General features: G+C 71.3%; 27 protein-coding genes and 2 pseudogenes. 12 read left to right on the top strand and 17 right to left on the bottom strand.

Going from position 1 to position 47543, the window contains the following annotated elements; translation table 11 throughout:
* The first annotated feature begins 410 nt into the window (after positions 1 to 410).
* From SLP03_RS22940 to SLP03_RS22925, 3 genes and pseudogenes are all read left to right on the top strand, one after another.
* Positions 411 to 2150: a hypothetical protein gene (locus SLP03_RS22940; protein WP_319462693.1), complete on the top strand. Its 1740-nt coding sequence runs from the start codon at positions 411 to 413 to the stop codon at positions 2148 to 2150.
* Positions 2151 to 2634: 484 nt separating this feature from the next.
* Entirely contained in the window at positions 2635 to 3012 is a 378-nt protein-coding gene (locus SLP03_RS22930; RefSeq protein WP_319462692.1) for a hypothetical protein, read from the top strand.
* Positions 3013 to 3522: 510 nt separating this feature from the next.
* Positions 3523 to 3623 (top strand): annotated as a pseudogene (locus SLP03_RS22925) (ADP-ribosylation/crystallin J1); the annotation flags it as partial.
* Positions 3624 to 3820: 197 nt separating this feature from the next.
* Here SLP03_RS22925 and SLP03_RS22920 read toward each other — a convergent pair.
* Complete coding sequence (locus SLP03_RS22920) at positions 3821 to 5044, bottom strand: hypothetical protein (RefSeq protein ID WP_319462691.1); 1224 nt, start codon at positions 5042 to 5044, stop codon at positions 3821 to 3823.
* A gap of 317 nt (positions 5045 to 5361) precedes the next feature.
* Between SLP03_RS22920 and SLP03_RS22915 the strand changes: the two genes are divergently transcribed.
* Positions 5362 to 6171, top strand: a complete 810-nt coding sequence (locus tag SLP03_RS22915; RefSeq protein ID WP_319462690.1) for a hypothetical protein — start codon at positions 5362 to 5364, stop codon at positions 6169 to 6171.
* 138 nt (positions 6172 to 6309) lie between these two features.
* Here SLP03_RS22915 and SLP03_RS22910 read toward each other — a convergent pair whose 3' ends face one another.
* Both SLP03_RS22910 and SLP03_RS22905 read right to left on the bottom strand, forming a co-directional pair.
* Positions 6310 to 6699, bottom strand: a complete 390-nt coding sequence (locus tag SLP03_RS22910; protein ID WP_319462689.1) for a transposase — start codon at positions 6697 to 6699, stop codon at positions 6310 to 6312.
* On the bottom strand, positions 6696 to 7028 hold the full coding sequence (locus tag SLP03_RS22905; RefSeq protein ID WP_319462688.1) for a hypothetical protein: 333 nt from the start codon (positions 7026 to 7028) through the stop codon (positions 6696 to 6698). The genes SLP03_RS22910 and SLP03_RS22905 overlap by 4 nt, the downstream gene beginning before the upstream one ends.
* A gap of 767 nt (positions 7029 to 7795) precedes the next feature.
* Here SLP03_RS22905 and SLP03_RS22900 point away from each other — a divergent pair.
* The 3 genes from SLP03_RS22900 (at position 7796) to SLP03_RS22890 (ending at position 14193) form a co-directional block, all read left to right on the top strand.
* On the top strand, positions 7796 to 9814 hold the full coding sequence (locus tag SLP03_RS22900; RefSeq protein WP_319462687.1) for an alpha/beta hydrolase family protein: 2019 nt from the start codon (positions 7796 to 7798) through the stop codon (positions 9812 to 9814).
* Between the two features lie 629 nt (positions 9815 to 10443).
* Positions 10444 to 13302, top strand: a complete 2859-nt coding sequence (locus SLP03_RS22895) for a M36 family metallopeptidase (protein WP_319462686.1) — start codon at positions 10444 to 10446, stop codon at positions 13300 to 13302.
* A 333-nt stretch (positions 13303 to 13635) separates the two neighbouring features.
* Positions 13636 to 14193, top strand: a complete 558-nt coding sequence (locus tag SLP03_RS22890) for an excalibur calcium-binding domain-containing protein (protein WP_319462685.1) — start codon at positions 13636 to 13638, stop codon at positions 14191 to 14193.
* 38 nt (positions 14194 to 14231) lie between these two features.
* Here SLP03_RS22890 and SLP03_RS22885 read toward each other — a convergent pair whose 3' ends face one another.
* The 6 genes from SLP03_RS22885 to SLP03_RS22860 all read right to left on the bottom strand — a co-directional run bounded on the left by SLP03_RS22885 (position 14232) and on the right by SLP03_RS22860 (position 19291).
* Positions 14232 to 14531 carry a hypothetical protein gene (locus tag SLP03_RS22885; RefSeq protein ID WP_319462684.1) on the bottom strand — a complete coding sequence of 100 codons (300 nt, stop codon included), beginning with the start codon at positions 14529 to 14531 and terminating at the stop codon, positions 14232 to 14234.
* A gap of 239 nt (positions 14532 to 14770) precedes the next feature.
* Positions 14771 to 15847, bottom strand: coding sequence for a hypothetical protein (locus SLP03_RS22880; RefSeq protein ID WP_319462683.1), 1077 nt, complete (start codon positions 15845 to 15847; stop codon positions 14771 to 14773).
* A 99-nt stretch (positions 15848 to 15946) separates the two neighbouring features.
* Positions 15947 to 16279, bottom strand: coding sequence for a hypothetical protein (locus tag SLP03_RS22875; protein ID WP_319462682.1), 333 nt, complete (start codon positions 16277 to 16279; stop codon positions 15947 to 15949).
* 16 nt (positions 16280 to 16295) lie between these two features.
* A complete protein-coding gene (locus SLP03_RS22870) occupies positions 16296 to 17153 on the bottom strand; it encodes a peptidoglycan-binding protein (protein ID WP_319462681.1) in 858 nt (285 codons plus the stop codon).
* A 1-nt stretch (position 17154) separates the two neighbouring features.
* Positions 17155 to 17382, bottom strand: a complete 228-nt coding sequence (locus tag SLP03_RS22865) for a hypothetical protein (RefSeq protein WP_319462680.1) — start codon at positions 17380 to 17382, stop codon at positions 17155 to 17157.
* Positions 17383 to 17587: 205 nt separating this feature from the next.
* A complete protein-coding gene (locus tag SLP03_RS22860) occupies positions 17588 to 19291 on the bottom strand; it encodes a hypothetical protein (RefSeq protein WP_319462679.1) in 1704 nt (567 codons plus the stop codon).
* A gap of 1142 nt (positions 19292 to 20433) precedes the next feature.
* On the opposite strand from SLP03_RS22860, the gene SLP03_RS22855 reads away from it, so the two are divergent.
* Both SLP03_RS22855 and SLP03_RS22850 read left to right on the top strand, forming a co-directional pair.
* Positions 20434 to 25788, top strand: a complete 5355-nt coding sequence (locus SLP03_RS22855; protein ID WP_319462678.1) for a hypothetical protein — start codon at positions 20434 to 20436, stop codon at positions 25786 to 25788.
* A 21-nt stretch (positions 25789 to 25809) separates the two neighbouring features.
* Positions 25810 to 33480: a toxin TcdB middle/N-terminal domain-containing protein gene (locus tag SLP03_RS22850; protein ID WP_319462677.1), complete on the top strand. Its 7671-nt coding sequence runs from the start codon at positions 25810 to 25812 to the stop codon at positions 33478 to 33480.
* Positions 33481 to 33758: 278 nt separating this feature from the next.
* On the opposite strand, the gene SLP03_RS22845 is transcribed toward SLP03_RS22850, so the two are convergent.
* The 5 genes from SLP03_RS22845 to SLP03_RS22825 form a co-directional block, all read right to left on the bottom strand.
* On the bottom strand, positions 33759 to 34586 hold the full coding sequence (locus SLP03_RS22845; protein ID WP_319462676.1) for a hypothetical protein: 828 nt from the start codon (positions 34584 to 34586) through the stop codon (positions 33759 to 33761).
* Positions 34587 to 34839: 253 nt separating this feature from the next.
* Positions 34840 to 35181 (bottom strand): hypothetical protein, encoded by a 342-nt coding sequence (locus SLP03_RS22840; protein ID WP_319462675.1) that lies wholly within the window; start codon positions 35179 to 35181, stop codon positions 34840 to 34842.
* A 331-nt stretch (positions 35182 to 35512) separates the two neighbouring features.
* On the bottom strand, positions 35513 to 36544 hold the full coding sequence (locus SLP03_RS22835; protein ID WP_319462674.1) for a glycoside hydrolase family 3 N-terminal domain-containing protein: 1032 nt from the start codon (positions 36542 to 36544) through the stop codon (positions 35513 to 35515).
* 727 nt (positions 36545 to 37271) lie between these two features.
* On the bottom strand, positions 37272 to 37715 hold the full coding sequence (locus tag SLP03_RS22830) for a GNAT family N-acetyltransferase (RefSeq protein WP_319462673.1): 444 nt from the start codon (positions 37713 to 37715) through the stop codon (positions 37272 to 37274).
* A 70-nt stretch (positions 37716 to 37785) separates the two neighbouring features.
* On the bottom strand, positions 37786 to 38244 hold the full coding sequence (locus SLP03_RS22825) for a rhodanese-like domain-containing protein (RefSeq protein WP_319462672.1): 459 nt from the start codon (positions 38242 to 38244) through the stop codon (positions 37786 to 37788).
* Positions 38245 to 38314: 70 nt separating this feature from the next.
* Here SLP03_RS22825 and ftrA point away from each other — a divergent pair, with 70 nt between their 5' ends.
* The gene (gene ftrA, locus SLP03_RS22820; RefSeq protein ID WP_319462671.1) at positions 38315 to 39319 is read left to right on the top strand and encodes a transcriptional regulator FtrA; all 1005 of its coding nucleotides are present in this window, start codon (positions 38315 to 38317) and stop codon (positions 39317 to 39319) included.
* A gap of 31 nt (positions 39320 to 39350) precedes the next feature.
* Here the strand turns inward: ftrA and SLP03_RS22815 are convergent, their stop codons facing one another.
* Together SLP03_RS22815 and SLP03_RS22810 are read right to left on the bottom strand one after the other, a co-directional pair.
* Positions 39351 to 40868, bottom strand: coding sequence for a pyridoxal phosphate-dependent decarboxylase family protein (locus SLP03_RS22815; protein WP_319462670.1), 1518 nt, complete (start codon positions 40866 to 40868; stop codon positions 39351 to 39353).
* A gap of 993 nt (positions 40869 to 41861) precedes the next feature.
* Positions 41862 to 42803 (bottom strand): NADP-dependent oxidoreductase, encoded by a 942-nt coding sequence (locus SLP03_RS22810; protein WP_319462669.1) that lies wholly within the window; start codon positions 42801 to 42803, stop codon positions 41862 to 41864.
* A gap of 476 nt (positions 42804 to 43279) precedes the next feature.
* Here SLP03_RS22810 and SLP03_RS22805 point away from each other — a divergent pair, with 476 nt between their 5' ends.
* Both SLP03_RS22805 and SLP03_RS22800 read left to right on the top strand, forming a co-directional pair.
* Positions 43280 to 44101 (top strand): SAM-dependent methyltransferase, encoded by an 822-nt coding sequence (locus tag SLP03_RS22805; protein WP_319462668.1) that lies wholly within the window; start codon positions 43280 to 43282, stop codon positions 44099 to 44101.
* A 380-nt stretch (positions 44102 to 44481) separates the two neighbouring features.
* Entirely contained in the window at positions 44482 to 46008 is a 1527-nt protein-coding gene (locus SLP03_RS22800) for a transposase (protein WP_319462667.1), read from the top strand.
* 31 nt (positions 46009 to 46039) lie between these two features.
* On the opposite strand, the pseudogene SLP03_RS22795 reads toward SLP03_RS22800, so the two are convergent.
* A pseudogene (locus tag SLP03_RS22795) lies at positions 46040 to 47264 on the bottom strand (transposase); the annotation flags it as partial.
* Positions 47265 to 47543 lie beyond the last annotated feature (279 nt).

Genomic DNA, 47543 nt, shown 5'->3' with positions numbered 1-47543 from the left:
ACCATGCCCGTGGTTTCTCTGCAGTGATCGGCTTGCCTAGACAACAGGCATGATCACCGAGAGCCACGGGCACCCTCACGCCGGGGTCCACTCAGGACAGCGCAGCCCCCGCCAACTTCGAAGACCCACTCATCGCCGCCGACCTGGCGCGGGCGTTCGGCACGGCACCGGCCACGGCGGTGCCGGTCGGGTGAGCACCGGTGACCGGCGGTGTGGCGCGGGCGGGCGACCCGATGGACCCGGCGTGGTATCTGATTTCTCCAATTCAGCCAGCAACCTTGTAGCATGCGGCGGACGACGGGCGGCAGCCGGAGCGCGGCTCTGGTACGACCCGGTGGGCGGCATCGCCGGGTCGGGCGGCCGCGGCGCCGGTCAGGCCGGGGCCGGAGTGAGAGAGGAACCTGCTCGGCGTGTTCCAGGAATCGGACCGGATCCGGATGACCGGCGGAAACTCAATTGGCGGGGCGCCAGGCGTCTCGGGCGGGGCGCCAGGCGCCGACCCGCCGGAGGCGTGGGACGCGGAGCTGGCCAAGGCGGTGCGGCACGTCGCCGTGCTGCGCGCCGGGTTCTACGTCGTCGTGCTGCTGGTCGCGCTCGGCGGCCAGGTGTCCGGGGCGATGGAACGGCTCGGCATGCCGTGGTACGTCGCCCTTCCCGCGGTTGGGGCACTGGAGTTGGGCGGCGTCGTGGTGCTGGCGAACGTCGACGTACGCCGTCGACTAGGCGAACCGGCGATCCTGTCCCGCGTGCTGTCGGCCGGCATCGCCGCCGCCGCGGTCGCCTTCAACTGGCTGGCTCACAGCAACCACCTCGAAGGCGGTTTCTACGCGGGCATGTCCCTGCTCGGTTATCTGGCGTGGCTGATGAACACCGAGAACCAGCGGCGGGACCGGCTGCGCGCCAGGCAGCAGCTGCCACCCACGACGCCGGCGTACGAACCGGTTGGGCACTGGTTGCGGCACCCGTGGCTGACCCGCCGTGCCCGCTCGCTGTCCAAGGCCGACCCCGGCCTCGGGCTGTACGGCTCGCTCGACGCGGCCCGCGCGCAGATCCGCGCCGAGCGGCGGCAGGCGGCGCTCAGCAAGGTGTTGCACCGCAAGATCAGCCGAGCACTGGACGCCACCACCGCGGACATCGCCCTGACGGTGTACGACCTCGACGAGATCGCCCGGCGGCTGGCCGAGCACGCGGACTACGACGGGCTCACCGCGCTGATCGCCGCCGATCTGACACCTGCGCGCGTGCTGGCCGGGAACCTGCCGGCGGGCGGCCGCCGCCGCCGATGGCGTCGGGCCGGTCAACCCGACCCCGTCGCACTAGCCTCGGCCGCGCGGCTGCTCGCCGACGCCCCGGAGCGGCTGCTCGCCCACGCCCCCGAGCCGCTCACGGTCGCGGCCCCCGCGCCGGACGCGGCTCCCGCAGCCCCTCCGGCGGACGCGGCCTTCGGCGGCTCAGCGCGGCCAGCGTCGGCCGGGGATGCCGTTCAGCAGGGGAACGCCACCGAGCAGGCGGGAGACGGTGCCGAGCGACCGGGATCGGAGCGGTCCCGGGCGGCGACGCCGGACCGTACCGACCGGCAGTTGAAGCGGTCCGAAAGCACGGGCCAGCTCACCTCGACCACGGATCAGTCCGACCCGCCCCGCGCCTCCGACTGGGCGGCGCTGCACGCGGAACTCGCCCCGCTCCTGCCGGCAGCCGCACCGCGCCGAACCCCGCGCAACACACCAGACCGGTCGGCCACCAGCCGGGCGGAGGCACCGTCGACCACGGACGCGCCAGGCTCCGCCGCCGAGCCGGCCGACACCGCGCCGCCGGCAACGACCCGCAGCGCGGCACCGATGCCGCGAACCGCGACGGGGCAGGCACGTGTGGCCCGAGTCGCCGACCCGGCGGGCGAGCCGGGGCCGATCGCGGCAGTCACGCGAGAGCTACCCCTCGTGGCCGGGCGGGACCTGCCGGACCTGGTAGACACCGCGGCGAGTCGTACCACACCACCCGTCGCGGCCCCCGACGCCGTGGAAGGGGCCACCGAACAACGATCAGCGTCGCGATCGCGGCAGCGCCGGCGGGACGAAACGGACCCGCGACCGGGCTCGGAGACCGTCCGGCGTCGGTCGAACACCCAGTCGGCCGAGGCCGGTCGGCCCTGACCGACAGATCCTCAACGGCCTGATCAACGAATACTCCCAGGCCGCATAGCCGAAACCGAGTTTTCAAGCGGTACAGGGCGCGTGCTCCTGCGCCGCAGCATCCGCATTGGGACCACGGTGGCCCTCCTTGTGCTCGAAGGTTGAGCCGACGCGAATGAGCATCGCGTGCTCCGACACCCGTGAACGGGCTCGTTGCACCCGGAGGCTATTGCCTGCAATAAAATGCGTTTGGACAAGAAGAGGAGCCTCGCTCGGGGCCGCCCTTCCGTCGCATCGACGATCAGCACGGCCTCGGAGTCGCCCAGCTGGCGGCTGACGAACTCGCGTACGTCCGCGCGGACCGCAGCGTCGTCCCACTTCACCCGGGTCAGCCGGTCCTGCATCCCGTCCGGCGAGGCGTCCCCGGCGTGCTCAGCCATCGTCCAGCGGTTCATCGGACCGGCTGTGCGCCGCGATCCCGGTGTACCCGGGGTACGGTCATCCGATGGTGCATGTGCCTTCCCTGCCGCGGCGGGAGCGGCAAGTGCTGGCCGCGCTGTCCGCGGTAGCCGGGCGTTACGGCATCGGCGAGGATCGGCACGCCCCGCGCGCTGAGGCGATCGCCGCAGTGCACGAGGTGACCACAAACCCGTGGCTGCTCGGCATCGAGGCCGGGGTGGCGATGGCCGACCCGACGGGCATTAGCGGGCCAACTCTGAGGCTGCTCGAGGCGGCTGGCGCCGATATGCGGGTGGCCGCCGGGCACGCAGTCGAGGTCCGAGGGTTGGTGCACCGGTGGGTGAAGGCGCACGCGCTGCCTCCCTACGACCAGGGGCTCTACCGCAGTGTGACGGCGAGAGAATCACTAACGCCGGGTCAATAGTGGACAGCCAAGGTGCGTTGCTGTCCATGTCTCGGGCGGGCCGGCCCCCACCTCGCGGTCCCGCCCAATTCGACCCGAACAGCGCACCATGACGCCCCGCCGGAGGCACAAATGATGGCTGAATCGCCCCCCCCCCCGGCACCCACCGCCAGCCTGGCCGGGCCGCAATAATGGCGTAGCTGCGCCTGCGGTTGGAACCTGCCAGCTCATCCCCTTCGACAGGTACGGCAGCGCTCCGGCGAGTGGTGGGCGTAAGCCGTGTTCGGCGGAATCACCTTGCTGATCGCCTGCTTTGCCATGATCGTGGTCGCATTGGCCCGAGGAATTCGGCCTGGGCCGACCCGCCGAACGAAGGGGATGCCGCGTCGCCGGCAGAGCGCGGCGAGGTGCCGTTCGATGGCCTGCTTGTGCGTCGCCACAGCTCGCCCAAGAAGTAAGTTCCAGACGGCTTGGTGGTCGTGGTCGTAGCGGACCCTGTGGCGGCCAACCGGCTCAGAGTAGCTCGAACTCGTGCGCGCCTCCGGTTGGAAGCCTGGCCACCCGGCCTGCCCGGCCAGCCGATCTTCTACCCGGTCCTCAACCGGCAGTACGCCATCATGATTGCCCGAGATCGGCCAAGACTGCTGATGCCGTCCCTGAGGACGGTCCATTCCAGGGCGGCGGCTTGCCTGCTGCTCTCGGTCGGCGAACCTTCCCGGGCCGCTGCATCGCGGCGAATCTGCTGGAATCCAGGCTGGTAGCGCGGTGTCATGTGTCGGGCAGGGACGGGGACAAGGGATGGGCGATGCAGGCGAAGTAGTTGCCCAATTCAGGGGCCGCTTGGTGGACATAGGAGCCGCTCAGCTATTGGTAGCTGTAGGGGGTCCAGGCAGAGGCTGACGACGGGCGCCTTCGGCGAGGGTGGTGCGGTGGTCGGGGCCGGACCGTTGGCCGGGGAGGGCGTAGTGGTCGGCGCCGTATCGGTGGTCGACGCAGGACCGGTGGTCGGGGCCGGATGGGCAGCCGGACCCGCGGCTGCAACCGCTGGTGCGGGGGAGGAGCCCCGGTGCGCCGTGTCTTGGCGCCGGATCCGTCCGTCTACTCCCGGCTCGCCGCCCGTAGGCCGAGTTGCCGTCGGGCCGGTCAGCGGCGCGGCTGTACCGCTGTCCGGCGCCGCCAGCTTGGCGGGGGTGCTCGGGGTGGTGATGCCGATGGCGTTCGGCGCGCCGGTGGTGGCGGTGCCGGGCGCCGCTAGGCCCGCCCGGTACGGCAGGCCGTCCTGCTCCGATTTGGACGTAGCGACAGTCAACGTCGCGCACGCGAATGCGAGGAGTGCTGCGGCGGCGGCCGCTAGGCGATCGGGACGCAGCGGGGTCAGCCGGGCGTGGTCTGGCTGGGCCGGTGGCGGTGGCAGCGGCCGCGTGTTCTGATGGGCATCCAGCAGCGCGTCGATCTGCGCGGCGACGGCGGCGCGTTCCCCGGTGGCGGCGGCGAATGCGAGGGTGAGGTAGAAGCGGAAGTTCACGGAGGTGTCGGCCGGCACCCGCAGCCCGGCGAGCCGACTCCCGTCGGTGGTGTGCAGCAGGGTGAGTGGGACGTCGGGGTGATGCGCGGGCCCCACCATGTCCGTGTATGACCACTCGCGCCGTCTGTCGCGCCCCGAGAAGGCCACCCGATGGTTGGTCACGACGGCCATCCCCACGTCGACGACCCGGAGGTCCCTCGGCAGCGCGCGGCTGGGTGCGCCGACGCTGGCCGCGGCGACGGTCAGCCCCGGCGTGGGTAGCCCGACGATGTGCCGCCCCTCCGCCTCGACCAGCTCCGTGGCCGGCAGCACCCGGTAGACGACCTCGTCGTCGTCGAGGTCCACCGGCAGGCCGGTACGCGGCTGCGTGCACCCGAGGAACTCGGCTGCCTCGATCTGTAGCCGGATCAGCTGGTCATTTCGTCGGTGCCAGGCCTCGGCCTCGGTGTCGTACGCGCGCCGCCGCCGGTCGTTCTCGCGTTCCGCCCACGCGATCCGCCATCGGGGGCGCTCCTCCGTCCGGATCATAATGATCGCTGTAATTTCGCCGTCACACCCGGTACAACCGCTCACGTTCGATCCGGGAAACGTGCGGGATCGATACTTCCCAGTGTTTCCGGTAGGAGAAGATTGATCCGCGGCGATCCGGTGCCGGTTGCTGGGCCCCAGGGGTCGGCGCACCGGGCGCCTCAGCAGCCAGCAGGGCAAGGCTGAACCCCGCCGTACCAGCGTTTACCGGGCTAATCCGGGCGCATTGATGGCTATGCCGTGTCCCGTGAGGTGTTAGGTGGGTTGTACAAGGTGTGACGCCGAAGGAAGAGCCATCTTCACAGGAGGCGACCTGGGTGTGGACGACACAGCCGATCGGCTTGCGCGGATGGCGTGAGCGGTGGGCCGACCGGAAGAACGAGCAGTACCAGCGAGCGTACGACGCCGCGCTAGGGGCGTGGCAGCAGCGGGACACCAAGCTGCGACAGCTGCGAGCGGCGGCGTCTGAGTTCAGGGGGTCGGCGGATGCAGCCGTCGGTCTCTCCCTGGAGTTCTTCCCCGGTGAGGTCGTCTACACCGTGCTGCCCGCTGCCGAGCTCATCGAGGCGGAGGGGCGCCACATCGCCGGCCTCCCCCGGCCCGAACGGGCGGTCCTGGCCACGCCCGACACGACGCTCAGCCCGGTGCTCGCAGACGGGCTCCACGTGGTCGACCCGGGAATGGTGGTGGTGACAGACCGCGCCGTCGTATTCCTCGGCCACGATGGGGTTCGCGAGTGGATGTACGCGCGGCTGAGCGGGGTGGCACACGATCGGAGGGCATCGTTCACCCTGATGCACACGGTCGACGAGAGAAGCATCTCGGGACTGCTCCTGCCGCCGGCCGCCGCCGACGGATTCCGGTTCCACGTGACCCTGGCCTTCGCCGAGGCCATCGGCGAGCGGGCGGCCGTGGTGGCTCAGCTTGACCAGGTGATCACCGCGCACCAGCATGCGCGGCCCTCAACGCCGGCCATGGTCACCTCGGATCAGGCTCCATTGGCAGCAATCGTCACGACGCTGAGTCTCGCCATGGTGGTTCGCCGCGTGCACCCGCCGAATCTCGCGAGCGAGCCAGGCGTCACGGCGCGAGCGGGTCGAAGGCGTGCGCCAGCAGGCGGCCAGTAGGAGCTGGCCGCGAGCTGCCAGCCGTGCTCGCGCAACGCGCGGCAGATCGGCTCGACGCCGAACACCTGCTTGTGCTCGTCGGTGAACCTCACGAGCGCGGCTGTGGCCGATCGAGCTCGGCGATGCTCACTCCTGTTGTCAAGCCGCCACCGCTATCCGGGTTCTCGGCTTGGTCGACGGCAATGTTGCGGCGGTGGCGCCGGCCGGCTGGGATGCGAGGTGTTCGTCGGCGATGAGGGCGGTGAAGACCCGGTCGGACAATCGGCGGCGCAGCAGCCGCAGCGCTTCGGTGCGGGTCTTGCCGGCGGCGAGTTGCCTGTCGACGTAGTCCTTACCAGGGCCGACGCCGCGAGCCTGCGTGGCGGCGATCATGTGCAGGGCGGTGTTGACGACCCGGTTGCCACCGCGGTTGAGCCGCACCCGCACCGTGTTGCCTGACCAGACCGGGATCGGGGCGGTGCCGTTGAACGGAGCGTAGGCGTGCCTGGAGCGGAACCGGGCCGCGCCGGCGGTCTCGCCCAGGATCATCGCGCGCCGAGGACACCGCAGCCGGGAGCGGCGAGCAGGCTGGGCGCCACGACGCGGACCAGGTCGCGTAGTTCCCGCTCCAGGCTGTTGATCTGCACGGTCAGCTCCCGACACCGCACGTGGAGGTTCCGGGCGATCCGAGCCGCCGTGCCCTCGGCCTCGGCCTCGGCGAGCTGGTCGGCGAGGTCGTCGATGACGCAGTAGCGGCGCAGGCCTCGCGACGGGATCTGCAGGCCCGGGTCGAGTTCGCGCAGATGCCACCGCAGGCGGTTGACCAGCTTGGTCCACTCGGCCACCAGATCGCGGCGGTGATCAGACAGGAGTTTCACCTGCCGGCCGTCCAGCTGCGCTACCCGGCAGGTCCGGTTCACGCAGTTCCGCGTGCGCGACCGCAAGGGCGTCGATCGGGTCGGACTTGCTGCTCGCCACCGTCGGCACCACGGTTCGCATTCCTGGTCGGCAGCGGGGACGGTGGCCGGCAGCAACGGCCGGGAGTTGTTCCGCAGGTGGGGAGCTCGTGTGTGGCACGAGACGCGCGCAAGGCGGGTCGGGCCGCTGTGCGGGTGACGCCACTGCGGAGTGTCGAAGGGTGATCGGCCGACCTCGCCAGGCGACAAGAGCGCTTATTGGGCGACCTGGACGAGTCGGGGAGTGCCCGTCATGCGGCGGCGCGGCCGACGACTCGCCCTGGCGACGGTGCGGGGAATGCTTCTGCCCGCCGGCGGCATCGCCACCTGGGGCGCTTGCGACGTGATCATGGACGATCCGCGGTGGCACGACGGGGGCAGCAGCGCAGCTTGCTCAGGACCTTCCAGGCTTCAGGGTCGCGACGGCGCGTTCCTCGCTATGGACCTCGCAGCCATCTCTCGGTTCCTCCGGTGTCAAGGGATGCGATCGCGGAGGCGCGGGCTGGTGGGTATGAGTCTCTGCCCTTGTCGTTCGCATGATCCGGAGTGTGGTTCGGGGGCGAGTGGTGTCGCCGGCGTCGATGGACATCAGTTTGCTGTTGCGGCTTGGCGGCCGGGAGCGATGAACATCGGTAGTGGCCGGCGTCAGGCGGGCGGCCAGTGGAGGGGCGTGAGTTGCGGTGACACGAATGCGTATGGCGTCCGGCCGGTTGACCCTTGCCGTCAGCGTCGTCCTGCTGGCAGTACTGTCCGACGCGATACCCACGACGGCGCTGGCGTCGGGTGCCGCGGGCAGCGGGCCGCCGGATGCCGGGGAGCTGAGAGCCAACTGCGCGGAATACCCGGGCGATGTGACCGTATGCTCGGCCCAGGTGCCCAGCTTCGATGGTTCGCCGCTTGGCGTGGATGTGACGCGGCCGATGCCCGGCACCGGTGACCGCCATCCGATGATCGTGCTGCTGCACGGCTTCGGTAACGACAAGCACGAGTGGGAGTCCACCTCGGATGTCGCCGATGGGGCGGACAAGTACCACTGGAACAGCTACTGGTTCGCCAGACACGGCTACTACGTGATCACCTACACCGCCCGCGGGTTCCGCGACAGTGGCCCACGTGCGAGCTATCAACCGGCGACTCCGGCTGGCGGGGCCCCGACGTGCATGCCGCCCGGCGGCTCGGCTTGTCCGCCGACGGGCACGATACGGGTGAAGAACAAAGACGTCGAGATCCGTGACACGCAATGGCTCGCCAGCCTGACCGCGCTTGCCTATCCCGATATCAACCGGGATCAGGTTGCGGTCAGCGGCGGCTCCTACGGTGGCGGGGAGAGTTGGCTGCAGGCCGCTGCCCAGGCGGGCAGCGAGTACTGGAGCGATTTCCCCGGCCTACCACGACTGCGTCTGCAGGTTGCCGTGCCCAAGTACCCGTGGACGGATCTGGCGTATTCGCTGATGCCCAACGGCCACCCCGGTGGGCCTTCCGGCGCGGCTCCTGGCGAGCCGTACCGCGGGACAGATGAGTACTCGTCCTCACAGGGAGAGCCGGACAGCCGCGGCGTCGGCAACCCAGTTGGCGTCGCCAAGACCAGCTACATCAGTGGCCTCTACGGCCTGGGTACCGCCAACGGCGTCTTCGACGCGGGGTCCCTGGCGCCGCAGAGCAACGGACCGGAACCCTTCACCGCCTGGCTTGGCAGGGTCAACGCAGGTGAGCCGTACGGCGCCCCGGGCCGCGTGGACGACCCGATGATGGCCCAGGTCAGAACCGCCTTCAGCGCCTGGCACTCCGCGTACTACCAGCCCGGGTGGCGCATCGGCCGTAACGTGGGCCGCGAGCCAGCGGTCTTGTCCATCTCCGGCTGGACCGACGACCTGTTCCCGCCGGTGGAGTCGTTTCGGATGTTCAGCTATCTGAAGAGCCTCGACCGGGACTGGCCCGTCGCCGTGATGGTGGGCGACGTCGGGCACTCCCGGGCGCAAAACCCGCCAGCCGTGTGGCAGGCGATCAACCAAGGGGCGTGGACGTTCCTGCAGGCGAACATAGCCGGTAGCCGACCCGCCCGCACCGCCGTCTCCAGCTACCCCACGCGATGCGAGGGCACCGTGACAGCCGCCGACGCGATCAGCGCGCCCAGCCCCGCCGCCCTCGCCAACGGCAGGCTGATCGTCGAATACAAGGGCGACGCACTCCTGCCAGCGACGGCGGGCGCCAGCGACCCGGACGGCCCCGCCACCGACGCCGTCGCGGGCGGCAACACCGCGAGCGGCCCGGCCTGCCGTGTGTCCGCACGACTGACCACGCCGACCGACGGCGGGTACACGTCGCTGTCCGGGCATCTGCCCGCAGAGCAGACCTTCGTCGGCATCGGCCACGTTCAGGCCCGGTACGCCGCGACGCCCGGCGCGGCCGCCGCCGTGTTGATCGCGCGGGTATGGGACGTCTCGCCCAACGGCACTGCCGCGCTGGTAACCCGGGGTGTCTACCGGTTCGACTTCACCGGGTACGACGCCCACAGCGGGGTTGTCCAGGTGCCGCTGTACGGCAACCACTGGACGTTCGCTGCCGGCCACCGTATCCGACTGGACCTGGCTCAGGTCGACCAGCCGACCTACCGGGCACCGAACGCCGCGGTGACGGCGACACTGGACCTCTCCGCCGCACGCCTCGTGCTGCCCGTCCGACAGGACGCCGAGACCACCGTGCCGTAGTGAACGGCACCGGGGCGGCCACCTCAAGGCTCGTGAGCCCGCCGCTGACCGGACCGCCCGTCCGGTGCAACTGCAGCCACACGCCCGGCTCCGGCAGCCACGGCCGATACGCCCAATCATTGGCCGGTACCTGCCGGACCGGTTCGCACCGGTCGACGGGACGGAAAGAGGGTGCCGCGCATGTCTGACTCCTGGGACGTGGTGGTGATCCGCGGCGAGCTGGTGCTTCGTCGATGGATGTTGCGCTTCAGGTGTGGACGCCGATGTCCATTGCGAGGAGCTAACACCTCCGGCACGACGCAGGCATGATCCAACCCCCAGAGGGAGCCTCCATGCGTATCCGTCCAGCACTGGCCGTCGGGGCGGCCTTCGCCCTGGTCTTGACACTCAGTCCATCCGTCGCTTCGGCTGTCGTCGATGTCGGGTCGCTGGGCATCGATCGGCTCGATGTCCGCCGTACGTCGGAATCGGTGCGACCGACCGATGCTCAGCTTTCTGCGGTGCGCGACCTGGTGGGGGCTGCCGGCGCGGGCACGCGGGTCAGCTGGGACGGGCGGTTTGGTACGCCTCGGACGATTCGCAAGGATGGTGGCTGGCTCACCGGCCCGCGTTCGGGGAGCGCGACGGCGGTGGCCCGGTCGTTCATCGATGCCAGTCGCGGTGTCTTCGGCCTGACGGCGGCGGACGTCGCGGCGCTGACGGTTGTGCGGGATCACGAACTGGTCGGCACCGGAACGCACGTGCTGAACTTCACGCAGACGTACGGTGGTTTGCCGGCGGTGCGCGGTGGGCGTCTCGGCGTAGCCGTCACCAGCGACGGGAAGGTCCTCTCCTACGCCGGCAACTCGACCCGCACCGGTGGGCTCACGGCAGCCCACAAGCTGTCGGCCGGGCAGGTGTTGGAGGGTGTGGCCGGCAAGCTCGCCCCCGGCCTGGCATACACGCCGCAGGCGACCGGTGACCGCGCCGGCTTCCAGGTCTTCGCCAAGGGCCCCTTCGCCGGTGAATCCTACGTGCAGAAGGCGGCGTTCCCGACGCGGGATGGTGCCCGACCGGCGTACCGGGTGCTGTTCATCAAGGCCCTAGATCAGGCGTGGGACACCGTCGTCGACGCGGCCACCGGAGAGACGCTGTACCAGGCGTCCCTGGTGGCGCGCGACGCCGAAGGCACCGTCTACGAGAACTACCCCGGGGCCCCGGCCGGCGGCGCACCCGTCATCAAGTCGTTCGGGCCGACCGCCCAGTCGCCGTCGGGTTACGTCGACCCGACCGGGCTGGTGGGCGTCGCCGGGCCGACGACCTTCGGCAACAACGCCAACACGTACGCCAACTACTCGAACTTCCTGGTCCCCGCGGACCAGGGACCGCGGCCGGTGAGCCCGACCGCCCAGTTCAACTACGCGTACTCCGCGAACTGGGCCCGCAGCAAGGGCCAGGCGGCGCCGCCGAGCTACGCCCTGGATCTCGACCCGGCAGCGACCAACCTGTTCTGGCACCACAACCGCATCCACGACGAGTTCCGGGCGCTCGGCTTCACCGAGTCCGGCGGCAACTTCCAGGTCAGCAACGGAGCCAACGGCGGACAGGGCGGAGACCCGGTCCTCGGGCTGGTCCACGCCGGCGCGGCCAGCGGCGGCGCACCGACGTACACCGGCCGGGACAACGCCTACATGCTCACCCTGCCCGACGGCATCCCCGCCTGGAGCGGCATGTTCCTCTGGGAGCCGATCAACGACACCTTCGAGGGCCCGTACTCCGACGGCAACTTCGACGCCTCGGTCATCGAGCACGAGTACGCACACGGGCTGTCCAACCGGTACGTCAGCGGTGAGGACAACGCCCTCAACACCCACCAGTCCGGCTCCATGGGCGAGGGCTGGGGCGATTGGTACGCGCTGAACCACCTCTACGGCAAGAAGCTCGCCACCACCGCCGTCGTCGGCCAGCACGCCACCGGCAACACCGAACGAGGCATCCGGAACTGGAGCTACGACAAGAATCCCACCGGCTTCGGCGACATCGGATACGACCTCGGCGGCGCCGAGGTCCACTCCGACGGGGAGATCTGGACAGCCACCCTGTGGGACATGCGCAAGGCCCTCGTCGCCCGCTACGGCGAAGCGGCCGGCGGTGAGATCGCCGCACGCCTGGTCACCGACGCGATGCCGCTGTCCCCGGCAGACCCGTCGTTCATCGACATGCGCGACGCGATCCGCACCGCCCTGGGCAACCGCTACCACAGCCGGTCCGACTACGCCGCAATCGTGGACACGGTCTACGGCACCTTCGCCAAGCGGGGCTTGGGCCTGCACGCCGCCAGCAATGGCGGCGACGACACCGACCCCACCCCGTCATACGAGCACGTTAACCCGGCCCGCAACGGCACCCTGACCGGCGCCGTCGTCAACGCCGCCACCGGCAAGCCGATCCCCGGCGCCCACATCAGCCTCGGCGTCTTCGAAGCCAGGGTCACCCCGCTGCGGACCTCGTCTACCGACGGCGGGTTCTCCGCCCCGGTGACCGCCGGCACCTACCCGGTGACCATCACGGCCGACGGATTCGGCTCCCGCACCTTCCCCGGTGTGAAGGTCACCGCCGGTAACACGTCGGCGTTGCGGTTCGCCCTGGCGCCTAACCTGACGTCCGCCGCCAACGGCGCCACCGTCGTCTCGGCGACCGCGACCGGTGCAGGACGGCTGATCGACGACACCGAGGCGAGCAGCTGGAAGGCCGCACCGGACACCGGCAACGCTGTGATCAAACTGGCCGCCCCGGCGGAGATCTCGTCGGTCCAGGTCAGCGCCTTCACCACCTCCCGATTCGAGGGGCTGCGCGGGTTCACGCTGCAGACCTCCACCGACGGGGCGAACTGGCAGACCGTCCTGACCAAGGCCGACGCGTTCGGCTACCAGACGCCCCGCCCCACCGCACCCGACCTGCACTACAAGCAGTTCACCCTGGCGAAGCCGGTACAGGCGCAGTACGTGCGGCTCTGGACCGACACCGCGCTCGGCGAGACGAAAAGCAACGTGCAGACCGCCGAACTGCAGGTCTTCTCCCAGACCGCCACCGGGGTCGAGCCGCTGCCGCCGTCACCGCCGGACGCGCCGGTTACCGACACCGGGGTGATCGTCACGGGCAACTCGTCCACCGGCACGGCCGACGACGCCACGGGCGTGACCGCCACCGCCTTCAAGACCACCTGTGCGGTGCCTGCCGCGCCAGCGCAGGGCGCCGACGGGTGGGTCACCAAGCTGCCGGACAGTTTCGGCGACGGAGCCCACGAGGCGCAGGTGCACAGCGACACCGCCACCCCCTACGACTTCGACCTGTACTTCTACGACGAGTCGTGCACCCTGCTCGGCGCCGCGGCGTCGTCGGCCGCCGACGAGTCCGGCACGATCCCGAGCGGGGCCCGCTACATCCTGACCCAGCTGTGGCTTGGCACCGCGGTGCCGTTCACACTCACGGCGACCGACACGAGGTGATGTAGGGGCCGCGGTGTGCCGGAACGGCGTCCTCCTGAAGCTGTCCGCGCCGCCTGTCGGGTGGTAGCGGCCGGATGCCCGGCAGCGACCACCCGACGCCACACCGGCCGGCCGCACGCCGGAAGCGTCGCCGGATCTTCGCATGAGATCTGGCGCGCGTCGGTCGAAGGTGCCTAAGCTGCGGCACTGGCCCCCGACCAATGCCAGCGCGCCCGGCCGCTCAGAATGACCAGGTCGGGGCGGGGATGCCGCCTCACTCCTCGCCTACACCCTCGCCCCGGCCTGGTCCTGCGCCGGACCCGAATAGCCACCCCACAGCCAGGAGCAGCCCCGATGACGACACCTACGCCGTCCCACGGCGGCCCGCACGAGGTGCCGCTGGACGACACCGCAGTCCTGCCGATGTATCCCGCGTCTCCCGCTCCGGCCAAGAGGAAGGCATTGCCATGGCTGATCGCCGGCGTCGCCATCGTGGGGCTGTGTTGCGGCGGCGCAGTGATTTACGCGGTGGACGACGGCTCCGACACGGCGCAGCCCTCTGCCAGTAGCACGACGCCCGACAACCGCTTCGTCGACGTCGATGCCAGTCCGACCCCGACCGTAGCGGAACCGGTCGCGTCGGCTCCCCTCGTGGAGGGAAGCACCGCCAAACCCACGACTGCGGGGCCGAAGGTCTCCGCCAAACCGACGGCCACGCGTGCCAACAGTCCACGACCGGCCCCGACCAGCACCAGGCCAAAGCCTCCACCGACGCCGGTGACTGACCCTCGCTTCGGCACCTGCAAGGAGGCGAACGCAGCCGGCTACGGCCCGTACCGCAGGGGCATCGATCCGGAGTACGCCTGGTACCGCGACCGCAACGGCGACGGCCTGGTGTGCGAACGGCGGTGACGCCTACGTGATCAGCGCCGTCGATGGGAGATGAGCGGCTAATGCTGTTCGGGACGCCGAGCGGCTGACGGGCGGAAGCGGCAACGGTCCAGGGCTATCACCCCGTCCTCGCGGCGGTCAAAGCGCTGGTACAGGTCAGGCGCGTCCGCGAGGCTGCCGTGGTGGGTGACAAATGCGCCGGGCCTGGCCCGGCCGGAGACCACCAGGTCGCGCAGCAGCCGGGTGTAGCGGCGGTCGTGGGTGCGGCCGAACCGGACCGCGACCAGCCGTGCCGCGTCCGAGATCACCTGGTCGGGGCGTTCACGATCGCGGGCCTGAAACCCCACCGCATCGACCACCTTGTCTGTCCCGTGCACGACCCAGGATAGGCCGGTGGGCCCCTGGCCCCGCTGCCTGCGGGGTCCCGCCAGATGGCGGGACCCCGCAACCGTGGCGGCCCGCTGGGGCGCCCCGCCGCCGAACGGCCCCGAGGCGGGCCTTCCAGCGGCGGGTCATCGCCGAGGCGGCGGCGGATGGCACCGTATGGAGGTTGATGACGACCGTACTGGTTGTCCGCCCTGGGCGGAGCTGACCGGGATCAGTCCCGTACCCAGGTGAAGGTGACCCGCGCGCCGGCTGGTAGTCGGTCTAGGTCGTTCAGCTCCAGCACGCCGGTTACCGCGCCGAACAGCTTGGCCTTGCGTAGCCGGAGCTGCCCCTCGGGAAGCTGGTAGCGGTAGAGCCCGTTGGCGTCGGTGCGCTTGCTGTCCTGCACCGCGATGGTCCAGTCCCCGTCCTTCGCGTGCAGGCCCAGCTCCTTGCGCCAGGTCAGGCCGGTGCCAAGGTTCAGCACGAACTCCACCTCGTCCGCTGGCTTCGCCCCGGCCTCGATCCGGTAGTCGACCGCGTCGTGGTCGCGGGTGATCAGCTGCCCCGCCGACCGTTCCGACCAGGCCGGCAGGTGGGAGGCAGGCAGCGGGTTACCCTTTGGCAGGGCGGTCAGGGAACCGTCCGGCACCACACCGACCCGGTCCCAGCGCAGCCCGAGCGCGGTGAACGTGACCGGGTCCGGCACGTGCCGCAGCGCCCCGTCGACCACCAGGTAGACCGGATCCTGGTGCTCCTCGCGCAGCACCGTGCCGTCCACCGGCACCGGGCGCAGCGCCCGCAGCGAGTCGCGCGGCAGCACCCGGACGTCGGCCCAGCTGAACCCGAGGCGGACCAGGGTGTCCGGGTCGGGGATGTGGAAGCCGTGCCCGCCATAGGTGACGTACACCTCCGCGCGGTCGATCTCCCGGAGCAGGACGCGGTCCCCGGGCGCGTCGGCGACGTACGACGTGGACCCGTCCGGCAGCTCCACCACCTCGTTCCAGTGCAACCCAAGCCGGTCGAACTCCTGCGGGCTGGTCACCCAGAACTTCGCCCCGCCGTGCACCACATAAATCCGGGGGTCGGAGCGGTCGCTGAGCAGCTTTCCCCCGGTGAGGTACCAGGGCAGCCGCGGCGCGTACCGCTCCACGAAGAAGCCGCGCCACTGGTCGCCGTTGCCCTGCCGCACCACCCGGTCGGCCGGGTCGTACGCGGTCTTGAACTCGAGCACGTCCTCGCGGCGGGCGTACCGGTTGTCCCAGATGAAGACCCGGGTCCGCTCGCCCTCTTCGTAGCCGTACGCCACCACCTGGTGGTCGTTGCCGAAGCCGCCCGGGTCGCGGGACTGGCACAGGCCCAGCGGCTGCGGGAGCCCCTGGTCGAGGAGCTGCTTGAGCTTGGGGAACTACTCCTCGCGAGTCATCCGGGCCACGCCGATTCCGTTCAGGGTGGTCGGGTGGTCCGGCGTCCGCATGAACTGGAAGTACATCGGCCAGTTGTCGACGATGCTGGTGATCAGTCGGTCGTAGATGTAGTCGGCGACCGGGTTGCCGTCCTGCGGCAGGGCGCTGGCGGCGGGCACCGGCAGGCGCTGGTGCCAGTGGTCCAGCGCGGCGAACGCCATTCCGCCGCACCGGCCCTTGGTGTCGGTGATCGGCAGGCCGGCGATCTTGATGTGGTTGGTGAAGCCGTTGGTGAAGGCGTAGCCGTCCCGAGCCGGGCGGAAGGATACCCGCATGAGAACTCTCCTGAGGTCAGTAGGTGACCCGGACACCCATCTGGGTCCAGGTGAGGCGGCCGACGACGCCGTCGTCGGTGAGGCCGCGCATCCGCTGGTACCAGCGGACGCCCGCTTCGGTGCGCTCGTCGAAGTCGGCGCCGGGCTGGCCGCAGCGGCGCGCGCCGACGAAGCGTTTGACGAAGGCCACGTCCGGGCCGCTGCTGCCGCGCCGGATGGTTCGGCAGCCTGGCATCTGGCCGGCGGGCGGGGGTGGAGGCGCGGTGGCCTGCCGCAGCGCGGTGAGGGTGGCCGGGCCGACGACCGCGTCGGCCACCAGCGCGCGGGACTTCTGGAACGCGCGTACCCACGCCGTGGTCCGGGGGCCGAAGTCCCCGTCGACGGTGAGGCCAGCGCCGACCCGGTTGGCCAGGGTCTGCAGTTCCCGGACGTCGCCGCCCCGGCAGCCGTTCCGCAGCACCCGGTCGCCCAGCCGGGTGGCCGGCGACGCGGCGATGCCCCACGGCCGCTGGCTGTCCTCCAGCGAACGCTGGTGGCTGACGCTGACGTGCAGGTGCTTGTTGTGCGGGTTGGTGCCGTTGTAGCGGGCGGCCGTGAAGCCCCGGGTGCGGCTCCAGATCACCCGGTTGTAGATGACGTACTGGCAGGACGGGTGGGTGATGCATTGGCGGACCACGAGCAGCGGGTCGATGCCGTCGACGTCCACGTCGATTGCGTTGACCGAGCGGTCGTCGCCGTCCGGGTTGTGGTCCGACCGGCGCGACTGGTGGTCGGCGTCGCCGATCCAGCCGTCCGAGGTCCGGTCCCGGTGGGGCCACCGGGTGTTGATCTCCTCGCGGAGCACCCGCAGGGTGGGTGCCAGGTGCACGCTCACGTCACTGCTCCTCGTCCGTGGAAAGGTCGTACTCGACCGCCTCCCCGATGAGGGTCTCCGGGTCGTCGTCCTCCTCGAAGACGGTCACCTGGTAGTCACTGTCGACGCTGGCGGTGTCCATCACCGTCGCCTCCGGTCTCTGCTCGGGCCGGCGCTCCGCGGCGGGTTCCGCGCCGGCGTGCCGCGCCCTCGCGCCTTCGGCGGTACGCGGCCGGGTTCCTGCGTCCACTGTCGAAACCGCAGGTCGCGGCGGCAAGGGATGAGTCGGCTATCGGCGACGCGACCACCCGGGTGGTGGCCGGGTGCCGCCGATCGAGAAGCCGGCTCGCCGATTGGCAGGTTCACCCGGGTGGATCGGTGGACCTCGGGCGGAACATCGGCCGGCGGTCCGCCCGGCTGATCGGGCGGTCAGCCCACCGGTTCGGACAGGCGGGTCAGCCCGGCAGGTCGGTCAGCGCGGCGCGCACTGCCGCCGTCAGGTCCGCCCGGGACAGGCCGGCGGCGTCCGCGGGCAGCGCCGCGACCACCCGCGCCGCCACCGCCTCGGCGAGGGCGTCCACATCGACCGGCCTGGCGGCGGCCTGCTCCGCGGGCCTGAGGACGACCGGTGCGCCCTCGGCCGGCCGTCCGACCCGCACGCTCCCGGCGTCCGCGTCTGCAGCCGGCGGTGCGGCCAGGGCCTCGACGTTCCCGCACGGCGCCGGCAGCGCCGCCAGCAACGCCCGTACGCCCGCCGGATCGGCGCTCTGCCGGGCGACCACCTCGCCGATCGCGCGGACCGTCAGCACCAGCTCGTTGAGAACCCCGAGGGTGGACATGCCCTGCGGGATCCCGCCGCCGGTGTATTGCCACGGCAGGGCCCGCAACTGCGTGGCGACGGCCGGGTCCTTCAGCAGGGCGAGCAACTGTTTGGCGTCCATGCCGTTCTCCTCCGTCAGCCCCCAGGGGAGCTGGTCCCGCTTCGCGTCGCCGGTCGGTCGGACGCCCAGGTGCAGGCGCCCCGGGCCGGGATCGGTGCCGGCGTACGGGCGTCGGGTCCAGCGGTCGTCGGCCCGCGCGGCGGCGCCCGCCAGGATCCATTGGTTGGCGGCCGGATGCCGTTGGAACGCGGCGAGCAGCGCCGCCGTGCCCAGCCCCGTCACGTCCACATCGATCGCACGTACGTCGCCGAGGGTGTCGGGCCGGTGGTCGACGTGGTGGCCGGAGTCCACCACCACCCGGCCGGCGCCCGGCCAGCGCTGGGCGATCTCGCCGCGCAGCGTCTCCAACGCGGGGGCGAGCCGGCGGGGCGCGGCCGCCTCCTGCGCGATCAGGTCCCGCAGCGTCTGCTGCTCGACCGTCCGATCGGTGAGGTCACCCTCGTCGCGGTGGTAGTGCGACCATAGCTGGCATCCGTTCGCCTTCGCCCAGGCGTGCATCCGCCGGTACCAGTCCGCGCAGCGGCTGCCGTCGGGATCCAGGTCCACTGGGAAGCCACCGGCCCGGGTGATCCGCGGATGGTTGATCTCGGCGATGCCCCACGGCTTGCCTGTCGCGGCGGAGAGCTCCACCATGATCGCCAGGGCGGCGGCCGGGTCCTCGTAGCCGGCCGGGCGGAACGGGTTGCGGGCCGTCGGGTCGTAGGGGTACCAGTCGGCGAGGACCAGGTCGACCGCGTCGGACTCGTGCTCCGGCCACCAGGTACGCCAGTCGTTGACCCGCCGCCCGGTGGCGTCGACCCGGCGTACCCACTGCAGGGTCCAGCAGACCGCGAGCCGCAACCGGCCGTCGTGCCGGGCGGGGTGGTCGCCGACCTGGTTCCGGGTGCGGGTCCAGGACCGGCGGAACGCCGCCGGGGCGGGGTCGCCGCCGCTCTGCTGCTCCGGCTCGTGGTGCGGGACCAGGATCAGCCGCCCGATCCGCCCGGTCGCCTGCCAGGCGGCGACGAACGCGGCGGCGTCCACGTCGGGGTCCTTGTGGGAGATGATCACGTCGGCGTCGGCGGGCACCTGCGCCAGCCGCTGCCGCTGGTCGGTCCAGGCGGTGGGGGGCAGCCCGTCGCCGGGGCCGAAGAAGATCCGTATGCAGCTCGTCCCCGGATAGGCGGCGAGCATGCCCGGCACCGGGCGGGTACCCGGGCACCATCCGGTCGGCATCATGCCGGCCTCCTCCTGGTCGAGCGGACGGTCGGGTCGGGGGAACCGTCGCGGCACCGGCTGCGCCCGTGCCGCCGCGCGGACGGTGCCGATCCTGATTCAAGCCGCCCGCCCCCCACCGCGCCTACCGGCGCAACAGCGCGATGTTCGGGCCGCTGGTTGACCACCATCGGGTCCATGAGGGGCGGACCAACCCGATCAGTCGGGATCCAGCATCCACTTAGGCGCTTTCGGTGACGGGGACCCGACGGCGGCTTGTCCTCGGCGCCGTCGATGCACTAACAACCGGCGCGCACAAGCGCAGGCGGGCCACGATGAGGCGGGACCGGGCGGTCAGACACCGCCGGAGTCACCACCGCCGGTGAGCCGCCCTGGGTTTGTGGCTCCATCCCGTGAGGAGATGGAGTCATGGCACGACGGAGCAGGTACTCAGCTGACTTGCAGACCCGGGCGATGAGGCTGGTGGCCGAGGCCCGACCGGAGCACGACACCGAGTGGGCGCCGATCACGTCGGTGGCTCACAAGCTCGGGGTCAGCTGAGACGCTGCGCACGTGGATCCGCCAGGCCGAGGTCGACGCCGGCCAGCGGCATCTACGGAGTGTGCAAGAGCCTCCGACGCCAAGTCCGGGTTCGGCATCTGGGTCAACGAGATGCCCGAGGCCGGGCAGGGCCCGATGGTCGGCTCGGCCACCTTCACCAACCTCCGGCTGAGCGACAACTACCAGGACATCCGAAATACCACCAGTACGTTCACCATCAACCGCAACTGGCCGTCCCGATCGGCGCCGTCGGGAGGAGCACCATCCTCCCGACGGCGCCTCCCGTTCGCGGGCAATGCGCGCTGGCGGTACGTGCCGGCACTGGTCCGCCGATCAGCCCGACGGTGTGGCGGAAAGCCGACAGGCACGTCATGGACGCCGCCCGGCTGGCCTACGGTCCAACCAGCCGCCGACGCTGGGGCCCCGGTCGGCAGCTGTACCGCCCGTCCCGCACCGTCCCGAACCCGCGCGACCCGGACCCGAGCTCCGGTGAGCCGGCCGACGGCCCGCCCGGCCGTACGCGTGCCGCCGGCGGACCGGCCACGGCGCCGGTGACGGGCCGACCGATTCCGCGCCGAGTGCCTGTGTCCGAGGGGGGACCGCGCATGTCCACCGACGAGTTGAGCAGCTCGATACCGACCGCCCGTAAGGCGAGCCTTCTGCCGATCGACGGCGGCGGAGGCTACCCCGATCCGACCCCGATACCGCCGAAGGTCGGTATCAGCTCCCCGGCGGGCGGCGCCACCGTGTACGGGGCGGAGCCGGGCATGCTTTTCACCGTCTCCGGCACCTACTCGGCCGGGACCTACTCGGTGTCGGGCGTCACCGTCAGGATGGACGGCTTCACCTACCCGGCGACGCTCAACTCGGCCACCAAGACCTGGTCGGCCGCCGTCCGCGCCTACCGGGCCGGTTCGGACACCATCACCGCCACGGTCTCCGCCGAGGACATCGACGGCCCGGTCGACGTGTCCACCTCCCGCAGTTTGGTGGTGGCCCTGACCAGCGCGGTGCCGGTGCTGACGGTGAGCCAGCCGGTGGCCGGTCAGCCGGTGACCCTCCAGGAGGCCGGCGCGACCATCGCCGTCACCGCCACCACCAGCACCGACTACGGGGCCCGCTCGATGCGAGTCACCTGCGGCGACAAGACCCAGGACATGGCGCGGTCCGGGGCCACGTACACCGGCTCGGCGTACCTGTCGCCGCTGCCGCTCGGCCCGCGTGCGGTGACCGTGAGCTGCACCGACTCGGCCGGCAACGTGGGCAGCCGGACGGTCACCGTCACCGCCGTCGACGGGGCGGCCCCGCACCCGCAGATCACCTACCCCGCGCCGGGTCTGGTCATCCCCACCGCCACCGCCTCCTGCACTGTCACCGTCACCGGCACCGGCACCGACACCCAGAGCGGGATGTCCGGCGGGTCCGCCACCGTCGGGGTGGGACAGACCTCCACCGCACCCACCCAGACCGCCACGCCCGTCGGTGGCACGTACGCCAACTGGCGGGCCGACGTCGCGGTCACCGGGTACGGCGCACACACCGTGTACGTCTGGGCCACCGACGCCGCCGGGAACCGCACCGGTCCGGTGTCTGTGCCGTTCCAGCTCGTCAGCACGTACATGCCGCCGGACCTGCCGGCCCGGCTCGACGGGCGGGCCTACCTCGCCGCGCTGCTGGCCTTCGCCCAAGAGCGGGTGACCACCCCGCAGGGGGCGCTCAACACCGCCCAGCTGGTCTCGGTGCTCGTCCAGCACCTCGACAAGATCAGCGAACCGGCCACCCCGGCGGCCGACGTGGGCCGGCAGGAGGTCAACCAGCTCCGGGTGCCGGTGGAACTGCTCCGCGCCTACCTCGCCGCCAAGGGCATCTCCACGGCGCCGGGCGCGGCCGGCGAGGCGGGCTACCTGTCGGCTGCGTACGCCGCGCTGCTGGCCGGCCTCGGCACGTCGTACACCGAGCTGCGGCTGGCCCGGGGCGCCGCGACGGCGGACCGGCAGGCGCTCGCCGCGCGGCTGGGCATCCCACTGTCCTCCACCCGTCCGGATGAGCTGGACAAGCTGGTGCTGGACGGCCCGGCGCTGACCGAGGCCGCGCTGGAAACCCTGTTCGGGCTGCTCAGCACCCTCGTCGACCCGCTCGCCCGCACCCCCGTCGTGCCCCGCGTGCAGGAGTGGCAACTGGCCGGTCTGGCGGCCCGGTGGGCGGCGGCGGACCAGGCGCCACCCGGACCCCGCGCCTACGCCGTGCTGGTCGACCCCGACGTGATCGGCCCGGCGGACGTGGTCGCCGGCCCCGCCGGGGACCCGGTACGGCAGCTGCTCGCCGCGCGGTCAGCCACCCTCAGCTCGTTCGCGCAGTCGCTGGACAGCGCCCGGCGCGGCGCGGCGAATCCGACCGCCGGCCTGGCCGCGATGCTCAACCTCGCCCTGCCCGGGGTCGACCTGGCGGCCCTGGAGACCGCCGAGCGCGGCGGCACCGACATCGGCCCCGCCCTGGAGGCCGCGAACCTGACCCGCGCCGGCTTCGCCTATCTGCGGCAACTCGCCCGGCTCAGCCAGGCCACCGGCACCGGGAACCCGGTCACCGAGGCCGAATCGGCGGACGCGGTCGCGGTGCTCGTCGGCGTCCGCCGGTGGTCCCTGTACCCGACCTGGCGCGGCCAGGAGGGCGGCATCTCCGTCTCACCCGCCCTGTTCCGGCCCGACCAGACGGTCCCGCAGGTCAACCCGCTGCGCGCCGACCCGGCGGCCAGGGTGGCCTGGCAGAGCACCCTCGCCTCGCGGGTCGCCCAGCAGCAGGCGCTGCTCGACGGGTACGCCGACGCGGTCGCCGCGGCGGAACAGGCCGCGCTGCCGATCCTGCGGGACGCGCTGCTGTCGGACGTGGCCGCCGCTCCGGCCGGCGCCGCGCCGCCCGGCACCGGCGACATCGGCGAGCGGATGACCGGGCTCTACCAGATCGACATGAAGGCCGGCGGCACGCTGCGGACCACCCGGCAGGCCCAGGCCATCGAGAGCCTGCAGTCGCTGCTGTTCGCGATCCGCTCCGGCGAGCTGCCCACCAACCACCCCGCCGTCGCCTGGCAGCTCACCGGCGGCCGGGCCGAGTTCGACAGCGCCTGGCGGTGGATGGGCGACCAGGCGAGCTGGCAGACCGCCATCCAGACGTTCCTGTTCCCGGAACGCCACCTCGACCCAGCCCTGCTGCTGCCCCGGGCCACGCCGCCCGCCCCGATGGACGCGCTCTGGTCGGGCATGGCCGGGTCCGGGCCGTTCAGCGCGGTCGACGCGGCCAACGCCGCCGCCGCGTACCTGGCCGCGCAGCGCGCCGCCAACAGCGCCTTCCCGTCCTTCAGCTACCTCGACCCGCAGCACACCGCGGCACACCAGAGCACGCTGGCCAACCTGTCCAGCACGATCGCGGCCACCAACGCGACGCTGGCCCGGGAGGTGTTCTGGGCGGTGCCGCTGCTGATCGCGCAGCGGCTGCAGGCGGCGGGGGAGTACCTGGCCGCGCTCGACTGGTACTGGCTGGTCTACCCGTACGACGCGGTGGTGCCGTCGGTGTTCCCGTCCTCGTACCACGTGGTCAACAGCGAGCTGGCCGCGCCGCCGGTGCGGCCGAACCTGACCTTCCCGCCAGGGTGGACCGCCGACCTGAACCCGTTCCACCTGATCGCCGGCCGACCGGCCCCGTACACCCGGTACGCCCTGCTGGCCCAGGCGCGCTGCCACATCGACTACGCCGACGCCGAGTTCACCCGGGAGACCGACGCGTCGATCGCCCGTGCCCGTGGGCTCTACCTGACCGCCGCCATGCTGCTCGCCCACCCGTGGCTCGCGCCGGTGGCGCCGACCAACGCCGGTGAGCCCACCCTCGCCATCCCCGAGCTGACCACCCTGGCCAACCGGGTCCAGGTCCAGCTCGCCAAGCTGCGGCAGGGCCGCAACATCGCCGGAATGGCGCGTACCCAGGGGGCGATGGCCTCGACCGGGATCAGCCAGCCCACGCCCTACCGGTACAAGGTGCTGATGGAGCGGTGCCGGCAGCTGGTCGCCCAGGCCACCCAGGTCGAGTCGACCTACCTGGCGGCGCTGGAGAAGTACGACAGCAAGACGTTGCAGCTCTACGACGCCCAGAAGGCGCTCGCCGTCTCCGATGCGCAGGTGGACCTGCAGGCGGCCCGGGTCGCCGAGGCCGGCGACGCCGTCGTGGTGGCGCGCGACCAGCAGGCCAAGTCGGCCGTGATCGTGCAGAACTACCAGGCCAACATCGCCGCGCCGCCGAACAACTACGAGAAGCGGCTGCTGGACGGCTACGGCGCGATGCGGGACGTCAAGAATGTGATCGCAGTCGCCGACACGGTAATCGGGGTGGCCCAGGCGGCGTCCACCGCCACCGACATGTTCAAGGAGGCATTCAGCTTCGGCGGCGCCGGCGTGGCCGGCGCCGCGATGGGCGCGGCCAGCATCGCCAAGGGCATCGCCAGCGGAGTGCTCAACGACCTGGAGTCGCAGATGCAGGCCAACCAGCTGATGGCCGGCATCGAGCAGCGTCGCAGCGAGTGGCGGACCCAGCTGGCGGCGGCGCAGCAGGACGCCATCGTCGCGGCGGCCCAGGTCACCGTGGCCAACGATCAGCTGGCGATCGCCAACAAGGAGCACGACATCGCCCAGCTGGGGCAGGCGCAGGCCTCGGCGACCCTGAAGCTGCTGACCACCCAGTTCACCAACGCGGACCTCTACCAGTGGATGAGCCGGACCCTGGGCGAGGTCTACCGCTACTTCCTCCAGCAGGCGACGGCGACCGCCCGGTTGGCCCAGGCCCAGCTCGCCTTCGAACGCGCCGAGCAGCCGCAGCTGCTGGTGCAGAACGACTACTGGCAGTCGCCCGCGGAGCTGACCGCGGGTCGCAGCGGCGCCGACCGGGCGGGGCTGACCGGCGCGGAGCGGCTCGCCGCCGACGTCACCCGGCTCGACCAGTACGCCTTCTCCACCGACCGGCGCCGGCTCAACCTCAGCCAGACGTTCTCGCTGGCCCAGCTGATGCCGGTGGAGTTCCTGAACTTCCGGTCCACCGGGGTGCTCAGCTTCGCCACGCCGATGCGCATGTTCGACGCCGACTTCCCCGGCCACTACCTGCGGCTGATCCGGCAGGTCCGGCTCAGCATGGTCGCCCTCGTACCCCCGAACCGGGGCATCCGGGCCACCCTGTCGTCCAACGGGATCTCCCGGGTGACCGTGCCGCAGACCACCGGCTTCTCCGACATCGTGCTGCGGCACGAGCCGGCGACGGTCGCCCTGACCTCGCCGGTGAACGCCACCGGCATGTTCGACATGGACATGCAGGCGGAGATGCTGCTGCCCTTCGAGGGCAGCGGGGTGGACACCACCTGGCGGTTCGAGCTGCCGCAGGCGGCGAACCCGTTCGACTACAGCAGCATCGCCGACGCGCTGTTGACCGTCGAGTACACGGCGCTGTCCGACGTGGGCTACCGGGTGCAGGTCGTCGACCGGCTCAACCGCGATCGGACGCGGGGCGCGGACTGCGTGTTCAGCCTGGCCAGGGACCGGCCGGACGCCTGGTACACGCTGAACAACCCCGACCCGACGGTGGGCCGCAGCGTGACGCTCAACCTCCGTGACGTCGACCTGCCGCCCAACCTGGAGTCGGTGACCACCACCGCGGTCACCGTCCGGCTGGTCGGCTCCGCGCCGGTGCCGGCGACCACGGTGACGCTGCGGCGCGGCGCGGCTGGTGGCACGGCCGCCACCGCCGACGCCACGGCAGGCACCCGGCGCGGCAACGCACCGGCGTGGGTGCCGCTCTGCGGCACCAGCCCGGGCGGGGACTGGCAGCTCTCCTTCGGCCCGGAGGCCGACGCGCTGTTCGCCGCCGGGCTCGACGACATCCTGCTGGTGATCGGCTGGAGCGGCCAGGCGCCGGTCTGGCCGGCGTGAGCGCGGACCGGAGACGACACCATGGGTAACCAGGAGTCCGGGGACCTGATCAACCTGCCGCCGGGTGGGGGAGCGGTGCGACCGCTCGGCGAGACGTTCCAGCCGGATCTACACACCGGGACCGGCAACTACGCCGTACCGATCGAGCTGCCGCCGGGGCGGCACGGCCTGCAACCGACTATGTCGTTCAGCTACAGCAGCGGCAACGGGGCCGGCCCGTTCGGGCTGGGCTGGACGCTGACCGTGCCGTCGGTGCGGCGCAAGACTGCCCGCCGCATCCCCCGCTACGACGGCACGGACGTGTACGTGCTCGCCGGCAGCGAGGATCTGGTGCCGGTGCCCGGCGGGGCGACCGGCGCGCAGCGGTACCGGCCGCGCGTCGAGGCGCTGTTCGGCCGCGTCGAGCACCTGACCGCCGGCACCAACCACTGGCAGGTCCGCACCGGCAACGGGCTGCGCAGCGTGTACGGCACCCCGCGCCCGGCGGGTGCCAGCGCCGGCTGGTCCGACCCGGCCGTGGTCGCCGACCCGGACGCGGCCGGCCGGGTGCTGTCCTGGCTGCTGTCGGAGACCGCCGACAGCCTCGGCAACCGGATCGTCTACACCTACCAGGGCGATCCGGCCGACGGCCGAGCCCCGCAGCGGTACCTGTCGACGATCGGCTACGCCGACTACCCGGACCCGGACGACCCGACCACCACCCGGTTCCTGGTCCAGGTGCGGCTGCGCTACGAGGCCCGCCCCGACGTCACCTGCGACCGGCGCGCCGGGTTCCCGGTGCCCACCACGCTGCGCTGCACGGCCATCGAGGTGTGGACCGACCCGGGCGTACCCCGGCTGGTGCGTACCGTCGCGCTGCGCTACACGCAGGCCGACAACGGCGCCTCCCTGCTGGCCGGGATCAGGGTCACCGGCCACGACGGGGACGCCACCGAGTCGCTGCCGGAGCTGGAGTTCGGCTACTCGCGGTGGGATCCCACCGCGCACCGCTACCGGGCCCTGAGCGCGCCCGGCGACGCGCTGCCGCCCACCGCGCTGTCCCATCCCGACCTCGACCTGGTCGACCTGTACGGCGACGGGCTGCCCGGCCTGCTGCAACTGTCCGCCGCCGGCTCCCGGTTCTGGCGTAACAAAGGCAACGGGCTGCTGGACCGGCCGCGCACGCTGACCGCCGTACCCGCCGGGGTGGCCCTCGGCGCGGCCGGCGTGCAGCTCGCCGATCTCGACGGCGACGGGCGGCCGGATCTGCTGGTCAGCGATGACCGCCGGGCCGGCTACTTCCCGTGCTCCCGCTCGGGCGGATTCGACCCGCGCGGGTTTGTGCGGTACCGGCGGGCGCCGTCGTTCCGGCTGACCGACCCGGAGACCCGGCTGATCGACCTGGACGGCGACGGGGTCGTGGACGTGCTGCGCACCGGGGCGGTGCCGCAGGTCCACCTGAACAACCGGTCGGCCGGGTGGGTGCCGCAGCAGGTCGGAGCGGGCAGCTCGGTGGCGGGTCTGAGCTTCGCCGACTCGCGGCTGCGGCTGGCCGACATGACCGGTGACGGCCTCACCGACATCGTGCTGGTCAGCGGGGGGCAGGTCCGCTACTGGCCCAACCTGGGCTACGGCCGGTTCGGGCCGCCGGTGGTGCTGCGCGGTCACCTCGACCTCGCCGGGGCCACCCCGGCCAGCGGGCTGGACCAGCGGCGGTTGCTGTTGGGCGACGTCAACGGCGACGGCTGCGCCGACCTGGTCTACGTCGGTCCGGGCTGGGTGAAGGTGTGGGTGAACCGGTGCGGTCAGTCGCTCGGGCCCGGCGTCCTCGTCCGGGGCACCCCCACAGTCGACGACTCCGCGGCGGTGCGCCTGACCGACATGATCGGCACCGGCACGGCCGGCGTGCTGTGGAGCTTCGACAGCCCCCGCGCCGGCCGGATGTCCTTCCTCGACCTGACCGGGGGCGTCAAGCCGTACCTGCTGACCAGCATCGACAACCACGCCGGCACCCGCACCGAGATCAACTACGAGACGTCGGTGCAGCACGCCTCCCGGGACGCCGCCGCCGGCCGGCCCTGGCGCGGCACGCTGCCCTTCCCCGTGCAGGTGGTCAACGCGGTGACCACCGTCGACTCGGTCAGCGCCAGCCGGCTGTCCACCGTCTTCGCCTACCACCACGGGCACTGGGACGGCGCCGAGCGGGAGTTCCGCGGGTTCGGCCGGGTCGACCGGTACGACACCCAGCAGTTCGACCGGCAGGGCGACCTGCCCGCCGAGTCGTACACCCCGCCCGCGCTGACCCGTACCTGGTTCCACCAGGGGCCGGTGGGTCCGGAGGCCGGCGACTGGCAGGAGCTGGACTTCTCCGAGGAGTACTGGCCCGGCGACCCGGACCTGCTCGGCCCCGGTGACCGCAGCACCCTGCCCGCGGGGCTGGACCGGCGGGCCCGGCGCGACGTGGCCCGGGCGCTGGCCGGCCGGGTGCTGCGCACCGAGGTCTACGGGCTCGACGGGTCGTCCCGGGCCGACCGGCCGTACACCGTCACCGAGCACCGCTGGGACGTGCGCGCCGTCGGCGACCCGGCGGCCGAGAGCTGGTCCCGCGCGCCGGTGGTGACCGTGGTGGAGAGCGCCAACCGCACCACCACCTGGGAGCGCGGCGACGACCCGCACATCCGGGTGACCTTCCACAGCGGCTTCGACACATACGGGCGGGTCCGCCGCAGCGCCGGGGTGGCGGTCGCGCGCGGACGCGACCCCCGGCTGGCCGGCCCCGGCGAACCTCCGCTGTGCACGGTCTCCACCGTCGAGTACGCCACCCGCGACGACGCCACCGGGTACCGCACCGACCTGACCGCCCGGGCCGCCGGCTACGAGGTGTTCAGCGACGGCAGCCACACCCTGGCCGAACTCGAACGGGCGCTGGCCGCCGACGCCCTGCCCCGCCGACTGCGCACCTACGCCCGCAACGGCTACGACGGGGAACCGTACGTGGGCCTGCCGTCCGGGCAGCTCGGCGAGCACGGCCTGCTCACCTCGACCACCACCCTCGCCCTCACCGCGGGCATCCTCGGCCGCGACCTGGGCTTGGCCGAGGTCCCGCCCTACCTGCGCCCGCCCACCCCGGCCCACGGGCTGCGCGGGGAGTACTTCCGCGACGGCAACCTCGGCACCCCGGCCTTCGTCCGACCCGACCCGACGGTCGACTTCACCTGGTTCGGCGGCCCCGATCCGGCCCTGGCCCAGCCGGAGTTCTCGGTACGCTGGACCGGCACCCTCACCGCGGCGGTGAGCGGGACGTACACCTTCGACGTCCAGGCGGCCGGGCCGGTGCGGCTGTGGCTCGGCGACCAGCTGCTCGTCGACACCTGGTCGGACGGCCCCGGTGGGCTACCGCCCGGCTCGGACGAGGCCCCGGACGGTCCCCGGACGCCGCTGCCGACCTCGCTGGTCGCGCTGCCCCCGGGAGGGCCGATCGGGGCGCCCGTCGAGGATCCGGTCGAGCTGCCCCCCGGGACGGCGGTGGCGCTCTCGGCCGGCGTCGGGTACCCGCTGCGGCTGGAGTACCGGGCCGACGGCTGGGCGGCCGGGGTGCGTCTGCGGTGGTCCCCGGACGGGCAGGAGTCGGTGCCGGTGCCGACCGGGGCGCTCACCCCGCCCGCCGAGACGGCGGACTGGTCGCCGCGCCACCCGCAGGCGTTCCGCGACACCGTGCCGGACCTCGCCGGCTACCGCTACCTGGCCGGCGACACCGCCGACCCGGCCGGCTACTACGTGGTCACGGGCGCCCGGTTCGACGTGCACGGCGATCCGGCCGGCCGCGGCCTGACCGTGGCGACCCGCGACGCCCTCGGGCACGAGACCCGGGTAACGCACGATGCCTTCGCGATGCTGCCGGTGGCTGTCACCGACCCGGCCGGGCTGGTCCGCACAGCCCGCTACGACTACCGGCTGTTCAAGCCGGACGAGGTGGTCGACGTCAACGGCAACCGCAGCCGCGTCGGGTACACCCCGCTGGGCCTGGTCGGCTGGACCGCGGCGCTGGGCCGGGCGGGCGCCCGCGAGGGCGACACCGTGGATCAGCCCGGCGCCGTGTTCCACTACGGGCTGACCGCCTGGGAGGACAGCGCGCCGCAGGCGCGGCAGCCGAGCTGGGTGCACAGCGTCCGGCGCACTGAGCACCGGTGGACTCTGGTCGCGACCGCGGACGCCGCCCGCGCCGCCGCCGGCCAGCCGCCGCTGACCGACGCCGAGGTCGCCGCGATGTTCCCCGCCGACGAGGCCACCCGCCAGTCGGAGCGCTTCGTCGCCACCCGCACCTACTGCGACGGATCCGGTCGTCCGGTGCAGACCCGTACCCAGGGCAACGACCTCGTCGTCGACGACCTGGGGCTGCCGGCTGAGCCGGGCGCCCCGGCCGGGCCGCTGACCGTGCACTCCACGGGGGTCGACCAGCCGGCGGTGGTGGTCAGCGGCTGGCAGGCCTACGACAACAAGGGCCGGGTGGTCCGCGGCTGGGAGCCGACCCTTGGCCGGGGCTGGGACTACGCGCCCCCGACGGTGGACGGGCTGGCCAGCACCCGGACCTTCTACGACCCGCGCGGTGAGGTGGTCCGCACCGTGCACCCGGACGGCGCGCAGGACCTGATCGTGCGGGGCGTGCCGGTCAACCCGGCCGACCCAGACGTGTTCACGCCCACCCCGTGGGAGCACTACACCTACGACCGCAACGACAACGCCGGGCGTACCCATCCGGAGGCGTCGGCGGCGTGGGCGGCACACCGGAACACCCCGTCGAGCGTGATCATGGACCCGCTGTGCCGGATGCGGGTGTCCACCACCCGCCCCGCGCCGGACGAGGCGCTGCACGCCCGGCACGAGTACGACATCGACGGGCGGCTGCTGTCCATGACGGACCCGGTGGGCCGGCCCGCCGCCCGGTTCAGCTACGACCTGTTGGGCCGGGGCTGGTGGACCTGGGCGCAGGACACCGGCGCCATGGTGACGGTGCGGGACGCCGCGGGCGAGCCGGTCGAGCACCGCGACGCCAAGGGCGGCCTGACCCTGCACGCGTACGACGTGTTGCGCCGGCAGGTGCGAGCGTGGGCCGCCGACCGGGCCGACGCGCCGACCACCCTGCGGGAAGTGACCGTGTACGGCGACGCCGGCCTGCCCGCGGCGGACGCGGCGGCCCGCAACCTGCTCGGCCGCCCATGGCGCGGCTACGACGAGGCCGGCCTGGTGACCTGCGAGGGCTACGACCTGGCCGGCCGACTCACCGGCAGCACCCGGCAGTTGCTCGCCACCGACGTGCTGCTCTCCGCCGGTGCCGACGGCTACGTCGTGGACTGGCAGCCGGCCGCCGGGCAAAGCCTCGACCAGCGGGCGGGCGCGCTTCTCGACCCCGAGGAGTACGCCACCGCACAGACCCACGACGCGCTGGGCCGCCGCACGACGGTCGTATGCCCATCCGACGTGGAGGGACGACGACGCGTCCTCCGCCTGCGCTACGGCCGCTCCGGCGCGTTGACCGGTGTGGACGTCGACGGCACGCCGTACCTGCGGCAGATCCTCTACAACGCCCGGGGACAGCGGGTCGCCGCCTGGCACGGCAACGGCGTCCTCTCCCGCTACCGGTACAGCCGGACCACGCTGCGGGTACTGCGCCAGCACAGCCAGGCGGCCACCATGAGCACCGCCGACGGCGGCATGGTGACCTGGACCCCCACCGGCCCGGTCCACCAAGACCAGGGGTACGACCACGACCTGGTGGGCAACGTGCTCGCCGTGCACGAACGCAGCCCCGGCTGCGGCGTGCCGGGCGCCACCCCGGACGCGCTCGACCGGCTCTTCGGCTACGACCCGCTGTACCGACTGACCGGCGCCACCGGCCGCGAGCACGTGGACCCGCCACCGGCACTGTGGTCGGCCGCGCCGCGCGGCGCCGACCCCACCGCCACCCGGGCCTGGACCCAGACGTACGACTACGACCCAGTCGGCAACCTGATCCGGGTCGCCCACAAGGCGGGCGGGGGCGGGTGGACCCGGACGATGACCACGGCGCCCGACGGGAACCGGGTGGTCAGCCTCGCCGTCGGGCAGACCACCGTCGGCTACCGCCACGACGCCTGCGGCAACCTGGTCCAGGAGGCCGACAGCCGCCACTTCACCTGGAACGCGGCCAACCAGCTCGTCGCCTTCCGCGTACAGGCCGACGGCGCGCCGACCCCGTCCCGGTCCAGCCAGTACCGCTACGACGCGAGCGGCGCGCGGGTGCTGAAGCTGACCCGCGACCAGGGCGGCGGCACAGAGGTCACCGTGTACGTCGACGGCGTCTTCGAACGGCTAGTGGTGACCGGCCCGACCGGCGGCGTCGACCGGTACGACGAGGTGCACCTGACCGACGGCACCACCCGGCTGGCGGTGCTGCGGGTCGGGCCGCCGCTACCCTCGGACGCCCGGCCACCCGTCGCGTACCACCTCGTGGACCACCTCGGGTCCGGCGTCGCCGTGCTCGACGAGCGGGGCGACCCGGTCAACCGGGAGGAGTACACCCCGTACGGCGAGACCAGCTTCGGCAGCTACGCCCGCAAGCGGTACCGCTACACCGGGCGGGAACGCGACGAGGAGAGCGGACTGGCCCGCCACGGCGCCCGGTACTACGCGCCCTGGCTGGGGCGCTGGATCAGCGCCGACCCGGCCGGCCAGGTGGACGGCACCGCCCTGTACACGTACGTGCGGGGCAACCCGCTGCGCCTGGTGGACAAGTCCGGCCTCGCCTCGGTGCCCACCCAACTGGGCACCGGCACCATCGCCGACGGCCAGCTGGCCCAGCTATGGGACAAGGCCGTCAACCAGGTGATGAAGTCAGAAAAGGGCGGGGAGAAGTTCGTCAAGCTGGTCCAGGAGGCGTACGAGTCCAAGGGCATGGGGTCCAACAGGGCCGGCGGCACCGCGATCAACGTGGCGCGGGAGACGTACTCGAAGGTGCGGACCGTGTTTGGCCAGTTGGCGGAGGCGAAGGGCACTTCGCTCAAGGGCGTGCAACTGCATCACCTGTTCGGCAAGGACGGGCTCGGCGGCCTCGCGCACAACCCGTGGGGGGCGCTGGACCCGACCGGCCTCAAGGCGGTCACCGGCAACGCCGGCACCCCGGGGACCCTGCACAACATGCTGCACGAGGCGGAGGCGGCGTTGAAGGGCAAGCCGGCGGAGATGGTCGGCAAGCTCTCCAGGAATGTCGGTGAGGCGGCCAAGGACCTCGGTGAGGGCGCCCAGCGGATCGGACGCTCGCCCGCGGCCGCCGGATTCACCCGGCTCGGCACGATGATCGGCATCGCCGGTGGCGTCGGCACCGCCGTCGCCGGCGTCCAACTGGCCTCCGACCTGCGCGACGGCCGGACGGTGGACGCCATCGGGCACGGGTCGCAGGTGGTGGCCGGCAGCTTCGACCTGGCGGCGATGGCATCGTCGGCCGGCGGCGGGGCCGCCGCCGGCACCACATTGACGACGTCGGTGGTCGCGGCTCCGGTGGTCGCGGTCGGGGGTGCGGTGGCCACCGGCTTCGCGGTCGGCTGGACGGTCGGCGGCGTGATCAATGACCATCTCTCCGCGGACACCCAGCACGCTATCGGTGGCACCGTGAACGAGATCGTCAACGAAGGCGGCTGGAAGCTGCTGTTCACCCACCCCTTTGGCATCGGTATGTAGCGGTGCGCGTGCCGGCGGCGCCCGCCGGCCGCCGGCACGCCCCGCTACAGCCCAGCCAGGGGTCGCGATCGACGGTGCAGCCGTCGGGCGCGGTGGTGAGCGGGTCCCGGGTCCCGGACGTCGAACCGGAACGTCGTTGACCCGCGCGGTCCGCAGCCGTACCCGATCCGGCGTGTCCGCCACCGGCGCGGTCTCGGCCACTTGGCCAGCAGCGTCGACTCGGTCAGCGCCAGCCAGACGGGTTCGGCGGCCAGTTCACGCACTATTGACGGTCGCTCTTAGTTGGCCGGTTTGATCTGGGCGACGGTGTTGCCGCCGAACTCGGCGACCCACAGCTGGCCGTCTACGGCCGCGATCTGGCGCGGGCCCTTGATGTCGGCTACCCGCCCGGTCACCTCGCCGCGCTGCGGGTCGATCCGGACGAGCTGGTTGTCGCCGATGCTGCCGACCCAGACCGAATCGGCGGTCACGGCGACGCCGTCGAGCTGACGGCCGAGGTTGGTGAACCGCTTCTGCACCGTCCCGCTGGCCGGATCGAACTGGGTGAGCCCTTCCCGGTCGGTGACCCAGCCGGAGCCGAAGCCGAACGTGACCTCGGACGGGTTAGGGCCCGCCGTGACCTTGGCGGTAACCCGACCGCTCGCCGGGTCGATCCGCCACAGCTGGTTACTGGACCCGTCCAGGTCGGCGACCCAGACCGCCCCGCCGTAGGCGACCGGGAACCCACCCTTCAAGCCGTCCACAGCGATCGTCCGGACAACCTTCCTGCTACCGGGGTTGATCACGCTGATCGTCGAGTCGCCCTGGTTGACCACCCACAGCTGCCCTGCCACCTGGGCGAAGCCGACCGGGGCGGAGCCGACCGGGATGGTGGCGTCGGGCCGACCGGTGACGGGGTCGATCCGCAGGACGGCCGACATCCCGTAGGCGGCGGCCCAGACGCCGGTGCTGTCGGCGCCTACGGACAGCGGGATCGGCGTCCCGGACAGCTGCACCGTCCGGGCCAGTACCCCCGTACGGGTGTCGATCTGAGCGACCGCAGCGCTGCCGTAGCTGCCGACCCAGAGGGCCGTCGACGTGGCGGACAGTCCGTCCGGATTGGACATCACCGGTACGCGCCGGACGACCTCACCAGCCGCAGGCAGCTCAGCGCCGCCGATGGCGGGGTGCGCCGACCGGGCTGACGGTGCCCTGGTCGGCTTCAACGCGCAACCCGTGACAGCGAGCAGGATGGACAGACCGAAGGCCAGGACACGGCACATGCCGTCATGCCTACGGGATGCGACTCTCCGGGTACATCGGATCACTGGGCCTATATCCAATTGAGACCTTCGATCCGACGCCAATAGGCCCCGGGTGTCACTTCGCGGGTAGCGCAGAGCCGGGAAAGCCTCGGCAGGGATGCACGCTGTAGTTCAGGGTGCCGGCCTGGATGGCAGGGTCACCATCCATGATCTTGCGTACCTCGTCCGGCCCGTCAACGAAGATGCCGATTCCGGCCAGGCCGGTCTCGTCCCCGACCGGGCAGACGATCGGCAGCACATCGTCGGCTTGCACTTCCATGTTGCGCCGCCGATGTTCCCAGATGATCTTATCCGTGCCTTCCATTCCGTACTTGTCGGTGCGGCGGAGCATGACCATGGTGTATGAGACCGCCTTGGCCAGCCGCTCGCGCATCATTTCGTCGGTGTAGGTGGTCATGCCTGCTCCCTTGCCGTGAATCGTGTTCATCGGTCGCTGCCGGGTCGGGACGGTGTCGCTTCGGCCGCAGTCGCGAAGTGGCGGAGGATGGTGGCCCAGCCGGTGCTGTTTGCGCCGCTTGTGTAGCCGCCGGGCAGGGCGCAGTCCTCGGCGGTTTCTGGATCGCCGCAGACAACCCACAAGCAGCATTCGAAGCACTCACCGGAAGCCGACGGGTGGCAAGCGGCAGCCGGACGTGTCACTCACGTGGAGTGATCCCCTGAGACCGGACACCTGCACCCGTTCGCGGCACAACCGGTGTCCGCATCCCGGGGGAAACCTCTCTAGACGGTCAGTGGAGACGGGCCCGCAGGTCGGCGATCCGATCCGCCGCGGCGATGAAGCCGGCGGAGTCGAGCTGGCCCCCGGTCTGGGCGTTGACCAGGGCGGCGGTGGCGGCTTCGCCCTGGCTGACGTCACGGGCGGAGCACAGGATGAGGTCCATGCCGGCGGCTGCGGCGGCGACCGCGCGCTGGCCGGTGCTGCCGTAGTGGGCCAGCGCACCGGCTTCCAGGGCGTCGGTGACGGTCACCCCGGTGAACCCGATGCGGCCGCGCAGTTCCTGCCTGACCACGGTCGGCGACAGGCCGGCTGGGCGGTTCGGGTCCAGCGCCGGGTAGATGGCCCAGGACACCATGACGAGGTCGACGCCGATGGTGACGGCGGCTGAGTACGGGAACTCGTCGGTGCCGCGCAACCTGGCCAGCGACTGGGACAGGGTGATCGGCCGGGTGTCGGTGTTCTGGGCCGTTGCCGCCCATCCCAGTCCGGGGAAGTGCTTGGCGGTGGCGGCCACGCCGGTGCGCTGTTGGGCGGTGATGAACGCCTGCCCCAGGGGCGCGACGGTGCTGGGGTTCGCGCTGTAGGAGCGCTGGTACTGGTCGATGAAGTTGCCCGCAGTGGAGTAGACGTCGAGAACCGGGGCGAGGTTGACGTTCATGCCCACTGCGGCGAGGGTGCGGCCGGCTCCGGTGCCCGCCGCGGCCGCCGCGGCTACCGGATCGGCGGACTGGCCGATCTGCTTCTCCGACAGCGCGGGCGCCCCCGACAGCCGCCGGATCAGGCCACCCTCCTGGTCGACCATCAGCAGCAGCGGCACGTGGACCGGGCTTTGCGCCTGGGCTCGTCGCAACTGGGCGATCACCGAGCTGATCTGGGCGGTGCCGGCGATGTTCTCCCCGAAGAAGATCACCCCGGCGGCCTCACCGGCGCGGATGATCCTCAACAGGCTCGCCGGTGGGGTCAACCCGGGATAGGAGTAGATGATCCGCTGCCCGGCCAGTTGCCACCTGGTCAGCCCGGCCGACCTGGTCGGTGTCGGCACCGACGGTACCGACGCGGGTGACGTGCCAGGGGCCTTCGTGGGCGGCGGTGTGGTCGATGTGGACGGCGATGCCACCCGTCCGCCACCCGACCCACCGGGCGCGGACCAGATTGAGCGTGCCGCATCAGGGGCGGACGGCCCGGGCGTGGGGGCGTGCGCGGACTGGCAGGCGACCATGGCAAGGCCGAGCGTCCCGGCCGCCAGAACGGTGCGAACCTTCGCCGCTGGGTCCATGACCACCTCCGCGTAGCCCGCACCGATCCCGGTGCGCCAAACGGGACCCGACGATCAGTCGACGGTGACCGGTCTGCGGTGTTCCGATCTCATCCGCGGGCGGCGATGAACGGTGCATCCGCTCCGGCGGCGATCGCCAGCGCCGCGCCTGCGGTATGGGTGCCTCCCTGTGTCACCGGACCCCGTGCGGCGGCTCTGTCAAGCAGTATGTGCGGGACATTCGTCGGTGACTAGTGCGCTGACCAAGAACGTTCACCGGGGTCAAGGCTCGGGCGTAGCCCGTGTCGGCTCATCGCGAGGCGTTCGACGAGATCCGCCATCGACGTTGCCTCCTACCCACGTGCCCAGAACAGGCACAACGCGTCCCGCAACGCCACGTCGGGGTCGAACTGCTTGGTTCTGGCCACGCCCGCAGCCCACCTGACGGGAGAACGTTTCGATAAAGGAAAGCCGGGCTCGGCCGTCGTTCCACAGGGATAGCCAGGGGGCTGTGTCATCGGTCGACCTCCAGGGTGTAGCGGATCTTTGCCGAGCCGTGAGCACCGAGCCGGCCGTAGAACCGGCGTGCGCCATCGTTCCAGGCCGGTGTCTGCCACTGCATCTGACCGCAGCCGGCCCGGAGAACGACGGCCTGAAACAGTCGCCTGCCCCAGCCGCCGCCCCGATGCTCCTCGGTCAGGAAGAGGCAGTCCAGATGCAGGTATTCGCCACCCGACCAGGTCGAGAACTCCCGGCTGAAGGTTGCGTAGCCAGCCAGGCGTCCGTCGATCGTTTCGAGCACGAGGCAGCCCAGCCGCGGCTCGGCGCCGAACAGGGCCTTGCGTAGTCGGTCAGACAGGTCGGCGGCGACCGGCCCGCTGCGTTCGTATGCGGCGTGGGCGGCACACAGGTTCACCAGGTTCGGCAGGTCGGCGGGAGTGGCCGGGCGGATGCGCATTAGCCGCCGTTGCCCCGGTGGTGCCGCCAACGGTGGCCGGACCTGCCGTCCGGCCACCGTCGGCGATCCCTCAGCAGCCGCACGAGGCGGCCAGGGCGGGAGCGGTCAACGCGTCCACGGGCCGGGTGACGGAACCGTTGAGGGTCTCCACTGCCAGGCCCTCACGCACCCAGTACTCGTACCCACCGATCATCTCCTTGACCTGGTACCCGAGTCGGGCGAAGGCGAGTGCGGCTCGGGTCGCACCGTTGCAACCGGGCCCCCAGCAGTACGTCACGACGAGCGAGCCAGGTGGGACGACATCGGCGGCGCGGTCCGGGATTTCCGCAGTAGGCAGGTGAAGTGCGCCCGGGACGTGCCCCTGGTCCCACGCCTCGACGCTGCGCGAGTCGACGACCACCAGGTTGGGGAGGTGGGCGTGCAGGTCGGCGTGTACGTCGCTGACATCGGTCTCGAAGGACAGCTTTGCGGCGAAGTGCGCCGCGGCCTCGTCGGGCCGGGGCGGGCGAGTGGAGAAGGAAGCGGACATGTGTTGATTCTCGATCGGCGGCTACCCGATCGGCAGTGGCGTTCACGCCGATACACGCTAATATTTCGCCATGACGGCCGTCACTTTTCACACCGGTGTCCGTCCACGCGTGACGGTCCTGGCCTACGACGGTATGTCGGCTTTCGAGATGGGGATCGTGACCGAGGTGTTCGGCCTCGCCCGGCCGGAGCTGAACGTCGGGTGGTACGACCTGACAATCTGCGCCGAGCATCCGCGTAAGGTCCGGCTCCTCGGTGGTGCCACGCTGAGCACCGACCACGGGCTGACCGCGTTCGCCTCGGGGGACATCGTGATCGTCCCAGGTGTCAGCGACGTGCGTGCCGACGTGTCGCCCGGGCTGGTCGCCGCCCTCCGCCGGGCCAGCGCGCGCGGTGCTCGGATCGTATCGATCTGCTCCGGCGCCTTCGCGCTCGCGGCGGCCGGGCTGCTTGACGGCCGCCGCGCGGCGACCCACTGGCGGTACGCGGACCTGTTGCGACAGCGCTATCCGAGGGTGCGGGTCGACCCCGACGTGCTCTACGTCGACGAAGGTGACGTGCTGACCGGCGCCGGCAGTGCCGCCGGTCTCGACCTCTGCGTGCACCTGGTGCGCCGGGACTTCGGGCCGAGCGTGGCCAACGCCGTTGCCCGGCGGCTGGTCATCCCCCCGCACCGCGACGGCGGCCAGGCCCAGTTCATCGAGACACCGGTCATCGACGACATTGACGACAGCCGGATCACCGAGAGCATGACCTGGGCCCTGGCCAACCTGGATCGGCCAATCACGGTAGACAGGCTCGCTCGACACGCTCACATGTCAACCCGCACCTACCTGCGCCACTTCCGGCAGTGCAGCGGCACCAGCCCGATCCGTTGGCTGATCAGCCAACGGATCCAGGCCAGCCTGCCACTGCTTGAGACCACCACGCTCTCGATCGACGCGATTGCCGCAACAACCGGCTTCGAGACCGCAGTGACCTACCGGCATCATTTCCTACGGGCGATGCACACCTCGCCATCGGCGTACCGGCGGGCGTTCCGGTCCGCCGCACCGGCCGACGCCGCTTCACCCTGAGCCAGCGCAACCGGGCCGCCGGCCGGACGCTTCAGCGCGCCTGTGGGGAGCAGCCGGCGGTGGCCGGAACCGCTCGGCGCGCCTCACCGAGCGCGTCGACCACGGCAGCTATGTCGTCCGCGGTGGTGCGGTGGCTGGTCAGGCACATCCGGATCGCGGCGCGACCGTCGAGTAGCACCAGGCTGATCCAGGCCCGCCCACCGCGTACCACGTGGTCCACCACCGCCCGATGCCACTGTTGGCTGGCGACCGGACCGAGCGCGTCGACGGCCGGATCCACGACGCACACCAGCGGCAGCGGTGTGTCGTTGACCCGGAGCCAGCCGCCCTCGGCGAGCCGTCGGGCCAGCAACTCGCCGAGGGCGACGTCGCGCTCGAGCTGTGCAGCGTAGGCGGGCCGACCGGCGACCGCCAAGGCCAGAAAGGCCTTCAGGCCGGCGAACCGGCGCGACCACTGGACGCTCGTGGTGTACGGGTCACTGGCATCCTCGTTGTCCACCGGCATGTACCCGGTGCTCACGCGGAAGCTCGAGGTCAGCGCGGACGGATGCCTGGTGAGAAACATGCCCGCACCCATCGGAGCGGACAACCACTTGTGGGCATCCACCGTGACGCTGTCCGCCTGCTCGATGCCGGCCAACAGCGGACGAAGCCGGTCCGACAGCGCCACCGCACCGGCCCAGGCGGCATCGACGTGAAAATGCATGCCCGCATCACGGGCCACCCCGGCCAACTCGGCCAGCGGGTCCAGCGCACCGCTGCCCGTTGTCCCGGCTGTCCCGACCAGCAGAAACGGCAGCCGGCCCGCTGCCCGGTCCGCGGCGTGCATCAGGCGTAGCCGACTCACGTCGAGGCGGTACGACGCATCGACCGGCACCAGACGTACAGCGTCGCGGCCGAGGCCGGTCAGGTGAGCGATCTTCAGCCAGGCGAGGTGACTCTCACGCGAGGCGTACAGCACCGGAGGGCCGGGCACGGACGCGATGCCGGCATCCGGGTAGGAGGCGAAGCGCCGGGTCAGCGCGATCACGACGGCAGTGAGGTTCGCCTCCGCCCCACCGGTGGTGAAGCTGCCGGCGCTGGTATCAGGCAACCCGAGCCACTCGGCGAGAATCCGCAGTACGTGTCGCTCGATCTCCACCGCGGCGGGCGCATGGCTGTACGCGGCGAGCTGCGGGTTGAGCCCCGCCGCCAGGAGATCGCCGGCGACCCCGGGCCAGGTCGGTGTCGGGTTGAACAGGCCGAAGTAGCGCGGGTGGGTCGGATGAACGCTCCACCGGACCAGCATCGTGACCACGTCACGAAGGACCCGATCGGCGTCCTGGGCGGTGTCGAAGTCGTAGTCGACGAGCCAGTCCCGAACCGTCTCGGTGACCAGAGCCGGATTCGCAGGTGCCACCGGCACCCTGTCGATGACCTGGGCGTGTCGCACCACCAGCTCGGTGGCCAGGGCGAGAAGTCGGGCGCCCTCATCGGCCCCCAGGTCGAGCGGTCCGGGCGCCCACAGCGACCGGTCAGGCGTTGCCCTCTGGGTGTTGATTTCCATCATGACGCGTTTCCCCTCGCCCATTCCCGTTGTTCAACGGCCTGACGGAGACGGTGACCTTCTGGATCCGCAGGTTCAGCCGGGCTGCCGTGCGCAGGGCGGCCGCCATCTCGGTGGGCGTGACATCGCGGAGCGACTGTGCCTGCTCGTCCGGCGTCCGGGCGCCGATGGTGCCGTCCGCCGCAACGACCCAGTACGAACGTTGCCATTCCCATCCTTCTTTTCAGTGCAGGAAGGTAAGTGCACCAGCCCGTTTGTCAGCGGCTGAACCGCAGTGCCCTGCTGCGCCGCCGAACTGCCCTGGGAGCCGGCCAGGGCCGCCCGGCTCAATCCGGGCCAAGGTTGGTATCCGGTGGCCGGGCGGACAGCGCGGATGACGGTGGCCAAGGGGGTACCTCGTTCAGGCTCGGTTGCCACCAGCTTGCGCTGAAGGGTTGGCTCTCCGGCAGTGGCGCGGCGGCCATCATCTGGGAAGATCTGGCCACGACCGCTGCCTTGGCGCAGGTAATCAGCACAAGCGGCGAGACCGCCGGTGGCAGATCGGACAGTCGAGGTGTTCTGTCCGGAGACATCGAGGGGTGCGGCTGAGGGTGGTTGGCCGCCACCGAGGGCGGTGTGGGCTCGATGGTTGGGCAGAAAGCCTGGGACGACAGCCAGTCGGGATCACTGGACTTCAACACCATGGACCGCGACACCGAGCGGACCGGGGGGTGTTTAGATCCAGACCCGAGAGGTCCCGCTGCGGTGTCACTGCCGCGCGGGCAGCCGATGGGGGAGCCCGCCAGAGCGCGTCGAGGACACCGCCGCACGTGCGGCCAAACCCCCTCGACACTGCAGCTTGACCAATACGGACGAGCCAGTCGGCTTAGCCCCGGCGCTGAGTCTGAGGCGCACCGCCCGGAGATGATCGCTCCCGCCACTTTTAGCGAAGACTCCACGAACGCCAACTGCGGCTGGAGTACCAGGCGCGAGGCCCGTCACGCCGGCTTCCCGTCGTCAGCCACGCGCTGATAGAACGATCTTGCCTCCGACGCCTCCGGCTTCGAGGCGGCGGTGCGCAGTCGCGGCCTCGGCGAGCGGCCAGACATGCTTCACGTCTGGTCGCAGGCCGGTGTCGACCGCTGCGGACAACCGGTCCAGCACCTCGCGACCGGGGCGCATCAGCACACCGTGGATGCTGATGTTGCGGTCGATTGCCTCGTTGAAGTTCCCGTCGAGGTCGACGATCGTCGCGGCGTGCCCGCCCTCGAGGACGTGGGGTAGCGACGGCAGCAGCTGGCCACCCACGAGATCGACCACGGCGTCGACGCCGTGCCCGAGCTCGGCTGCCGCAGCGGCGGGCACTGATTCGCTGGCGCGGTCGAGCCACAGCTCGACACCGAGATCGATCAGACGCTGCCGGTCGTCGGGCCGGCTCGCCGCAGCGACTCGAATGCCGCGAGCGACGGCCAACTGCACAAGCAGGTGCCCGACCCCGCCTGTCGCGCCGTGCACCAGCAGCCAGCCGCCGCGCGACAACGTCAGCCGGTCCAGCGTTTGCAGTGCCGTCGCTCCGGCCAGCGGAAGTGCCGCCGCCTCGATCGCGCTCAGCGCCGCAGGGCGGGGCGCGAGAAAGCAATGCGGCACCGCGATCTGCTCCGCGTAGGCACCCCAACGGGTGCTGCGGACCGGCAGTAGCCCCCATACACGATCACCGACGCGCAAGTCCGTCGTACCAGTATCGATCGACGTGATATCGCCGGCGAACTCGTAACCCACCACGTACGGCATGTCGACTCCGGCCCAAGACGGATCGCCCCGGTTGCCCGCGTCGACAGGATTCACGCCCGCTGCCACGATCGCGACAACGGCGCATCCGCGCGAACGATCCGGCGCCGTGAGATCGCTGACGCGCAGCACGTCGGGCGAGCCCGGAGCATCGATCACAACTGCACGCATCGGCCGAGTCTCGCACGAGCGCCGGCCGAACTCGACGTGCTGATCATCATGTTGGCTGGATCAACCCGATCACATTCTTGCCGTCCGCGTAAGGTCGTCGCTGTCGATCGGGCAGGGGTGTTCGTCGCCGGGTCGGACCTGTGGAGGACCCGTAAGCCCCCGACACACCGGGGCACGGACCTACGAAGCAGGAAGAGAATCACCGAGATTCTCCGAACGGTTGTCCTCCAGTTCGGCGATGCGGCGGGACAGGGTGGTCGAGGACGGTCCGATCGCCCGGATCGCGTGCGCTCTCCAACGGGATCAAGTGGGAGTAGGACGCTGAATGGGAAGCCGCGTGCGGCGGCGCACGGCGGGCTCGGCTGGGGCGGCCGGTGGCCAGACGGGGTGTCCCGAGCGTTGTCGCGACGCTACGATGAACGGCGCTGCAACCGCCGATCCTGGCGGCCTCGTCCGTGTCTTCCCCCGGAGGCCCCGTGCCCGCGAGCGATACCAGCCAGCCGCTGGGAGATCCCCGACTGGACACCACCACCGTCTCGCTGGCGCGTCGGTGGAACTACTGGCTCGGCGGGAAGGACCACTTCCCAGTCGATCGGGAGTCGGGTGACCGGATCGCCCAGGCGTACCCTGCGATCCGCGGCGCGGCCCGTGAGGGCCGCGCCTTCCATGGCCGGGCCATCCGGCACCTCGCCGGGGAGGCCGGCATCCGGCAGTTCCTCGACATCGGCACCGGTCTGCCCGCACCCGACAACACGCACGAGGTTGCCCAGGCCATCGCCCCCGAGTCCAGGGTGGTCTACGTGGACAACGACCCGATGGTCCTCGCCCACGCGCGAGCACTCATGGTCGGATCGGCCGAAGGCGCCACCAGCTACATCGACGCTGACCTGCGGACCCCGGCCGCCATCCTCGCCGCCCCAGAACTGGCCGCGACGCTGGACCTGCGCAAGCCGGTAGCGATCCTCCTCGTCGCGGTGCTGCACTTTATCCACGACGACGACCAGGCCCGGCACGTGGTGGCGGACCTGCTCGAAGCGGTTGCGCCAGGCAGCTATCTCGTGGCGACGAACGTGACCAAAGACTTCCTCGAACCGCAGGCCGCCGCGGTGTTCGACGCGATGCTCGCCGCCGGGCACGTCGACACCCGGCCCCGCGACCGGGACACCTTCGCCCGGTTCTTTAGCGGTCTGGACCTGGCAGAACCGGGGGTCGTGCCGATCAGCGAGTGGCGCCCGGACCGCGACCAGCATCCCGTGCCAGCCGAGGTGTCCATGTACGGTGCAGTCGCCCGGGTGTAGCCGCCCTCGCACAGCGACCCGGCCTCGGATTACATGCCTTCGGGAGGCTGTCGAGTTGACCGAAGGGAGTTGGCGAAAGCATCCCATCAGGGCAACGACGGCCGGGACTGTGGTCCGTGCTGCTCGAAGGGTCTCCTATCTTGTCGTTTAACCCGTGCGCCGTTTACGAGCGGTGATGCTGAGGTCACGTTTGGCGGTTTTGCCCACGTCGTGGCGGGGCGCCGGTCGGCGGTTGGTGGATCCGGGTGGGCGTCCAGGACCCGGTCGTGCGGGTTTCGGCGCACCGGCGGGTAGGGCGCGAGCCTGTCGCGCAGCTTTCGATCTCCGGCTGTCAAGAGTTGTTGGTGCGGTTCACTCACTGTGGATGATCATGTGGAGCCGTGGCATACAACTTCATCTCCTGCAGCCCGGACGACTCGTCACTGCCCCGGCATGACTTGCGTGGGTGGCTGCCGCCGCAGCATCTGTGCTGGCAGGTTCTGAAGGTCGTCGGTGAGCTGGACCTGTCGGAGTTTCTGCGCGGCTATCGCGCCGATGGACAGGGCGCGGCGGCGTATCCGCCGCAGGTGTTGCTGAGCTTGGTGCTGTACTGCTACTGCAAGGGCGTGCGCTCGTCGCGCAGGATCGAGGCGGCCTGCCTCGATGATGTGGGCTGCCGGATCATCACCGGCAACCAGCACATCGACCATGCCACCGTCGCGCGTTTCCTGCGCCGTCACCGCGAAGGCATGAAGGCGCTGTTCGTGCAGGTCCTGGCGCTGTGCGCCCGGCGCGGGCTGGTGGACCTGTCCGCCGTGGCGGTGGACGGCTCACCGATGCAGGCGGCCGCCGCCCGCTCCACCAACCGCGGCCTCCACTCCCTGGAGACCATGATCGCCGATGGCGAAGCCGAGATTGACCGGTTGACGGGTGACACGGACGACCCAGCAGCCGCCGCACACAGCACCCAGCAAACGGCCGCCGGCAACTGCCTGCGGCGGCTGTCCCGGCTCGGCGACCGCCTGGCGCGAGCCCGGATGGCCCGGGACAAGCTGCATGACCGCGCGCTGCCCTCAGCCGGCGAGATCCGGATCAAGGTCGAGGCCGCCGAGCGGATGGTGGCCAGGGCCACCCAGCGCCTGGCCGAGGTCACCGCAGCCCAGCAGGAGCGGCTGGCCGACTACGCCCGTCGGAGCCTGCAGGACCAGGCCGCGGGGCGGCGGCGCGCCAGCGGACGCCCACCGGTTGCGATCGAGGCCAAGACCAAGGTCGTCCGGCAGCAGGCCCGGCTGGCCGGGGCGCAGGCCGGGCTGCACCGTGCGCTCAACCCCCGGCCGATCCCGTCTGCGGCGGCCAGGGCCTCACTCACCGATCCGGCGTCGCGGCTCATGCTCGGCAAGCACGGCGGCTACGTGCAGGGCTACAACGTGCAGATCGCCTGCTCCCGCAACCAGGTCCTCCTCGCGATCGAGCTGCACGACAATCCGTCCGACACCACTGCCCTGATCCCGGTCATCAGACGTGTTCAGCACAACTACGCAGCCGCAGGGCTGACCAGCGACGTCGCAGCGTGGCTGGCCGACAGCGGATACGCCAGCACCGCGAACTTCACCGCCCTGGCCGATCTCCCGCTGCTCGTGTCGATCACCAAAGAGTACGAGCAGACCCACGCGACCACGCCACCCAGCCACGACGTCCCCGCCGGCCACCGCGACATGGCAGCCCGACTGGCATCCACCGAAGGCAAGCAGCTCTACGCCCGACGCGGCGCCCTCGTCGAACCAGGCTTCGCCCAGCTGTTCCAACGGTTCGGACGCCGCCTGCACCACCGCGGCACCAGCGACGTCGACGCCGAGATCAAACTACTCGGCGTCGTGCACAACCTGAACAAGATCTTTCGTCACGACGCCAGGCGGAAGACCGCTTGACAACTGAAGATCGAAAGCTGTGCGACAGGCTCGCGCTTTTCGCGCGTAGTTTCCGAAATCCTCGACGGACCCGGGCGGGGGTGAGACGGCTGGGTGCGGTGGGTCGTTCCCAGGGGCGGCGTAGGTCCGCGGCGAGGGGTCGGGCGAGGCGGAGTTGGGTGTGGGCGGCGATGATCAGCCAGGTCCAGCGGTCGGCCGCCTCGGGTGTGCGCAGTTTCGGTCGGGTCCAGCCGAGGGTCTGTTTGAACATCCGGAACGTGGTGGCGGAGCACCACAGCCGCACTGGCTTGTGGTCACGGTCGCCGGGTATGTGCTCGGCTTGCAGCCGGATCAGGGTGCCCTCGATGACGGGCAGTTCACCGTCGTGGTCGATCCTGCGGCGGGTCAACCGCGGGTGCAGCCGGTCCCAGCTGCAGGCGTTGGCGGTGCCGTAGCGGGTCGTGGCGGTGGTGGTGTGGTGCTGCGGCCCGGGCCAGGTGAGCGAGGTGTCCAGCTGGAACTCCGGTCCGTGTTTGGGTGGACGGCCGGTGGCGCCGGGCAGTCGGGGTGGCTTCGGTAGTCGTAGTACCCGGTCAGTGCGCAGGCGGCCCAGCAGTTTGCACCGGCAGATCGGCGAGGACGAACGCCAGTCGGGTGATGTCGTAGCCGGTGTCGGCGACGATCAGAATCTCAGGATCGCCATGGCGCCAGTGCCCCGCGGCGATGAGACGGCTGACAACGTCGCGTAGCTGATCGGCGGTGACCGCGGTGGCGTCGTCGGTCGGGCCGAGGCGCACCGCGTCCAGGATCGCCGTCCACGAGGTGCGCCCCGATTCCAGCGCGGCGACGAACGAGTATGGCCACCCGGGAATCAGCTGCGCCTGACCCTTCGCCCGGCCGTAGACGTGACAGAACAGCCGGTCCGCCGAGGTGGACGCGTCCGGGCGCAGCCAGTTACTGACATCGACCGCCAGGACGATCCGACCGTCCGCGGTCCTCGGCAGCGGGAGCCTGCTCAGGGCGGTCCGTAACCGGGCCAGGTCGATGCGGCCGCTGTTCAACCCGTCGTACAGCGCGCCGTGTCTACGCCGGTGCTCGGCCGTCAGCGTGAGATCGACCAGATTGCGCACCGGCCCATCCGCGCACAGCACCGCGTCGGTGAGCTCGAACAACACGTCCGCCCGCCGGACCAAGCACCGGTAGAAGTCCCGACGCAACCCCGCCAGCACCGATGCGGGGTCGGTCGTGGGCGTGTCGGGCAGTACCAGCCCGCTCAGGTAGTCCAAAATCGTGGCCACGGCCACCGCCTTGATCCTCGTGTTCTGCCAGGGAACCCGAAGATCATCAAACGGTGGCCGTCTTCCGTCTCCACGACACGCCGCGTCCACACAGGATCATCCACCCCGCCCGGACACCGGAGGTTAAAGAACAAGGTGTGCCACGAACGCAAGGAGGAGCTTGATGTAGGTAGAGCGACTTTATGCGGTGCTGTGCAGGAGATGAAGGTTGGCCCTTCGGAGTCGCCCTGCGGGGGGAGGTTCCAAACCGCCACATGC

The sequence above is a fragment of the Micromonospora sp. RTP1Z1 genome, from assembly GCF_033804685.1.
Lineage (GTDB): Bacteria > Actinomycetota > Actinomycetes > Mycobacteriales > Micromonosporaceae > Micromonospora.
This window is presented reverse-complemented; position numbering and strand designations above follow the sequence as displayed.

Bases quoted from the DNA above. Each gene is read 5' to 3' on its own strand.
- SLP03_RS22930 (WP_319462692.1), top strand. From the start codon at position 2,635: ATGGTGCATGTGCCTTCCCTGCCGCGGCGGGAGCGGCAAGTGCTGGCC.
- SLP03_RS22920 (WP_319462691.1), bottom strand. From the start codon at position 5,044: ATGATCCGGACGGAGGAGCGCCCCCGATGGCGGATCGCGTGGGCGGAA.
- SLP03_RS22910 (WP_319462689.1), bottom strand. From the start codon at position 6,699: ATGATCCTGGGCGAGACCGCCGGCGCGGCCCGGTTCCGCTCCAGGCAC.
- SLP03_RS22900 (WP_319462687.1), top strand. From the start codon at position 7,796: ATGCGTATGGCGTCCGGCCGGTTGACCCTTGCCGTCAGCGTCGTCCTG.
- SLP03_RS22890 (WP_319462685.1), top strand. From the start codon at position 13,636: ATGACGACACCTACGCCGTCCCACGGCGGCCCGCACGAGGTGCCGCTG.
- SLP03_RS22875 (WP_319462682.1), bottom strand. From the start codon at position 16,279: ATGCGGGTATCCTTCCGCCCGGCTCGGGACGGCTACGCCTTCACCAAC.
- SLP03_RS22860 (WP_319462679.1), bottom strand. From the start codon at position 19,291: ATGATGCCGACCGGATGGTGCCCGGGTACCCGCCCGGTGCCGGGCATG.
- SLP03_RS22855 (WP_319462678.1), top strand. From the start codon at position 20,434: ATGTCCACCGACGAGTTGAGCAGCTCGATACCGACCGCCCGTAAGGCG.
- SLP03_RS22850 (WP_319462677.1), top strand. From the start codon at position 25,810: ATGGGTAACCAGGAGTCCGGGGACCTGATCAACCTGCCGCCGGGTGGG.
- SLP03_RS22845 (WP_319462676.1), bottom strand. From the start codon at position 34,586: ATGTCCAATCCGGACGGACTGTCCGCCACGTCGACGGCCCTCTGGGTC.
- SLP03_RS22840 (WP_319462675.1), bottom strand. From the start codon at position 35,181: ATGACCACCTACACCGACGAAATGATGCGCGAGCGGCTGGCCAAGGCG.
- SLP03_RS22830 (WP_319462673.1), bottom strand. From the start codon at position 37,715: ATGCGCATCCGCCCGGCCACTCCCGCCGACCTGCCGAACCTGGTGAAC.
- SLP03_RS22825 (WP_319462672.1), bottom strand. From the start codon at position 38,244: ATGTCCGCTTCCTTCTCCACTCGCCCGCCCCGGCCCGACGAGGCCGCG.
- ftrA (WP_319462671.1), top strand. From the start codon at position 38,315: ATGACGGCCGTCACTTTTCACACCGGTGTCCGTCCACGCGTGACGGTC.
- SLP03_RS22815 (WP_319462670.1), bottom strand. From the start codon at position 40,868: ATGATGGAAATCAACACCCAGAGGGCAACGCCTGACCGGTCGCTGTGG.
- SLP03_RS22810 (WP_319462669.1), bottom strand. From the start codon at position 42,803: ATGCGTGCAGTTGTGATCGATGCTCCGGGCTCGCCCGACGTGCTGCGC.